We start from the raw sequence: 57,671 nt of genomic DNA on the forward strand, positions 1-57,671 counted from the left end.
ACGGGCATCGGTAACCGGTGGCGCAATATCGGCGGGGTCTTCCCCGTCGGCGGGCCCGTGGCAGCCGTGGCCCGCAGCGCGGGCGAACTGGACGCGTTCACCACCGGCAACGACGGCCGGGTCTACACATCCTGGTGGGAGCAGTAGCCACCGCCGCCGATGCCGGTCACGGGAAATCGAGTGGTCGACTACTCGTGCCCGGCACCGGGCACCGCGCCCACCCTGAGAACGCCAGCTGCACACTTCTCCGGGCGAGGTGACCCATGGATACCGAGAGCGCAACACGCACCGCCGCATGGCGCGAACAGATGGACGCCGCAGCGCGGCGTTTCGCCAAGAGCGCCGAGGAACGCGACGAGGTGACCCGCAAACGCCAAGCGACCGACTCCGATGTCGTCGACACCGACGAACAGATCGTCGCCCGCGCCGAGCGGCTGTTCACCAGCGGCGAAGTGCCCGCCCAGGCGGCGGTCGAACTGGGCAGAGAGGAACCGCTCGACGGTATCGGCGCGCTGGAACGGATCATCGGCTTCACCAACGACCTTCAGGCCGTCAACTTCCTGACCCGCGGTGCCCGCGCGGCGGCCGCGGTCGCCCGGATCTCCTTGACCCACAACGGCCGTGAGGTGCCGATGGGCACCGGTTCGCTGGTGTCACCACAATTGCTGCTCACCAACAACCATGTGCTGCCGACGGTGGACAGGGCCGAGTCGGTCGTCATCGAGTTCGGGGCCGAGGCAGGCATCGACAATCAGCAGAACCCGACGACGAAGTATCGGCTCGCGCCGGGTGATTTCTTCGTCACGAACAAACATCTCGACTACACCCTGGTGCGGGTGGCGCCGGGACCCGTCGGCGCCACCCCTGGCGCCGCCCCCGGCGCGACATTCGGCTGGAACCGGTTGATCGCCAACACCGGCAAGATCGTGGTCGGCGAGGCGATGAACGTCATCGGTCATCCGCTGGGCAGGCTCAAGGAGATCTCGATCCGCGACAACCGGCTCGACCTGCAACTCGACGACTTCCTGCACTACACCTCCGATACCGAACCGGGCAATTCCGGCTCACCCGTCTTCAACGATCAGTGGGAGATCGTCGCGCTGCACCACGCGGGTGTCCCGAAGAAGGACGACCAGGGCCGGGTGCTGCGCAAGGACGGCAAGGTGTGGCAGAGCGGCGACGGTGACGACGCGATCCACTGGATCGCCAACGAGGGCGTCCGGGTGAGCGTGCTGCTCCGGGATCTCGGCAAGCGGTCGTTCGATCCGGCACAGCGAAAGCTCCTCGACGAGCTCGGGCCCACGGCAGGCTTGTCGGCCGATGCGGTGGTCGCCGACGTGACAACGCCCGCGCCACAGCATGTTTCGGCGGTCGAGGCGGTGGTGCGCGGCACGCGGGGCAGGCCGACCGCGTTCGGTGGGCGCCGCAGTGTGGTGTTTCTGCACGGGCGCAGTCAGCAGGGCCGTGACCCGGCTGAGCTGCGTCGCGCCTGGACAGCAGGACTGAACAAGGGCCTCACCTTCGCCGACCTCAGCCCGATCGACCCCGCCGACGTGTACTTCCCCTTCTACGGCGACCAGCTCATCGCGAGCCTCGGCACGCGCGAATCGGCCGTCGACACCGGATCGGAGCTCTACGAGAGCCTGGTCGCCGAGGCGGCGCGGCATGCCGGCATGCCCAGCGCCGGTGACGTCTCCACCGATCCGATCGCGGAGGAACGGTTCGGCGGGTTCGGCCCGGTCGTCCTGGGCCGGGTGCGCGACCAGCTCGGCTGGATCGCCGCGCGCAGCGGCCTCGATTCGCTGCTCATCGGCGCGATCTTCAAGGACGTCGCCGCCTATCTCGACGACGAGCGGGTGCGCAAGAGCGTGCTCGACACCGTGCTCGCCGACATGCCCGCCGGTGGTGAGGTGGTCCTGGTCAGTCACAGTCTGGGCACCGTCGTCGCGATGGACCTGCTCACCCAGCTGCCGCGGGAGCTGGACGTGAGCCTGCTGGTGACCGCGGGCAGCCCGCTCGGCCTGGACGGGGTTCACACCAAGCTGCTCAGCGGCGGCGCGAGCAGGCCCGAACGGGTCGGTGAGTGGCTCAACACCTGGTATGCCGGTGATCCGGTCGCCATCGGCTGCCCACTGCGCCCCGCGTGGGGCAACGACCTCAGGGATCTCCCGGTCGACAACCCCAAGGAACGGGCACACGATATCGCCGAATATCTCGCGCATGCCGCGGTGGCGGCGACGATCGGACGGAAACTGTCCGCCTGACACCGACGGTGCGGGGTCGGCGCCGCCGTACCCCGCACCACCCGTGCTACGCCGATCGAACGCCACCCGGGTTTCGTCCTGGCGGTCGTCCCCTTCGCTGGTCTGGGCACCGTGTGCCACTACCCGAATCGGCTCGCTCCGTGCTGCTGGGCGGCGGCTTTTGGGGTAGTGCGTTACGCGTTCGGACGGGGCCGTCCGCGCGAGAAGATAACTCCGCAGGTTTCTCCACGTGTTGCGAAAGGACAAGGGAGATGTTTGCTTCGGAGATGGAAGACGCGGTCCTGGCGGCCAGCCCGGACACCGAAGAGGAATTGTTCGACGAGACGAAATCGCCGGCCGAATATCGCGACAACGGCGTCGGGATCAGGGGAATCGGCCGAACGAATGTCTCCTCCATCTTCTGGGCCCAGAAAGTGCTCCGTACCCATGGGACGGGCGCCTGGGTGTTCGGATTCCCGAGCGCCACCGTCTGGGCCGACAGCCAGGTCTCGGTCAGCCTGACCGAGCTGGACGTCAACGGCATCCCGTTCCTCGGACGTGCAACGATGCAGGTCCTCAATGTCGTCCCACACGCCGACGGCACCACGACGGTGCGGTACCACGTCGGCTGGGACACCAACCTCAGGGTGCTGTTCAACTTCATCATCGTGAACTGACGTACGACCCATGACCACGGCCGAACACCATGCCGGATCGCCCGTACGGGCGAGCGGAGACCACGTCACGTCGGGCCTGGCGACGATCGAACAGGTCGGGCGAGGAAAGGTCTTCGCGTCCACCACCGGCATCGTGGTATTTCTCGTGGCGGTGCAGGCGACAATGGCGTTTCCCCTGGGGGCGCGCACGCCGCAGGAATGTCACACGGCCGGGCTGCTCGCGTTGCTGGTGGGCGCGATGCTGGCGCTCGCCGTGCCGACGGCGACCTATCGGTACTACGCCTATATCCATTCGCTGAAGCTGGACAAGAAATACGCCGGATTCGCTCGCCAGGTCTTCGCCTGGACGCTGGCATTGTCCGCGCTCGACGCGGTGGCCGATCTGCTGCTCGCGGTGCGGCTGACCGCCGAGGCGCCCTCGTGCGGCGGCACCACGGCGACTGTGCTGCGGGCGCAAGCGGGACTGCACATCTTCCTCCTCCTGCCTGCCCTGCTGGTCACCGCGACCATCTGGTACCTCGGCACCAAGAACCGGCTCGCCGGTAGGCACCCGTCACAACATCGGTATGCCGAGACCGGTTCCGCCGCAACAGAACACCGGGGACTGATCATCTGTTGCTCGGGCGGGGGCATCCGATCGGCGTCGTTCTGCCTCGGCGCATTGCAGGTGCTGCGCCGCCATGGTCGCTACCAGAGCGCGGAGGCCGTGGTCGGGGTCAGCGGCGGCGGCTACATCGCCGCGGCCATGCACATCCTGCAGCGCAACTTCGACGATCCGTATGCGCTGGAGACGTCGGAGCTGGCCTATCTACGCCGCCGGACCCGCTACCTCATGCCGCGCGGGACCGACAAGTTCCGGGCCGTCTTCTCCTTGCTGTACGGCATCGTGGTGAACGCCACGCTGATCGGGATCTCCTTGCTCGCCACGGCCTGGTGGCTGGGGTGGCTCTTCGACGACATCGACGTCCTGGTGCAAACCGGGGACACCCTCCAACTGCATCTGGTCCCGGTCGGCGGCTACTGGTATCTGGGTATCGCGCTGGGTCCGTTCGCCTTGGCGCTGGCGGCATTCGTCGTGGAGAAGTCGTGGGATCGGCTGACAATGGTTCCGGACCAGATGCGCAATGTCTTCGCTCAGGCGTCGCGGCTACTGCTCGGCATCGGTGTTCCGCTGGGCTTACTGCTCGTCGGTGTCCCCATCGCCCTGTACGCGCTGAGCAACCTGCCTGAGGGGCATCCCGGCACGGCGGCTGGGCTGTTGGCCGCGCTGGTCGACCCGGGCGGCGCAGGCGCGCTGACATTCGGCGCGACGCTCGTCGCGGTGATCGGCCTCGGGAGATCGGCGTGGAAAGGCCTCCATGGCTGTTCCGAGTCGGCCGGCTGGTACGGGCGCGTCCTCCGGGTGGTGCGGAAAAGGCTCGCCCCGTGGCTGGGGACCGCGCTCATCGTCGCGGTGGTCGTCGTCCTGCTGTTGCGCTGGACGACGGCATTCGCCACCGACGCGGAGGCCCAATCGAACTGGTCGCTGGCGTGGTGGATGATCGGTATCGCGTTGGCCGTGAAGGTGCTCACCGATGCGAACCGGACCTCACTGCACACCTACTATCGCGAGGCACTGTCGAAAGCCTTTCTCGTGGAGACGGATCCGAGGTCGAAGCAGGCGGTTCCGCTGCCGTACAGCACCGCCCTTCGGTACTCGGTCTACGGTCAGCCGGTCGAGGGCGGACCGCGGCTCGTCATCGCGGCAGCGGCCAACGCCAACGACGACGCCTTCGTCCCGGCGCGACGCGGCTGCGTGCCGTTCATCTTCGATCCGGACATGATCGGTGTCGTCGGCGACCGGGCACTCACCCAGGACGGCCTCCGTCCGACCGCGTATTACGAACCGCACGCGGATTACCGGTACCGCGACGTCACCGTGCCCGCCGCGATGGCCATCAGCGGCGCCGCGTTCAGCCCACTGACGGGCCGGGTGAGCGCCCGCACCCGGCCGGTGCGAATTCTGCTCGCCCTGCTGAACGCGCGCCTCGGGGTGTGGCTGCCGAACCCGTACTGGCAGCCGGTGCCGAAGGGCAGGCTCGGTACGAAGTTTCCCGCGGTGGGAAGCTGGGCCGACAAACCTGGACCGTACCGGCTGCTGCGGGAGGCGTTCGGCAACCCGTCGCTGTACGACCGGTGGCTCTATGTCACCGACGGCGGGCACTACGACAACCTCGGGCTGGTCGAGGCGCTGCGCCGGCGGCCTGCCGCTGTGCTCGTCCTCGATGCCAGCGGCAGCCCCGACGACCGGTTCTGCGCACTCGCCGAGGCCATCGCCACGGCCAGGATGGACCACTGTGTGGAGATCACGGTCGACCTGCGGCCGATGTTGCGCGGCGATCGTCAGCGCGCGCCGCAAGCCTGGGCGCGTGGCAGCGCCCGGCATCTGGACGGCACCACCACCGACATCTACTACCTGCGATCACAGCTGGTCGGCGGCCTGAGCTGGGATCTCGAGAACTACGGCATCGCCCATCCCGACTTCCCCTACACCTCCACCGGAGATCAGCTGTACGGCGAGTGGGATTTCGAGGCCTACCGTGCGCTCGGCCACGAGGTGACCGAACGCGCCTTGACCGACCCGGTGTTCGCCGGACTCCTGAGTAAGCCGTCGCCTACACCCGCAGCAGGGCCGGAGTCGAACGGTGAATTCGGCAAGCCACCGAGCTTCGCGGCGCAGCAGGTGTAGCCCACTACTCGCCGTGTACCGATGCAGCCGCTGCCATCGCGGTGAGTACCTGTTCGGTTTTGGTCGTCTCGGTCGCGATCGACAGGCCGTATCCACGGACGGCGGCGTGGAGCCTGCGTTGCACCTCGACGGCGCGGTCGTGCAGCGCGGGCGGTGATTCGCCGGGTAACGGGGTGATGGTCAGTGCCAGCTCGAACAGGTCGAGGTCGTCGACGGTCCAGCGTTCGGCGTCGACCTCGAGGCCGCCGAGATGCACCTTCGTCCACTTCGTCGACGCGACCGGACCCATCGCCCGCAGGTGATCGACCGCGACGCCGGGGGGAGTGCAGCTCACCAGGAACTGGCGCTGAGCCGAGTCGAGCGCCTCGGTGACGTCCTCGCCGCGCAGCGCGGCCACTCGCAGCGAGCCGGGTGGGCGCTTGCTCAGCAGCGAGGCCGACAGGACCCGCCCTTCGCCGCACCAGTCGCGCTCGATGCGGTACCGCACCTCCTCGTCGGTGAACGATGTCGCCCAGCGGCCCACCAGCTGCGATTTCTCGCATGCCCGCAGCGTGACGGTCAGGTCGTCGTGCTCGCCACTGCGCAGCCGGATGGCGATACGGCCTGCCGCCGGTGCATCGCCCACAGCAGGGCGGCGGGGTTCGGCCAACCACACGTCACGGCTGATCGCGGCGGCGTTCGTACACCCCAGCCGGGTTTGTACGTCGACGAGATCGCCGTCGAGATTGACCTTGATTTCGATCGGAGTAGTCACCTGAGCAGCGTGACTCATCGACCCGCCACCCGGCGCGCGTAATTCGCTACTCGATTGCTGGAAGGTGGCCACGGGCGGGCGGTGCCGAAATCGTTATCCAGGACATCACCCGCGTGCGGCCATCGCCGACGACCGAGTAGTCCACTACCCGTGACAGGGGTCGGCCCGTGCCGGAAACTGATCTTCGACCAGTTCTCGTACGCCGCGGTTCGAGCCAGCCACGTGGAGGTTCTCGATGGTCAAGACGACTCCGTTTGTCACCCGCTGGGCGGTCGGAGCCGCCGAAGCACTAGATCGGCGCATCGGCTGGTTCCGCTTGCCGACGCCGCTGGGGCTGGCCGTCCTGGTCGGCCTGCGCAGCCGGCTCCGCGCGGAGAATCTCTTCGACACCGGCGCGCATCCGGGCGAACCGCTGCCCCCGGACGAGGCAGGCGAGCACCAGGGCGCGCGCACCGTCGACGGCAGCTACAACAGCCCCGCCGACCCCATGACCGGGTCGGTCGGCTGCCGGTTCGGGCGCAATTTCCCGCTCGAGCACACCCACCCGGAGGACTCCACGCGGATTCTGGAACCCAACCCGCGCCTGATCAGCACGCAACTGCTGACCCGCGACCGGTTCCAGCCGGCCACCACCCTGAATCTGCTGGCGGCGGCTTGGATCCAGTTCGAGGTGCACGACTGGTTCGACCACGTCGACGCCGACACCGAGCCGTTCACGGTGACTCTGGACGCACAGGATCCGTGGCCGGACCCGCCGATGACGATCCCGCGCACCGCCTCGGTGCCCAGCCCCGAACCAGGCCGTCCGCCGACGTACACCACCGTGGAGAGCCACTGGTGGGATGCCTCCCAGATCTATGGCAGCACAGCCGAATTCGCCTCAGCGATGCGATCCGGCAAGGGTGGCGAACTCGTCATCGACGAGCTGGGGCTGCCGCCGCTGGACGCGGAAAGTCTGCTCGCGCTGTCGGATTCGGCGGCCAACGCCTGGGTCGGGCTCGCACTGCTGCATTCGCTGTTCCTGCGCGAGCACAACGCGATCTGCCGTCGCCTGAGCCGGCGCTACCCCGACCTGGACGACCAGCAGCTCTACGACACAGCACGTCTGGTCAACTCGGCGCTGATCGCGAAGATCCACACCGTCGACTGGACCCCGGCCGTCATCGCCCATCCCACCACCGTCGCCGCCATGCGCGCCAACTGGTTCGGGGTGCTCGGCGAGCGGGTCGCCCGCCGGTTCGGCAGGCTCGGCGGCAACGAAGTGCTGTGCGGCATACCGGGATCCTCGGTCGACGACCACGGCGTGCCGTACTCGCTGACCGAGGAGTTCGTCTCCGTGTACCGGATGCATCCGCTCATCCCCGACGAACTCGTGGTCCGCAGCCTCGCCGACGACAGCGTCCTGGCCGAGTATCCGCTCCCGGAGCTGGGCGTCGCCCACATTCGCGAACGCCTCGCCGAGACTCCGATGGACACGCTGCTCTACTCGTTCGGCCGCGCCAACCCCGGCGCGCTGACCCTGCACAACTATCCGCGGCACCTGCAGAACCTCACCCGACCCGGGCGCCCGCTGCTCGACCTGGCGACCGTCGACATCCTGCGGGTCCGTGAGCGGGGCGTGCCGCGCTACAACGAATTCCGCAAGCACCTGCGACTGGCGCCGGTCACCTCGTTCGACCAGCTGACCGACAATCCGCAGTGGGCCCGTGAACTCGAGCGGATCTACGGCGACGTGGACGACGTCGACCTCATGATCGGGCTCTACGCCGAGCCCAAACCGCCCGGTTTCGGCTTCAGCGACACCGCGTTCCGGGTCTTCGTGCTGATGGCGTCGCGGCGGCTGTCGGCGGACCGGTTCTTCACCACCGACTTCCGGCCCGAGGTCTACACCGAGGCGGGGATGTCCTGGGTACGGGACAACACGATGCGGAGTGTCCTGCTGCGCCACTTTCCCACGCTGGCGCCCGCACTCGACGGCGTCGCGAATCCGTTTGCGCCGTGGAGGAGCCCCCGATGACCTATCTGCGCTACCGCGACGACCTGGAACACCCGCGGCCCGACGAAGAGCAGATCATCGACAAGATCATCGCGGTCCTGCGCGACAACAACGAACGCGCGTACCGCAAGTACAAGCGCGGATTGCGCGACGCGCACGCCAAGAGCCACGGCATCCTGCGCGGCGAGCTGATCGTGCCCGCGGGCCTGCCGCCCGAACTCGCACAGGGCCTCTTCGCCACCCCGGCCACCTATCCGGTGATCGCCCGGCTGTCGAGTACCTCCGGGGTGATCCGCAGCGACCAGTTGCGCGGTGTCCGCGGGCTGGGGATCAAAGTGCTCGGCGTGCACGGTCGACGGGCGTTGCCCGACGACGACGCCACCACGCAGGACCTCATCATGGTCACGCACCGGGAATTCCTGTTCGCCGACGCGCACGCCTACCTCACGAAGGGCATGCCCACCGCCTGGATGCTGGCGCGGTTGCCCGATCCGGTATTGCAGACCGGCAGTACCCTTCTCGCCGCCCTGGACCGGCACGTGCTGCGGCGGATCGGACGGGGGGTGCCACCGAATCTGGGCGTCTTCATCGCGCCCAACACCCACATTCTGGGCGAGACGTTCTACACCTCGGCGCCCGTGCGCTACGGCGACTATGTGGCCAAGCTGCTCTATGTTCCCGTGTCGCCGGAAGTCGTTGCGCTGCAAGGGCAACCGGTGGACGAAGAGTCGGGAGTGAACGTCCATCAGGACTCCGTCATCGACTTCTTCGCCTCGCACAGCGCCACGTACGAGCTGCGCGCGCAACTGTGCACCGACACCGCCACCATGCCGATCGAGGACGCGACCGTGCCGTGGCCGGAAGACGAATCGCCGCACCGCACCGTCGCGACCATCCGCTTCGACATCCAGGATCCCTACACTCCCGAACGGCGTGCCTACGGCGATGATGTGCTGTCGTTCAACTCCTGGCGTGGTCTCGACGCGCACCGTCCGCTCGGGTCGATCAACCGGCTCAAGCAGCGCGTGTACGAGGCGTCGAGCAACTTCCGCCACGACGTCAACAACGCGCCCCGGCTCGAGCCACGAGACGCCACCGAGCTGCCACGATGACCGTTGCTCTCCCCTCCCATCCACCCCGGAAATTAGTTGCACCTGCACAGATTCGTTGTGACACGGCCGGACGAGAACTAGAATTTTGCCGTATGGGCGAACTGTGGCAACTGCTTCATCGCCCCGTCGAATACGACGCCGTTCGTACAGCATTGACCGACGGCAACACCGGTGGTGTCGTGCTCGTCGGCGCCGCCGGTATCGGCAAGACCACCCTGGCGCGGCTCGTCACCTCGGTGCTGTCGAACCCTGTGCGCTGGGCCGCCTGTACCGCCTCGTCCCAGGCCATTCCGCTGGGCGCGTTCGCGCCCTGGATCGCCGCGTCGGCCTCGCGCGACCCGCTCGCGCTGCTGCACTCGGCGCGGGAGAACCTGCTCGCCCACCCCGGCACCGTGATCGGCGTCGACGACGCCCATCTCCTCGACACACTGTCCGCGACGCTGGTGCACCAGATCGCCGTGGATCGCAGCGCCCGTATCGTCGCCACGGTCCGCACCGGGGAAGCCGTGCCCGACGCGGTCACCTCACTGTGGAAGGACGGCTACCTCGAACGCATCGAGTTGACGCCGCTGACCAAACAGCAGTGCATCGCACTGGTCGAGACCGTCCTCGGCGGGACCCTGGAGGGGCTCAGCGCCGACGTGATGTGGGAATCCTCCGGTGGCAACCCGCTGTTCCTGCGCAATTTGGTCGAGGGCGCGGTCGAGGCGAGCACCCTGACCGACACCAACGGCGTCTGGCAGCTGCGAGGGCCCACCGCGGTGCCGTCGGGGCTGGTCGAGCTGCTCGACGAGCGGCTGACCCGGGCGGGCGAGCCGGTGCTGGAGGCGCTGAAGATGCTGGCCGTCTACGAGCCGCTCGACATCGACATCCTGACCGAACTGGTCGGTGTGGAGGCCGTCGACACGGCCGAGCTCACCGGCATGATCCGGGTCTGCCGCGACGGCCCGGCGGTGGACGTCCGGTTCAGCCATCCGCTGCTCGGCGAGGTGATCCGCCGCCGGGTCGGCACCGCCGCGGCCCGCAAGTGGCGCGGCCGCATCGTCGAAACACTGCGCGACCGCGATCTGAGCACGCCGGCGCATCGGATCCGGCTGGCGCAGCTGTGTGTCGACAGCGATCAGCCGATCGACATCGTCGTGCTGATCAACGCGGCCAAGGACGCGGTGGCCATGTCCAACCTGCCGCTGGCCGAACGCCTCGCGCGCGCCGCGTGCGAGCGCTGCGGCGGGCTGCGCGCGGCCGAACTGCTGTCGCGGGCACTGCTGTGGCAGGGCAGGCCGCAGGAAGCCGACGAGATCCTGGCCCGCTTCGACCCCGACCGCCTCGATCCGCTGCAACTCGTGCAGTGGGGCGTGCTCAGGGCGGGCCTGCAGTTCTGGTCGCTGGGCAACGTCGTGCGTGCCCGTGACCTGCTCGACCTGCTCGGTGCCCGGGTCGAACTTCCCGCGCTGCGGTTGACGGTCGACGCCTTCGGCGCGGCGATGGCGGTGCACGAGAGCCGGATCGCCGTCGGTATCGAGACCGCCGAGCGCGTCATCGCCGACCCGAATTCACCCTGGCAGGCCGTCGATTTCGCCGCCTTCGCGCTCGGTCTGGCCATGCCGGTGGCCGGACGCGGCGCCGATTTCGCGCCGATCGCGGCCCGGATCACGGCCGAGCAGAAGTCGACCGACGGCATCGTCCGGGTGATGGTCAGGTACGGGGACGTGCTGGCCCTGACGACCATCGGCGAGCTCGACCGCGCCGAGCAGCGGGCCTCCGAATACCGTGAGTTCTCCTCGGCAGGCCAGTTCATCGGATGGGCGATCGCCAGAATCGCGGTCGGCGTCGTCGCCACCTATCGCGGCCGATTCCGGGCGGCGATCACCGCCTTCGAACAGGCACTGGCGGCGCTCAACGCCGAAAGCTCCCTGGCGTGGAAACTGCCCGCCCGGCTGCTGCTGGCCCGCGCCTACGCGGCGCTGGGCGAGGTCGAGCAGGCCGAACGGGTCCTCGCCGACGCCGAGGAACACCGCGGCGCCCACATGGCGCTGCACGAGCCCCAGCGGTTGATCGCCCGCGCCTGGGTGGCCGCCGCCGAGCACAGCCAGCACGCGGCGGTCGAACTGGCGCGCAAGGCGGCCGACCTCGCGCATCGCACCGGCCAGTTCGCCTTGGAGGCCGAGGCGTTGCATCATGCCGCACGCTTCGGTGACCGCACCGTCGCCACCCGGCTGGCGACCGTCGCCGCCCACGTCCAGGGGCCCGCCGCGGGGATCTACGCCCGCCACGCCGCCGCCTTCGCCCATGCCGATCCGCGCGCGCTGGCCGCCGTCAGCCTCGAATTCGAGACCGCGGGCCTGCTGCTCGCCGCCGCCGACGCGGCAGCGCAGGCCGTCCCGATCTACGACCACGCGGGCCAACGACGCCCCAGCGCCCAAGCCGCGGCCCGGGCCACGGCCCTGGCCGCCCGCTGCGACGGCGCCGGCACTCCCGCCATCACCGCCGCCGCGCGTCCGCTCCCGATCACCGAACGGGAACGCGAGATCGCCGCGCTCATCGGTCGTGGACTGTCCAACCGCGCCATCGCCGAACGCCTCTGTGTCTCCGTACGCACTGTCGAAGGCCACATCTACCGGGCCTGCATCAAACTCGACGCCACGGACCGCGAACAGCTCGCCAAGCTGATCTGACGTGTTGTGGTTGTCGCGACGGCGAGCGCGAAACATCGTGGGCGTCATCCTGATCACCTCCGCAGCGACGTCCTGTACGAGCGACGAGCCCGCCGGGCGCGCGCCGCAGCCGGCGATCGTCACCGCCACCGCGCCGAGCGTGCCCTCCGGCGTCCCCGACCTGGGCGCTCCCGAGGAGGTGGCACGCGGGATCGACGTTCCCTGGGGCCTTGCCTTCCTGCCCGACGGCACGGCGCTGGTGGCCGAACGGGATTCCGGACGAATCCTGCGCGTGGCGCCGGGCCGCGAACCGGAGCTCTTCGCCGAGCTGCCTGGCGTGGTCGCGGGCGGCGAGGGTGGACTGCTCGGCCTCGCCATCGCCCCTGACTATGACCGAACCCGGTACGTCTACGCGTATTTCACCGCCGAGGACGACAACCGGATCGTGCGATTCCGGCCGGGAGAACCGGCAGCGGTCGTCTTCGACGGCATCGCGAAGGCGGGCAACCACAATGGCGGCCGCATCGCCTTCGGACCCGACGGCATGCTCTATGTCGGCACCGGTGACGCGGGCCGGAGCGCGCGCTCCCAGGACGCCGCGAGCCCCAACGGCAAGATCCTGCGGATCACCCCCGACGGCGCACCCGCGCCGGGCAATCCGACCCCGGGCTCGCCGGTTTTCAGTCTCGGCCACCGCAATGTGCAAGGTCTCGCCTGGGACGGCACGGGCGCGCTCTATGCCGCCGAGTTCGGCCAGAACCGGGTGGACGAGATCAACCTGATCGAGCCGGGCCGCAACTACGGCTGGCCCGCGGTCGAGGGATCCGGCGGCGCGAACAGCGGTTTTACCGACCCCCTGCTCACCTGGTCGACCGCGGAAGCCTCGCCCTCCGGCATCGCGATCGCGGGCGACACGCTCTACGTAGCCGCCCTGCGCGGTGAAAGGCTGTGGACCGCAACAGTATCCAACGGTGCGGCGTCGAATCCGCGCGATGTTCTCCGTGATTCCTACGGCAGACTGCGCACCGTCGCCGTGGCACCGGACGGCGCCCTCTGGCTCACCACCTCGAATACCGACGGCCGCGGCGACATCCGCGACGGCGACGACCGCATCCTCCGCTTCCCGGCCCGCTGACCTGTCGCGGACGGTCCCAGCCACCCGGGCAGCTGGGACCGCTCCGGACTACTGGGACTGGAACAGACAGAAGGCTTCCGAGGATTCCGGTCGACAGCAACGTGATCCGCAGCGGTGGTTACGCGTCGCCGATCTGTTCGACGTAGCCGGTGCCGCTGATCGCCCGGCCGCGGAACGTCCCGGTGTAGCGGTAGCTGCCGACGTAGCCGCCGGTCATGCCGTAGACGTAGTCGTCGTTGGCGACCGCGTCGATGTGGATCAGCGGTCTGCCGTTCTCGTCGTCGACAGCCCAGGTGAACGCGGTGCCCAGGGTCATATCCCGGCCTGCCGGGGTGTGGCGGGGCGTGGATTCGCGCTCGGTGATCCGGTAGTGGTAGCCGTCCTCGTAGACCCCGCCGTGGTCGTCGCGGGACCGGACGTAGACGGCCTGCTGCAGGGGAACACCCAGCGGCCCACGGACTTCCACCATCAGCACCTGGGTGTCGGCGTCGATGTTGATGATCTGGTAGGTGAAGAAGCCGATGGGCAGGTCCACCGCGACGGCACGGGCGTATTCGAGCGTGCTGAGTCCGGACAGGTCGTAGCGAGTGCCGTGATGCTCGACGGTGCCCTCGTACTCGCACAGCAGCGACCAATGGTCGTACAGCCCACCGCGGAGCTTCGCGAAATGCGCGACCTTGTCGGTGGCGTGGACCCGCAGATCCGCCAGGAATTCCGGATTGCGGTAGGTGACAGTGAAATCGGGGTAGGTGCCCTGTAGCGCGAAGTCCGTACCGAAACGGATCACGCTCGCATCGGGCGCCAGCTCCAGGTCGCGCTCGACCTGAAAGCCGCGGAACTGGCCGGGAAACCGGACCGCGGTGCCTGCCAGCAGGTTGGCAGTATCGGCGTCGGAGGTCTCGATCAGCTGCGCGTTGCGGAAGGCCTTGACCTTCGGCTGCCCGATCACGGTGATGAAGTCCAGGAAATTCAGCGGTGCGGGCAGACCGGGGAACATGAGTCCGTAGTGGACGGTGCGATGGCGCCCGCGCGGCGGATGGAAGGGCGTGCTCGGGTCGAAGGGAGTGCCGCTCAGTGCGCGCGAGCCCGAGACGGTGCGCTGCAGGCCGTGGAGCAGGGGAGTGGATATCGCCATGGTGGATCGGCGCCTTTCGCGGAAGGGACGAGCGCGGCACTCGTGCTGACCATGTGGAAAATTACTAGTTGGTCAATTCCGGTGTCAACCATCGATCCGGTGGGCACGAAGATCCCGCATCCTCAATTGACCAGCAGCGTGGGCACGGTAAATTTCCGATCAGCCTCGGTGGGTCAACGCGGTGGCGGAAGGGAGACGGTGATGGGCACTGCCGGGACGAAAGGTGTGCCACGAGCCGAGCGGGAACGACAGCTCCTCGATATCGCCGGCGAGCAGATCAGCCGCGCGGGCTACGCGGGCCTGTCCCCGGGTGCCGTCGCGGCCGCGGTCGGGGTGTCGAAACCCTTGGTATTCCACTACTTTCACAGCAAGGAAGGCCTGTATGCCGCGTGCGTCGAGCGGGCGGCCGACACGGTGTGCGGGGCCATCGAGTCGGTGTTCGACGGCTCGCCCGGGATCGCGATGGCCGAACGCACGCTCGAGGTCGTCATCGGTGTCCTCGCGCGGCGACCGCACGATTGGAACGTGCTGCTCGACACCTCGCATCCGGCCGACGGTGTCGCCGCCGACGCCGCGTACCGGGCCCGGCGGCGCATCGCCGATCAGGCCCAGCGCGGCGCCGCCGCCTTGCTCGCGGAGCGCGGAATCACCGACGCCGCCGACCTGTCCGCACTCACCGACGTCTGGATGGGCGTGGTGTCGGCCATGGTGAACTGGTGGCTGCGGCATCCGGACGAAAGCGCGGACGCGATGATCGCCCGCTGCCGACGGCTCATGGGCGCGCTGTTCTGAGCGCGCCGGCCAGGTCGTCGAGCAGCCGCCGCTTGGACCTGGCGCCGACGACGGTCCGCACCGGGATGCCGTCGCGGAACAGCATCATGGTCGGCATCGACAGCACGGCGTAGTCCGCGGTGGTCTGCGGATTGGCGTCCACGTCGAGCTTGACGATCGTCATCCGGCCCGCTTCCTCGCGGGCCAGCTCGTCCAGCACCGGCTCGATCATCTTGCACGGTGGGCACCAGGTGGCGGTGAACTCGACGAGCACCGGCAGGTCGGCATCGAGCACCTCGCGAGCGAAGGTTACATCGGTCACGGTGGCGACGGTCTCGGTCATGGTCTCTCCTCGGTGGCCGGGGCCCGGAAATTGCCCCGATGAGGTGACGGTAGGGATTGACCTCGACGTCAAGGCAAGTCGTCCGGAGCCATTGGTCGGCCGTCCAGGAGGACGGCCGACGAGCAGCAGCGATAGCGCTGACCGGCCGGATGATGCGATCTTCCATCTATACGTGCCGGTAACCCTCGCACGCTGTTCACATATAAGGAGTAGAGGTGCACACTGCCCTTGAACCGGAGTTCGAATTCGCACCCGTCCCGGGCAACGTCCTAGGTATTGGAAAGGAGTCGGCGAGTGTTCAGCCGCATCGCCATCGTCAACAGGGGAGAGGCCGCTATGCGGCTCATCCATGCCGTCCGTGATCTGGCAGCGGCGACCGGGCTACCGATCGAAACGGTCGCCCTGTACACCGACGTCGACCGCAACGCCACGTTCGTCCGGTCGGCCGATATCGCCTACGACCTCGGTCCGGCCTCGGCGCGCCCGTACCTGGATCTCAAGGTGCTCGAGAAGGCACTGGTCGCGACCAAGGCCGACGCGGCCTGGGTCGGCTGGGGCTTCGTGGCCGAGGACCCGGCCTTCGCCGAACTGTGCGAGCACATCGGCGTCACCTTCATCGGCCCGAGCGCGGACGCCATGCGCAAGCTGGGCGACAAGATCGGCGCCAAGCTGCTCGCCGAAGAGGTCGGCGTACCCGTCGCGCCGTGGAGCCGGGGCGGGGTCGACACGGTCGAGGACGCCATCACGGCAGCCGCCGAGATCGGCTACCCGCTGATGCTGAAGGCGACCGCGGGCGGCGGTGGCCGCGGTATCCGCATGATCACCAACGAAGCCGAACTCGTCGACGCCTACGAGCGCACCCGCCAGGAAGCCGCGCGGGCGTTCGGCAGCGGCGTCGTGTTCCTGGAGCGCCTGGTCACCGGCGCCCGGCACGTCGAGGTGCAGGTGATCGCCGACGGCCAGGGCACGGCGTGGGCGCTCGGCGTCCGCGACTGCTCGGTGCAGCGGCGCAACCAGAAGGTCATCGAGGAGTCGGCGTCGCCGGTGCTGAGCCCCGAGCAGACCGCCGAACTGAAGGCGTCGGCCGAGCGGCTCGCCGTCGCGGTCGGCTACTGCGGCGCCGCGACCGTGGAATTCCTCTACCACCCGGGCGAGCAGCTCTTCGCGTTCCTCGAGGTCAACACCCGCCTCCAGGTCGAACACCCGATCACCGAGTGCACCACCGGTTTCGATCTTGTCCAGGCCCAGCTGTCGGTGGCCTCCGGCAACCGGCTCGAGGGTGAGCCGCCCGTCGAGCGTGGCCACGCTATCGAGGCGCGACTCAACGCCGAGGACCCCGACCGTGACTTCGCGCCCGCGCCGGGCCGCATCGTGCGCCTCGACCTGCCCGCAGGCCCCGGCATCCGCGTCGACACCGGTGTCAGCGAGGGCGACACCATTCCCGCCGACTTCGACTCGATGATCGCCAAGATCATCGCCTACGGCCGCGACCGGGACGAGGCGCTGGGCAGGCTGCGCCGGGCGATGGCGCAGACCAGGGTCGTCATCGAAGGCGGCGCGACGAACAAGAGCTTCGTCCTCGACCTGCTCGACCAGCCCGAAGTGATCGACGCCAGCGCCGACACCGGCTGGATCGACCGGGTGCGCAGCGAGGGCCGCCTGGTGACGCATCGCCACTCCGCCATCGCGCTCGCGGCCGCCGCGATCGACGCTTACGAGGACGACGAGCGGGTCGAACGGCACCGGCTGATCTCGACCGCGTCCGGTGGGCGTCCGCAGGTGCAGCACGAGAGCGGGCGCCCGCTCGATCTCAAGCTGCGTGGCGCGAGCTACCGGGTCCGCGTGGCCCGCATCGGCGCGCACCGGTTCCGCGTCGGCATCGAGGCAGGGACCGAGCTGGTCACCGCCGACGTCGACCTCGAGCGGTTCGATCTGCACACCGGCCAGATCGTCGTCAACGGTTCCCGCTACCGCTTGGTCACCGGCACCCACGGTCCGACCCATGTGATCGACGTCGATGGCGTCACCCACCGGATCAGCCGCGACGAGGGCGGCGTCGTCCGCTCGCCCGCACCCGCGCTGGTCGTCGGCACCCCGGTCGAGGTCGGCGCCGAGGTCGAGGCGGGCGCCGCGGTGCTCGTGCTGGAGAGCATGAAGATGGAGACGGTGCTGCGCGCGCCGTTCCGCGCCCGGCTGAAGGAATGCGCGGTCTCGGTCGGCACCCAGGTCGAGACCGGCGCACCGCTGCTGCGACTGGAACCGCTCGCCGACGACGACGAGGCCACCGAGACCGAAACGGCAGGCACGGTCGAGCTCGACCTGCCCAGTGAGCCCGCACCGCGTCAGACAGACGAGCGGCTCGCCCGCGGCCTGCAGGACCTGCGGAGTCTGCTGCTCGGCTTCGACGTCGATCCGCACGACGACCGCCGCGTCCTCGCCGACTACCTCGCGGCCCGCCGCGAATCCGTCGCGGCCAACCACCGGCCGCTGGCCGAGGAACTCGAACTCGTCGAGGTGTTCGCCGATCTCGCCGCGCTGAGCCACAACCGCTCGGCCGACGACGAACCCGACCAGAGCCACGTGCACAGCGACCGCGAGTACTTCCACACCTACCTGCAGAGCCTCGATGCCGATCGGGCCGGTCTGCCGGAGTCCTACCGCGCCAAGCTCGCGCAGGCGCTCGGCCAGTACGGCGTCACCGAGCTGGACCGCACGCCCGACCTGGAATCCGCGGTCTTCCGGATCTTCCTCGCCCAGCAGCGGCCCGCCGACACCGTCGAGGTCATCACGACGCTGCTGCGGGAGTGGCTGCGCGAGCCGATGCCGGACCAGGTGCTGCGCGAACCCGTCGGCCTGGCGCTGGAACGACTGGTCGTGGCCACCCAGGTGCGTTTCCCGGTGATCGCCGACCTGTGCCGCGGCCTGGTGTACGGCTGGTACGGCCAGCCGCTGCTGCGCCGCAACCGTGCCCGCGTCTACACCAATGTCCGCAGGCACCTGACGCATCTGGACGCGCATCCGGACACGGCCGATCGCGCCGATCGCATCGCCGACATGGTGCGCAGCACCGAACCGCTGGTGCGGCTGCTCGGCCAGCGGCTCGAGCGCAACAAGCCGGACCACACACCGATGCTCGAGGTGCTGACCCGCCGCTACTACGGCAACAAGGGTGTCACCGGCGTCCACACCGAGCACGTCGGTGGCTGCGCCTTCGTCGTCGCCGAGCGTGACGGCGCGAGCCTGGCCTCGGCCGCGGTGAGTTTCGACGCGCTCGGCACCGCGCTGAGCGGGCTCGGCGAGCTGGCGAGCGGCGCGGCCTCGGTCGACGCCGACATCTACCTGAGCTGGGTAGCTCAGCCCGAGGACTCCGACGCGATGGCGGCGGCACTGCAGGAAGTTCTCGCCGCGCACCAGCTGCCCCCGCAGGTGCACCGCATCACCGCCACGGTCGCGGGCAGCAACGGCGCGGTCATGCACCACCACTTCACCTTCCGGCCCTCGGCCACCGGGATGGCGGAGGAGCGCTTGATCCGCGGCCTGCACCCCTACATCGCGCAGCGGATGCAGATGGAGCGGCTGCGCAAGTTCGACCTCACCCGGCTGCCGTCCTCGGACGACGAGGAGGTCTACCTGTTCCGGTGTGTGGCGAAGGGCAATCCGTCCGACGACCGCCTCATCGCCTTCGCCCAGGTCCGCGACCTGGCCGCGCTGCGCGACCAGGACGGCAGGCTGCTCGCCCTGCCCACGGCCGAGGCCACCATCGCCACCTGTGTCGACTCGATCCGGCGGGCCCAGTCCCGGCGGCCGTCGGCCAAGCGCCTCAACACCAACCGCATCGTGATGTACATCTGGCCGCCGATGGACGTCACGAGGGACGAACTGCGGACCATCGGCGGGCACGTGCTGCCGACGGCGGCGGGCGCCGGGCTGGAGGAGATCCTGCTCATCGCGCGGCAGCGCGACGCGAAGACCGGTGAGCTGACGAAGGTCGGTGTGCGCATCTCCTTCGACGCCACCGGTGGCTCCGAGGTGACGGTCGGCGACCTGTCCGACGAGCCGGTCGAGCCCGTCGACGAGTACCGGCAGAAGGTGCTGCGGGCCGCGGCGCGCAACACCGTGTACCCGTACGAATTGACCGGTCTGCTCGGCGATTTCGCCGAGTACGACCTCGACGCCGACCATACGCTGGTGCCCGTCGACCGGCCGAAGGGCCGCAATATCGCGGCGATCGTCGCCGGTGTCGTCACCACGCCGACCACCCAGTATCCCGAAGGTGTCACCCGCGTGCTGCTGCTCGGCGACCCGACCAAGTCGCTGGGTGCGCTGTCGGAACCCGAGTGCCGCCGGGTGATCGCCGCGCTCGATCTCGCCGAACGCCTGCAGGTTCCGCTCGAGTGGTACGCGCTGTCCTCCGGCGCCCGGATCTCGATGGGATCCGGCACCGAGAACATGGACTGGGTCGCGGCCGCGCTCAAGCGCATCGTCGAGTTCACCCAGGACGGCGGCGAGATCAACATCGTCGTCGCCGGCATCAACGTCGGCGCGCAGCCGTACTGGAATGCCGAGGCCACCATGCTGATGCACACCAAGGGTGTGCTGGTGATGACGCCGGAGTCGGCGATGGTGCTCACCGGCAAGCAGTCGCTGGACTTCTCCGGTGGCGTGTCGGCCGAGGACAACTTCGGTATCGGCGGCTACGACCGGGTGATGGGCCCCAACGGCCAGGCGCAGTACTGGGCGCCGAACCTGCCCGCCGCCCGCGACGTGCTGATGGCGCACTACGACCACACCTACGTCGCCCCGGGCGAGCAGGCGCCGCGCCGGTCGCAGACGGTCGACCCGATCGATCGCGACATCTCCGGCTACCCGCACGTGCTGGCCGACAGCACCTTCGCCACCGTCGGCGAGATCTTCTCCGCCGCCGCCAACCCGGATCGCAAGAAGCCCTTCGACATCCGGACCGTGATGCGGGCGCTGGCCGACCAGGACCACCCGGTGCTGGAGCGCTGGGCCGGGATGGCCGACGCCGAGACCGCGGTGGTGCAGGACGCGCATCTGGGCGGAATCCCGGTGTGCCTGCTGGGCATCGAGTCACGCAACGTGCCGCGGCGCGGTTACCCGTCGACCGACGGGCCCGACACCTACACCGCGGGCACGCTGTTCCCGCAGTCGTCGAAGAAGGCCGCCAGGGCCATCAACGCGGCCAGCGGCAACCGGCCGCTGGTGGTGCTGGCGAACCTGTCCGGCTTCGACGGTTCCCCGGAGTCGATGCGCAAGCTGCAGCTCGAGTACGGCGCCGAGATCGGCCGCGCCATCGTGAACTTCCAGGGCCCCATCGTGTTCTGCGTGATCTCGCGCTATCACGGCGGCGCGTTCGTGGTGTTCTCCAAGGCGCTGAACCCGAACATGACCGTGCTCGCGCTGGAAGGCTCGTTCGCGTCGGTCCTCGGTGGCGCACCGGCCGCCGCGGTGGTGTTCGCCGGCGAGGTCAACAGCCGGACTGCGGCCGACCCGCGCGTCCGCGACCTGGAAACCCAGGCCGCCAACGCGTTCGGCACCGACCGCGCGACCCTGACCGCGGAACTCGACGAGGTCCGTTCCTCGGTCCGCGCGGAGAAGCTGGGCGATGTGGCCGCGGAGTTCGACCGCGTCCACAACATCCAGCGCGCCGTCGAGGTCGGCTCGGTCGACGCCATCGTCAGCGTCGCCGAACTGCGTCCCCGGATCATCGACGCCATCGAGACCCGCTTGCCTCGGTAGCCGTCGGAAGCTGGTGAGCTGAGCTGCCCACCCCGGATGATCCGGGGTGGGCAGTTCCATGTCGGATCGGGCTAGCGGCTCACCGGACCCCGGCGCGGACCCGCAGGTCGCGGGCGAGGTGGTCGCGCTGTTCGATGACCAGGCGGCGCAGTGCGCCTGGTGCGTCGGCGTGGTCGGCGAGCCAGGTATCGACGCGATCGAGCGAATCACCGGCGGGGAACAACCCGTTGACGATGCGGCGGGCGATCTCGATGCTGCGCTGTTCCCATACCGTGCGCAGCGCCGCGAAGTACTCGTCGTCGTAGCGGGCGATCAGATCGCGGCGTCCACCCGCACGGAAACCGGTGATGACCGCGTCGAGGTGGTCGTTGGTCAGGGTGGTGTCGCCCAGTGCCGAGGCCCATGCCGCGGCCTTCACCTCCGCGTCGGGTCGCGCCGCCAGTGCCCGCCGGTGCGCGGTGCGGCCCGACGCCGTGTCGTCGTGTGCGAGTTCGGCATTCAGATCGGCGGCGGTCGCCGCGCCGGTCGCGGCCAGCGCGGTCCACAGCGCCCAGCGCAGATCGGGATCGAGGGGAAGTCCCTCCGGTACGGGGGTATCGCCGAGGAGTATCGAGCGGATGTCCGTGGCGCGGCGCGGGTCGAAGGTGGCGGCGGTGGCCGTCGCCCGTGCCCAGGCCAGCTGCGCGCCGGATCCCGGTTCCGATGAATACAGTGTCGCCCAGCTGGATTCGAGCCATTCACCGCGCCATCCGCGCCATCCGTCCCGGGCGCTGTCGGGCAGATAGTGATTGACGGCGAAGGACGCGTTCGACAGCACGGCGGTCAGCAGCGCCATGTTCGTTTCGGCGGGCGCGAAGTCGCGGGCCATCGCCAGATAGCGGTCGACCTCGAGCTCACCGTCGCGTGCGGCGTTCCACAGCGCCGACCAGATCAATCCGCGCGCCAGCGGGTCGGTGACCCGATCCAGCGAACGTTCGACGGTGGCAAGGGAATCCGCGTCGAGGCGGACCTTCGCATAGGTGAGGTCCCCGTCGTTGAGCAGGCGCAGCGGGGCGGGCGCGAGCGCGACCGGGGTCCGTTCGTCGACGATGTCGAGCTCTACGCGTTCACGTCGCACGAGGTCGCCCGCGGCATCGAAGTCGTAGAGCCCGACGGCCAGCCGGTGCGGCCGCGGGTCGGTCTGCACGATCGCACCGCCGTCGAGTGTCAGCGTGGACATTCCGGACGTCTGCAGCCAGGCCCGCGCCCAGCCCGCCAGGTCACGCCCGGAGTCCGCGGACAACTCGGTCAGCAGATCCGCCAGCGTCGTGTTGCCGAACGCGTGTGTCCGGAAATACCGGCGCACACCCGTGAAGAACTCCGCCCGGCCGACATAGGCGACCAGCTGTTTGAGCACGCTGGCACCCTTGGCGTAGGTGATGCCGTCGAAATTGAGTTTGGCGGCCTCGAGATCGGGGATGTCCGCGACGATCGGGTGCGTCGTGGGCAGCTGGTCCTGCAGATACGCCCAGGCCTTACGCCGGTTCGCGAACGCCACCCAGGCGTCGGTCCACTCCGTGGCCTCGACGCTGGCCAGGGCGCCCATGAAGTCGGCGAAGGACTCCTTGAGCCACAGATCGTCCCACCACACCATCGTGACCAGATCGCCGAACCACATGTGGGCCATCTCGTGCAGGATCGTGTTCGCCCGGCCCTCGTACTGCGCGGCGGTGGCCGCGCCACGGAACACATACGCCTCGGTGAACGTGACCAGGCCGGGGTTCTCCATCGCGCCCAGGTTGTACTCGGGAACAAACACCTGGTCGTACTTGCCCCACGGATACGGGTAGTCGAAATGCTCGGCGAAGAAGTCCAGACCCTGCTTCGTCACCTCGAAGAGGGTGTCCGCGTCCAGGTACCCGGCCAGGGAAGCGCGGCACAGGATACCGAGCGGAATGGTGAGTTCGCCTCGCGTCCAGGAGGATTCGACCCGGTGGTACGGGCCCGCCGCCACCGCGGTGATGTAGGTGGAGATCGGCAGCGTGGGGGAGAACTCGACCGTGCGATGCGCGCCGTCGTCCTCGACCGCCGCGACGGGCCGGTTCGACACGACCTCCCATCCGGACGGCGCCGTCACCACAAAGGTGAACGGCGCCTTCATGTCCGGCTGCTCGAAGCACGCGAAGACCCGGCGCGCGTCGGCAGGCTCGTATTGGGTGTAGAGGTAGGTCGCGCCGTCGACCGGATCGAGGAACCGGTGCAGGCCCTCACCCGAGCGGCTGTACTCGCCGGTGGCCCGCACGACGACCACATTCGTCGCCGCCAAGTCGCCGACCGTGAGCCGGGCTCCGTCGTACTCGACGTCCACCTCCCGGCCGTTCACCGTCACCGACTCGACCGAGAGCCCGAGGAAGTCGAGCCACGTCTGCGCGGTGGTGGCGTCGAAGGTCACGGTCGTCGTGGTGGCGAACCCGGCCCGATCCTGCTCTCGGGCGCCCGAGAGGTCGAGTTCGACGCGGTAGTCGTGGACGGTGACCGCCGCTGATCGCGCGGCGGTCTCGGAACGGGTCAGGTTCGCGGTAGGCACGGTTCGATCCTGCCAGCCGCGGCAGCCCGCCGCGGTACGCTCGCGTCGGCGGGGCTGGGGCGCGCACTATCGCGCGATGCGCACCCCGCGGGACAGAATCACGCCGAGGGCGATCATGCCGAGGCCGAGGGTGAAGTGCAGCCAGTTGTCGGCGGTGTTGATCGGCACGAAATTGGCGGCACTGTCCTGGTCGACGAGCAGCCCGTACACCCACAGGACCAGATAGATCAGCCCGCCGCCGATCAGATACGTCCGTGACTGTGCCGCGCCGACCGCGGCGAGCACACCGGCGAACCCGAAGACCAGGTGCACGATGTTGTGCAGCACCGACACCGTGAAGATGCCGAACAACTGAGCGTCGGAGTGGTGGCCCGCCCATTCGAGACTGCTGTAGTCGGTGGTGATGCCGGGGATGAATCCGAGGACGCCCACCAGCAGGAAGACCGCACCCACGACCAGGGCGGCGAGCTGAATCGGCGTCCGCGCGGCCTGCATGTTGCCGACGGGAGTGGACATGGCGTTGTCCTTTCATGGCGGTGGGCGGGTCGCACGGCGACTCGCACCATTCGGACAACAAGCGCGTGCCCGGTGAGCGCCGGGGCAAACCGGACTCAGTACTGGGGATCCATCCGGCACCGGCTCGCGGACTGTGCGGTCGGGATGTGGCCCTCGCCCGGATCGAAACGCCAGTGCGCGATCGGCCCCACCGCTCGCCAGCGCAGGCCGGCGCCGTCCGCCACGACCTCGTAGACGGCGTCACTCCCGCTGACCAACTGCTCACCCACGCAGTAGTCGGTGTACTCGGTGCCCGGCTGGATCGCCCCGGCGCTGAAGCGCCCGGTGGGATCGGCCGCCGCGCCGGGATTGGCGACGGTGCCTGCCCGGTTCGCCGATGATCCGCGATTCCAGCGCGCGCTCCCGTCCACTGCGCTGCCGCAGGTGAAGTTCCAGCCACCGGCCACGACGGTGGTTCCCTGAGCGTGGGGCGCTCCGGCCCACAGGCAGGTCCCGCCGGTGTCGGCGGACGCGGTGCCTGCCGAGAGTCCGAACAATCCCGCGGCCGTGACCGATGCCAGGATCGCCGCACCGCAGCGCCGTGCATGTCCGCTCCGCCCTGAAACTGCCTGATCGTCAACGCTTTTCATACTGCAATGGTGGTGCTGCCCTGGCTCCGGCACATCCGGTCCCGACCCGGAACTCCGGTTCAGGGATTCCCCTCGGTCAGCCCTGACCGAAGGCCGCGCAGTGCCCCGAGCAGCGGCATCAGCTGTTGATCATCGCAGGGGTAGGCCGCTGCCGAGCACCATCGTCAGCCGGCGTACACGGCATCGGTGGGCAGGCGTACCAGGCCGAGGTGATCGCATCGCCGGACCAACGGTGTGAGGATGCCGTCGGCCTCGGCGGAGCGGCCTGCCTGCCGCAGCGCGCTCCCGAGCAGGAACCCCGCGCGCATCGCGGCCATCGGCCTGTGCTCGGCGTCGATCCCGGCGACCAGGATTTCGGCACGCTCGATCGCGAGCCGGTGCCGATCGGGGTCGGGCTCGGCCAGCAGCAGCCGGATCGCGGAGTCCTCGTCGAGTTCGTCGACGGCGGTGACGATGCCGTCGTCGCGACGGATCTGGCGCGGTCGCAGGATCGCCGCGGTCAGGCTGGGATCCAGCGCGAAGCCGAGCCGCACTCGTTCGTTGTGTATCCGAGCGGCCAGGCGAGGCAGGTCGAGGCGCTCGGCGTGCGCCATCCCCTCGTCGAGGAGTTCTCGCGCGCCGTCGCGGTCGCCGCGCAGCATGCGCACCCGCGCGCCGACGGCGTAGGTCGCCAGCATGAAATCGACACCGCCACCGCCCTCGGCGGACAGCTCCCTGCTCTGCGTGAGCAGATCCGCGGCGGCGTCGAGGTCGCCTGTCTCGTAGCGCAATTCACCGAGCATGGCGCAGGCGAGGCGGGTCGCGTGGGCGGCGGAACCCATCGTGGCGCAGGCGCTGTCGAGCGCGCCGGTGAACAGGTCCTCCGCGCCCGCGATGTCGAGCTGTTCCCTGGCCGCCAGCCCGGCGAAGCAGCGCCCGTACACGGACAGGAACGGGCCGGTCGCCTCGTGATAGGGCGCCGCCCAGAGCTGCCACCGCCGCGCCTCGGCGAAGTCGAAGCGCTGGATCGCCGCGTAGGTGGCGATATTGGCCGCTACGCCCGGGATTCGCGGCGAGAAGGCATCGGGCCGCGCCAGCGCTTCACTGATCAGACCGTCCAGGCCGGACACCCGGTCGGCGAACATCTCGCGGACACTGATCGCGGCGTCGGCTTCGGTGCGCAGCTCGAGTTGTTCGGGTTCGGCCGGCGCGGCCGCGGCCAGCGCGGCCTCGAAGCGGGCGAGGGAGGCCACGGTGGCAGCAGGTCTGCGCAAGACCAGATCGACCCAGACGCCGAACAGATGAATGCGCGGCCTGGCCTGGCACACGCCGGCGGGCAGCTTGGCCAGGATGCCTTGCAGCATCATCACATTCGACCGTTCCAGCAGGTAGCCCGCGCCCTCTTCGACGAGCGCGGCCGCCTGATCAGGATCGCCCGCGGCCAGCGCTTGCTCGACCGCCTCGTTGAGCAGATGGTGCTGGGCGAACCAGTCCGCCGCCCGGAGGCGGAGCGGGGCGATCTCCGCGGGCCGGTCCTGGGCCAGCCTGCGGCACAGGTATCCGGCGAACAACTGGTGATAGTGGTACCAGTTCCGGTCCGGGCTGTCGGGTAGCAGGAACAGACCGTGGTCGGCGATCTCGGCGAGCAGGTCGGCGGCGTCGGTGCGCCCGGTCAGCGCGGCGGCCAGCCCGCCACAGATGCGCTCGCAGATCGAGGTCGTCATGAGGAAATCGAGGGTGTCGGGAGCCAGCCCGTCGAGCACGTTCTCGGCCAGGAACGCGCCGATGTCAGGGTGGACGGCGAGGCTGTCGAGCAGATGGGCCGCATCCTCGCCGGCACGCAGCGAGAGCACGGTCAGCTGCAGCGCCGCGACCCAGCCGTCGGTGGCCCGGGTGAGCGCGGCGATCTCGTCGGCCGACATATGCACCCCACCTGCTTCGGCGAGGAACGCCCGCACCTCGTCGGGATCGAAACGCAAAGTGGCGGCATCGATCTCGGTGAGCTCACCGTGGATACGCAACCTGCTCAGCGGCAGCTCGAGCCGCGCGGTGCTCGTGACGACCAGCGGCAGGTGGTGGCAGCCGTGCTCGAGCAGGAACCGCAGCGCCGCCACCGACGTGGGCCGGGTGACCCGCTGCCAGTCGTCGAGCACCAATGTCACGCGCTGATCGCTGGTGTGCAATCCGTCGACGAGCGCGGTGAGCACGGCGCGGGTCGGGTCGTCGGGGTCGGCCTGCAGGAGCCGGTCGAGTTCCTCCGCGAGTGCGGGGACGGTGGGGCGGAGCGCTTCGACGAGGTGGGTGAGGAACCAGGCGACATTGTCGTCGTCCTCGTCGACGGTCAGCCACGCCACCGCGGCGCCGTGTTCGACCAGCTCGTCGCGCCATTGCGCGGCCAATGTGGTCTTGCCGAATCCGCTGGGCGCGTGGATGGCCGTGAGCCGGGTGCGCTCGCTCGTGCGCAAGTGCTCGAGCAGCCGTTTCCTGGCGAGGGTGGCCCTGGCCGGTGTCGGTGGACGGTACTTCGTGGCGGGAGTCGGCGGGGCGGTGGTCCGTTCGTGTGGCCGCGGTGGCGCCGCGGCCGGCGCCGCGGCCGGACGTTGTGTGCTCGGGACGCGCAGCACGTCGACCGGTGCGCCGGTACTGCGCTGGGCCGCAACCAGTTCCGCGCCGAGCGCGGCGGCGCTCTCCGGCCGGTCACCCGGTTCGGTGGCCATCGTGTGCTCGATGACGGCACGCACCTCGTCGGGCACATCCTGTTCGGTGAGATCGGGACCCGGCCGCGCGGACACCCGCAGGAACTGCGACAGCACCTGCTCACCGACCCGCCGCTCGTAGGCGACATGCCCGGTGAGCGCGCAGAACAGCGTGGCGCCGAGGCCGTACAGATCGGCGGCCGTGGTCGCGGGCGCACCACGCAGCACCTCCGGCGCGGCGAACGCGGGGGAGCCGGTGACGACGCCGGTGGTCGTGCGGAACCCGCCCAGGATCCTGGCGATCCCGAAGTCGGTGAGTTCCGGTTCGTTGTAGTCGCTGAGCAGGATGTTGGACGGTTTCACGTCGCGATGCAGGATGCCCGCCCGATGCGCGGTCTCGAGCGCGCCCGCCATCTTGACGCCCAGCCGCAGGATTGCCGTCCAGTCGAGCGGGCCGATGGTGTGGATGCGCTGCTCGAGCGAGCCGCGGGCGTGATAGGGCATCACCAGATAGGGGTGTCCGCCATGCGTGGTGCCCGATTGGAAGACCGCGACGATATTCGGATGACCGGACAGCCTGCCCATCGCCTGCTGCTCGCGCACGAACCGTTGCAGACCGTCGGGATCGAGCTCGGCGGTCAGCACCTTCACTGCGACGACGCGATCCAGATCGGGCTGCGTGCAGCGATACACGACGCCGAAACCGCCGCGGCCGATCTCCTCGGCCTCTTCGAAGCCCTCGGCGGCCAGCTCCGCCACGATTCCCGAAGCGGAGCTGCGCTGTGTCGGCAGGATGTCGGCCATGTCGGCTCGATTCGGTAACGCCCTCCTGGCGGTGCGCTGCTGCGGTCGCCACTATCGAGGATAGCTCCGTAGACAGCCGTGTTCGACCATCCTCAGACCGGCTTCGGCGACACCTCCTGCCACCAGTCGACGACACGGTCGACCACGGGGCCGGGATTCCGGACCCACTTGATGTGGTCGTTGCTCGCGCCGGCCGGGACATGGGCGGTGCGGTAGTCCCACCGGGTGACTTGCCCCGGGGCGAAAAGATCACGCGCGAAGGCGTCGATGGCGCGTCGGGGTGACAGGGCATCGTCCTCGAGCGAAATCACCAGCGCCGGAGTGGCGATCGCCTCCGGAGCGGGGTACGGCGTGCGGCCGGTCAACACCATCTTTGCCCATTCGCGCATCATCGTGCGTGCCCCGGGCGCGCCGAACGCCGGCTTGGGCAGATGGCCGAAAACGGAAGTCAGCACGGGCACAAGCGAAGCCATGACGGCGACCGGCAGGCCGAAGTTCGGGAAGTGGCGGTGGTAGGGCAGCGAACCGCCGACGGTGACCAGCCCGTCGGCGCCGGGGTGGGTGAGCTCATGGCCCGCGGCGAGCTGGGCGCCGAGGCTGTGACCGAGAACGATGACCGGCCGATCGGGTGCCCGGTCGCGGGCTTCGGCGACAGCCTGTGCGATGCCATCGATTTCGTCTTGATAGGACCAGTCGTTGCCACGAGAGGCCGGAGCCTCACCTCGCTCGAATCCACGTCGCGGCAGCGCGCGAGCGCTCCATCCACGAGCGGTGAACGCCGCGACGAGCGGCGCGTAGAAACGGGAGCCGATCGCCATGGCGGGTGCGATCAAGACGATGGGCGAATCCGCCGGCTCGGTGCTGCCCGAGTTCTGGTCGCTCGACCTGGTCATTGGTGCTCCTTCGATGCCGAGTCGGTGCCCGGCATTCATTGACGGTGGGCAACACCCAGGCTAATGTAAGCGGCGAAAACATCTGGCAGCGGGTCCGTGATCTCGGCCTCCTGTGTCGAGGTAGTCGGCGTGCGCATGATGTCGCATGGACTTGACCGCCTGGTGCCGCATCCGTTTCTAGTGCTACCGCATCAGGAGGTATTGATGGTGACGAAGGTTCTGATGGTGCTCACGGCCGCGGACCGCTGGACTCTGAAAGACGGCACGGTGCATCCGTCGGCTATTGGGCCGAGGAGGTCGCGTTTCCGCACCGGGCGTTCACCAAGGCCGGTTGGGATATCACCATCGCCACCCCGGGCGGAAAGGCGCCGACACTCGATCGGCTCAGTCTCGGTATCGCCGGTGGAATGCCGGGGAAACGTCGCGCGGTGCAGTCCTACCTGGACAGCATTCAGGACGAGCTCGCCACACCGGTGGCCCTCGATACCGTCGATGCCGACGCGTTCGACGTCGTTTTCTACCCCGGTGGCCACGGTCCGATGGAAGATCTGGCCTACGACCAGACCTCCGGTGCGCTGCTCGCCGATCGGCTGGCCTCCGGTAGGCCCCTTGCGCTGTTGTGTCACGCTCCCGCGGCGATCACGGCGGCGACCGGGACCGATGGGAAGAACCCGTTCGCCGGCCGCCGGATGACCGGGCTGTCCAATCGTGAGGAGCTGCTCAACCGCTTCGCCTGGAAAGCGCCGTGGCTGCTCGAGGACAGGCTCACGGAGCTGGGCGTCGACTATTCCATGAGTGCGATCCCGTTGCGGCCGCACGTGGTGGTCGACGGAAATCTCTACACCGGGCAGAACCCGCAATCTTCGGAAAAGCTGGCCGATCGGCTCATCGCCGACGTCGGTGCCGCTCGGCCGTCGACGTGACGATGCTCGCAAGCACCACACGCATCGAGTGTTGACACTGCTTACATTCGCGGTTAGCGTCGCAATTGCTTACGAAATGCGAGCAAGGGAGCTGCGCCGATGTCAACGACTCACCAGAGCACGGTCGAGGTAGATCTGGGTGGCCATCTGGTCACCGTCCCGAAGGGCGGCCTCTATGACCGCTACCGAATGAACACCGATGTCGACGAGATCGCTCGCGATCCCCGGGTCAGCGGTGTCGATTTCTTCCGGACACTGCCCAAGACCAAAGTCGACTCACCGATCGGGGAGACCTACACCCCGAATTTCTATTACCGCATGTCGAGCGCCCGGCTCACGATGCTCGCCCGATCGCGCGCGATCCGTTCCCGCCTGCCGGGCGAGCTGGCGCCGCTCGAGGTGGCACCGGGGATCGGGCTGGTCTCGGTGATGTTCTTCCGCTACGACGTGTGCGACATCGACTTCTACACCGAAGCGGCGGTCGGAATCGCCGTCCGCCCGGCCCGGCACGGCACACTCGGCTTCGTCGACCTGCTCGCCGGCCTCGGCAACGACCACCTCGAATCGTATGTGCTGTCGCTGCCGGTGAGTTCCGATATCGCCCAGGTGCGTGGGCACGACGGCTACGGATTCCCCAAGTGGGTCACCGAGCTCGACGTCGATATCGATGCCACGCGAACCACTGCCCGGGTCGTCGACGACGGTGGCGAGACCGACCTGTCGCTGTCGGTCGCGACGCCCTCGCAGACCCGATACCGCAGCGGCGACCGTGTGTCGACGCTCACCTCGTACACCTCGATCAAGGGCGGCTGGCATTCGACGCTGAGCCAGACCAACATCCTGTCGGCGGGTAGCGCACTGTTTCCCCGCGATGTCGATCTGCGGACGGGGCGTGGCCGCCTGTCCGAGGACTTGCGATCGCTCTCGCCGTTCAAGACCGTTCGTCTCGACGTGACAACGGAAGGCCAACTGGCACTGCATATGCCGGTTCCGACCTCGGTCCCGAGCCGGAACTAGACCCAGCACACCGCTGAGAGCAGGACCCGACCAGAAGGAGAGCGCGATGACGGAAATCAAGCCGGTTCTCGAGCCCGAAGCGGCGGAGTTCGCGGAAGCCACCGATGCCCCGCCTTTCCTGTTCCAGATGCCACCTGCCGAAGGGCGCAAGGTGGTCGACGAGGTCCAGGCGAGCGACGAGGGTAAACCCGCGATCGACGAGGAGTGGATCACCGTCGAGGGTGGGCCGACCGGTTCGGTGAAAGTCCGCATCGTCAAACCCGCCGGATCCACCGGAACCCTCCCGGTCGTCTTCTATATCCACGGCGCCGGTTGGGTTTTCGGTAATGCGCACACCCACGACCGGCTGGTCCGTGAACTGGCGGTCGGCGCCGACGCGGCTGTCGTGTTCCCCGAATACGACCTTTCTCCTGAGGCGAAGTATCCGACCGCGATCGAACAGAACTATGCGGCCGCGCAATGGGTCTTCGCGCACGGCGCCGAAAAGGGCCTGGATGCTTCCCGTTTCGCGGCCGTGGGTGACTCGGTGGGTGGCAATATGACCGCCGTCCTCACCTTGATGGCCAAAGATCGTGGTGATGTCCACATCTCGCAGCAGGTGCTGTTCTATCCCGTGACGGACGCCGATTTCGATACCGCGTCCTATCGCCAGTTCGCCGAGCACTATTTCCTCGCCCGCGAGGGCATGAAGTGGTTCTGGGACCAGTACACCGACAACGACGCGCAGCGCGACGAGATCTACGCCTCCCCGCTGCGTGCTTCGGTCGACCAGTTACGTGGTCTGCCACCGGCATTGGTGATCACCGGCGAAGCCGACGTGCTGCGTGACGAGGGCGAAGCCTATGCGGCCAAGCTCCGTGCGGCGGGTGTGCCGGTGACCCAGGTGCGCTTCGGCGGGATCATCCACGACTTCGTGATGATCAATTCGATGCGCTCGACCCAGGCAGCGAACGCCGCCATCAAGCTGGCGCAGGACACCCTGCGCGCAGCGCTGCACTGATTCCGGCGGGCCGCTGATCGCCCGCCTCTCTCGTCGAACATCTTGGAGCCCGTTATGTCACTGGACCACGCCACCCGGCCCGCCGCTGTCCGCGGCGCCGGTCTTCCGCCGTCGCTGAGTCCCGCGCTGCTCCGGCGACTGGCCGCCCGTGTCGCGGCCGGGCCGGACGCCGCGCAGGTCACGACCACGATCCCGTTCACGGGGGATCCGCTGGCCGCGCTGCCGGTGTCGACACCCGCCGATGTCGAGGCGGCGTTCGCCCGCGCCCGTGACGCCCAGGCCGCGTGGGCCGCGACGCCGGTAGCCGCGCGTAAGGCGATCCTGCTGCGTTTTCACGACCTGGTGCTCGAGCGGCAGCACGAAGCACTGGACCTGATGCAGGCCGAGAACGGCAAAGCCCGTCGCGACGCCTTTCTCGAGATCACCGACATCGCGATCGCGACCCGGTACTACGCGCGCAGCGCTGCCAAACTGCTCGCGCCCACACGCCGCCGCGGCGCTATTCCGGTGCTGACCCACACCACCGAACTGCATCACCCCAAGGGTGTCGTCGTGGTCATCTCACCGTGGAACTATCCACTGAGTATGGGTGCGGGAGATGCGATTCCGGCGCTGCTGGCCGGGAATGCGGTCGTGCAGAAGCCCGACACCCAGACCGCGCTGACCGCGCTGTGGGCATTGGATCTGATGCACGAAGCCGGTCTACCGAGCGGGGTGTGGCAGATGGTGGTGGGCCGCGGCAGTTCCCTCGGCACGCCGTTGATGGACAACGCGGACTACATGATGTTCACCGGGTCCACCGCCAGCGGCCGCCAGATCGCCCGCGACGCCGGTGAACGCCTGATCGGCGCCTCCCTCGAACTCGGCGGCAAGAACCCGATGATCGTCCTCGACGACGCCGATATCGAGCGCACCGCCGCCGGCGCGGTGTCGGCCTGCTTTTCCTCGACCGGGCAGCTGTGCGTGTCCATCGAACGGATGTATGTGGCCGAGTCGATCCGCGACGAGTTCGTGGCCGCGTTCGTCGCCCGCACCGAGGCATTGACCATCGGTGCGGTCTACGACTACAGCACCGACGTCGGCTGCCTGACCAACCAGTCGCAGCTGGACACCGTCACCGCCCACGTCGAGGACGCGGTCGCCAAGGGTGCCACGGTACTGGCCGGGGGTCGTGCCCGCCCTGATCTCGGGCCGCTGTTCTACGAGCCGACGATCCTCACCGGTGTCACTCCGGACATGACGCTCTACGGCCACGAGACCTTCGGTCCGGTCGTGTCGATCTACTCCTTCGGTGATGTCGACGAGGCGATCGAACGGGCCAACGCCACCGCCTACGGCCTCAACGCCAGTGTCTGGACCCGCAACGGCGCCAAGGGGCGTGCGGTCGCGGCCCGGGTGCACGCGGGCACGGTCAACGTCAACGACGCCTACGCCGCCGCCTGGGGCAGTGTCGATTCGCCGATGGGTGGCATGGGTGATTCCGGTCTCGGTCGCCGCCACGGCGCCGACGGCATGCTGAAGTACACCGAAGCGCAAACGGTTGCGCATCAGCGGGTCCTGGGCTTCAGCGCACCGGCAGGTTTCTCCGAGAGCGCGTGGGCCGCCACCCTGACTGTCGTGCTGAAGGGAATGAAGAGACTCGGCGCGCGGTGATGCCGCGGCGACGGTGACGGTGGTCTCGAATGGTTGACGGGACCTCGGCCGAGAGTAATGTTATTGGTGCTTACATTATTGCCGAGCGAAAAGGTTTCCTATGTTCGCGGTGACACCAGACGGCTATGGCGGTCCGGAAGTCATGAAATGGGCGCAGGTGGACGACCTGCCCGCCCCCGCCGAGGGAGAGGTGGCGGTGGATGTCGTGGCCGCGGGAGTCAACCGCGCCGACATCATGCAGCGGCAGGGCTTCTATCCGCCACCTCCTGGCGCCAGTGACATCCTCGGCCTCGAGGTTTCCGGCGTCGTCGCCGCCGTCGGTCCCGGCGTGGAGGGCTGGCAACCCGGCGACGCGGTGTGCGCGCTGCTGTCCGGTGGTGGCTACGCCGAACGCGTCAACGTCCCGGCCACTCAGCTGCTGCCCGTCCCCGACGGGGTGAGCCTGACCGCCGCCGCGGCGCTGCCCGAAGCTGCCGCCACCGTCTGGTCGAACATCGTGATGGCAGGCGGGCTCCGAGAGGGGCAGACCCTGCTGGTCCACGGCGGCGGCAGCGGCATCGGCACGCACGCGATCCAGGTGGGTCGTGCGCTGGGCGCCCGCGTGGCGGTCACCGCCGGATCGCAGTACAAGCTGGACCGCTGCGCAGAACTCGGTGCGAACACCCTGATCAACTACCGCGACGACGATTTCGTGAAGGTCGTGACCGCGGAATACGGCGGCGCCGACGTGATCCTCGACATCATGGGCGCCGGCTACCTGCGGCGGAACGTGGCAGCGCTCGCCGAAGACGGTGCCCTCGCCATCATCGGCCTGCAGGACGGTGCCGCCGCCGAACTCGACCTCGGTCTCATGCTGTTCAAGCGGGCTTCGATCCACGTGACGGGCCTGCGTCGCCGTCCGCGCAGCGGCCCTGGCTCCAAGGCGGAGATCATCGCCGAACTGCGGCAGAAGCTGTGGCCGCTGATCGCCGACGGCGCTGTTACACCGGTGGTCTCCGCGGAAATCCCCATTGCCGACGTCGCCGAGGCGCACCCGCTGCTGGACTCCGCCGAGACCGTCGGCAAAGTGCTGCTCACCATCCGTGAGCCCTGAGTCGACGCGCTAGGCGGGCGGGCCCGACAGCTGTAGTACCGCGAAAACGGTACTGCGGACCCGCTCGTCGATGTCCTCGGTGTCGAACTTGCCGTGGAGGTAGAGAAAAGCCAGGCCGTGGACCAGTGCCCACATCGCCGTCGCCAGCGAGTCCTCATCGGCGTCGGGAAATACCTGCCGCACAATCGATCTGACGTATTCGTGGATCGCGGTGGTCGCGGCGACCCGTTCCGGGCTGGTCGGATCGCACGGATCGGAGAACATCACCCGGAACAGTGCGGGCCGGGCCAGTGCGAACCGAACGTAGGCGACAGCGACCGCGGCGAGGTCGTCGGCGGTGCTCGGTGCCGGGCTCGCGGCCACCAGGTGTTCGGCCAGATCGCGATAGCCGACGGCGGCGACCGCGGACAAGAGGGCGTCGCGGTCGGCGAAATGGCGGTACGGCGCGGCCGTCGATACCCCGGCGCGGCGTGCGGCCGCCCGGAGTGAGAGGTCTGCCGCGCCGTCCTCTTCGAGGAGCTCCACGGCCGCGCGCACCAGCGCGCTCGGGAGATCGCCGTGGTGATACGACGTGTTCGACGGTGACATGGAACAAATTTAGCAAGTGTTGACACTGCTTACATATATCTCTACTGTTAGTCCTCGCACACGAATGTAAGCAGTGTTAATATGCGTGCCGGAAAGGAGCCATCGATGTCGAGCGGTTCGGACTCGGTCGGATTGTTCTCGCCCCTGCGGCTGCGATCCGGTCAGGTGCTGCAGAACAGGATCGCCAAAGCGGCGATGGAGGAGGGCATGGCGGGTACCGCCCAGCTGCCCGATGAGCGCCTGGTCGCGCTGTATCGGCGCTGGGGAGCGGGCGGCGCGGGCCTGCTGATCACCGGAAACGTGATGGTGCATGCCGAAGCGCTGACCGGGCCCGGCGGCATCGTCCTCGATGCGGACGCGCCGTTGGAACCCTTCGCGGCATGGGCTCAGGCGGGCAAGGCCGCCGGTGCGACCATGTGGATGCAGATCAGTCACCCCGGTCGCCAGGTGCAGGCGCGCATGCCCGGTGTCGTCTGGGGGCCGTCGGATATCGCGGTCGAGCTGGGTCGTCACTCCAAGCGGTTCGGTCAGCCGGTGGCGATGACGCCGTGGCAGATCCACGAGACCATCGGTCGTTTCGTCACCACGGCTCAGCGTGCTGAACAGGCAGGTTTCGACGGTGTGGAAGTCCATGCCGCGCACGGGTATCTGCTGTCGCAGTTCCTGTCGCCGCTGGTGAACAATCGCACCGACGAGTGGGGTGGGTCGCTCGAGAACCGCGCGCGGCTGCTGATCGAGATCGTGCGGGGCATTCGCGGCGTGGTGGCGCCTGATTTCGCTGTCGCGGTGAAGCTGAATTCCGCGGATTTCCAGCGCGGCGGTTTCGATGCCGAGGACGCGCACACGGTGATCGGGATGCTCGCGTCACTCGGCGTCGACCTCGTCGAAGTGTCCGGCGGCAGCTACGAGAGCCCGGCCATGTCCGGCCGCCCCACCGACGGCCGCACCGCGGCGCGGGAGGCGTACTTCTTGGAACTGGCCGCGGAACTGGGCAAGACCAGCGCGCTGCCGCTTATGCTGACCGGTGGCATCTCGCGGCGGGAAACCGCCGAACGCGTCCTGGACAACAATGTCGAACTGATCGGCATGGCCACCGCACTGGCGGTCACCCCCGATCTGCCCCACCGCTGGCGGGAGAAGCTCGAAGCGACCAGGACCATGAAGCCGGTGACCTGGACGGACAAGGCGCTCGCCTCGGCGACCGAGATGGCGATGGTCCGCTACCAGATGCGGCGCATGGCGATCGGCTCCCATCCCGCGCTCAATGTCAGCCCGACCTTGGCGATGCTCGCCGATCAGCGCGTGCAGACTCGTGCGCTGCGCCGCTATGCGCGATGGCTGGCCGCGAAGCAGCGGAACCAGTCGACGGCGCCGTCCCGTGCGTCGGTGCGCTGATTCACGATCCCGAAGGAGAATCTCTATGACCGGACGCATCGTCCTACTCGGTGCCACCGGCTACACGGGTGGTCTCGTCCTCGATGCCCTCCTGCGCCGGGGACTGAAACCCGTTGTCGCAGGGCGCAATCCCGAAGCTTTGGCGGCGATCGCCGAGCGTTCCGGCGGTCTCGACTACGCCCTCGCCGATGTCGCGGACTCGGCCGCCGTCGCGAACCTGGTGCAGCGCGGCGACGTTCTCCTCAGCACTGTGGGCCCGTTCGAACGCTTCGGCTACGCCGTCGCCCGCGCGGCCGCCGAGTCCGGCGCGCACTACATCGACTCCACCGGCGAGGTCGGCTTCGTCCTGGAGCTGCGCAGGCAACTGCACGACCGGGCCCGCGAAACCGGCTCGCTGATGCTGCCCGCCTTCGGCTACGACTACGTTCCCGGCATCCTTGCCGCGACGCTCGCCGCGCAACACACAGGAGCTGCCCTACGCTCCGTCGACATCGGCTACTTCGCCATCGGATCCCTGCGGCGCGGCCTCAGCCACGGCACCCGCACCACCCTGCGCGACGGCCTCACCCTGCCCTCGCCACGCTGGCACGGCCACCAGCTCGTCCAGGAACGCACCGGCTCCAGATTCCGTGGCTTCGACGTCCGTGGCCGCCGCAGGAACGCCACGCTCGTTTCCGGCACCGAGGTGCTGTTCCTCCCCATGGACATTCCTACGCTCGACTCCGTCACGGTCTACAACGGCTGGTTCCCCGCCCTCAGCCGCCCCGTCGCGGCGATGTCGGCCCTCACCGCGGCAATGACGCGAATCCCGCTCGGCCGCCGGCTCATCGACATCGCCACCCGCCCGATGATCGGACCGCCCGGCGGCCCCGACGCCGCCGAACGCGCCCGTACCCGCACCCACGTCGTCGCGGTCGCCACCGCGCACGACGTCCCGCCCGTCGAGGTCCATGTCGAAGGCCCCAGCGCCTACACTCTCACCGGGGAACTCATGGCGTGGGCCGCGCACCACCTCACCACCACCCCGCCTGTCACCGCCGGCGTCCTCGGCCCCGTCGAAGCGTTCGGCTTCGACACACTGCGCGACGGCTGCGCCGAAGTCGGGCTCCGTCTGCACCGATGAGTTTCGAGCGCGTAGGAGGTCTACACGGTCATGAGGAAACTGATCTACGGGTACGGCGTATCCCTGGACGGCTACGTCAACGACCGCGACGGCAACATCGACTGGACCGACCCGGACGAGGAGCTGCACCAGTTCCACAACGACAGGTACCGCGCGATCGAGATCTCGCTGCACGGCCGCCGGCTGTACGAGCTGATGGCCGAGTACTGGCCGAACGTGCCCGAGGACGCGCCGCGCATCGAGCGCGAGTTCGGCGCGCTCTGGATGGAGAAGCCCAAGGTCGTCTTCTCCCGGACGCTCACCGAGGTGCAGTGGAACAGCACCCTGGTGAGTGAGAACGCGGTCGAGGAGGTCCGCAGACTCAAGGCCGGCGGCGATGGTGTCATGGAGGTCGGCGGCGCGAGCCTCGCTGCCTCGCTGATGCCACACGGGCTCATCGACGAGTACCAGCTGTTCGTCTGTCCCGTGGTGCTCGGCGGGGGCACACCGATGTTCCCGCCGCTGGACCAGCGCGTCGGGCTCCGATTGGCCGAGACGAGGCACTTCAACACGGCGGTGCTGCTGCGCTACGTCGCCGACTGATATTCCGCATGGATGTCACCGCCGAACAATTTCCAGTAGAAGGCGTTCATCTTCGCGGCGGCAGGTGCGTGCCGGGCGAGGATCGCGGCTACATCCTGTGACACGTCGTTTGGGATGCGACCTGCGGCGCACTGAACTACGTACTCGTCGGCGATCGGCGCCCGGCCGGGCAGAACCCGCCAGTGGTAGAGCATCGGGAACGCCTGTGTCTCGCCGGCCAGAACACCCTCGGTGACAACGATGTTCGCGGCCAGCTCACGCCAGGCGTTGAAGCCAGGGCCGCCGATGCCGTACTGGCAGAACACCGGCAGGTCGAACAGATTCGCGGTCGAGCCCCGGTGGGCGAGCTCTCGCTCGGTCAGCGGGACGCGCTTGGCGAACACCGGCACCCCGTCGACGTCGACGACCGCCGAGCCCCCGCCCACTCCCACACTCTCGGACCGGCCCCTGTCCAGGAGCGCGGCGAGCTCGAAGTCGCTGTGGGAGGCCAGTAAAGCCGAGAGTCTCCGGTGGTGGACGCTCCTGCTAGCTGTCATCGCACGATTCTGCCACCTACGGGGTGAGCCCCTTGTTCCTGCGGATGATGCCGCGGCAGCGCCATTCCAGGAGGACCACGGCGAGGCCGAAGAAGCGGAAGGCGGGGTTGGTTGTCTGGCGGTGGTAGTAGCGGTAGTAGATCTGCTGGCAGATCACGGCGAGCCGGAACAGGCCGAAGACCTCGTAGAAGGCCCATTCGCGATCGGTGAGGCCGGTTCCTGTTCGGCAGCAGTAGTATTCGACCACTTCCTCGCGGGTGAGCATGCCGGGGGTGTGGGTGGGCTGGCGGCGGAAGAATGTGAATGCGGCATTGTCGTCGGCCTGGACCCAGTAGGCCAAGGCACCGCCGAGGTCCATCAGCGGGTCGCCGATGGTGGCCATCTCCCAGTCGAGCAGCCCGATGGGTCGGGTCGGGTCGGCGCGGTCCAGGACGATGTTGTCGAAGCGGAAGTCGTTGTGGATCAACACCGCTGCGCGGTCGGGGGGCTGGTTGGCGGCCAGCCAGGTCATGACGGATTCGAAGGATCCGACAGTGCGGGTTCGGGCCCGGCGGTAGCGGTCGGACCAGCCGGAGACCTGCCGGGCGACGTAGCCGGGGCCCTTCGACATCCAATCCAGCCCGGCGGCGGTGGGATCGATGGTGTGCAGGTCGACCAGAACGTCGAGGACATTGGTGCACAGCGTGCGTACCTGCGATGTCGTCAGGGCGAGCCCGGGCGGCAGTTCCTTGCGGGGGATCAGGCCGTCGAGCCGTTCCATCAGGTAGAAGGGCGCACCGAGCACGCTGTCGTCCTCGCACAGCGCCACCGTCGGCGGCGCGTAGTCGAACACCGGGCCGAGGGCGGTCTGCACGCGGTACTCGCGAGCCATGTCGTGCGCGCCGTCGGCTCGATGTCCGCCGGGTGGTCTGCGCAGGATGAGATCGCGGTCCGGGTACTGCAACAGGTAGGTCAGATTCGAAGCGCCACCGGAGAATTGGCGCACCTGCGGAGTTTCCGCGAGTAACTCGTCGCCTACCTCGGCGCCGAGCCACGCCGACAGGGCCGCGACATCGAAGGCGTCCTCGGCGCGCACGTCACGTGCGTCCGAGGCAGTGGGGGAGTGGGTCATGTCAGCTTCCTCAGGATGGACAGGGGCAGCACCTTCATCGCGACCGAGAGCGGAACCCACGGCCACGCCGGGACATACGCGACGGCCTTGCGCGCTTCGATCGCGCGAACCATCGCCCCGACCCCGGTCTCGGTGTCCACCATGAACTTGGTGCGATCGGCCTCCGCCGCCGTCATCTCCGACCGGATATAGCCGGGACAGATCAGCGAGATATCCACGCCGGGAATACGTTCCGAACGCAACCCCTCGGCGAGCGCGGCCACACCGGCCTTGCTCGCGGCATACGTGGTCATCGACCGTCGCATGCCCCGCAGTGCGGAGAACGAGGAGATGAGCACCAGGTGCCCATGGCGCTGCGCCCGGAACACGGCCAGCGCGTGCTCACTCTGCGACACCGCTCCGACGAAATTGGTGAGTGCGGTCCGCCGGTTGGCTGCGTGCCCGCCGGTGCCCAGCGCGGCACCGTGGCCGATGCCCGCATTGACCACGACCCGGTCCAGCGTCCCGAATTCGGCCCGGAACTTCTCGAACACCGTCTGCACAGCGGCATCGTCGGTGACATCGAGTGCCGCGGTGCGCACGACGATCCCGGGATGGGCGGCGAGGAGTTCGGCGCGCAGCGTCTCGAGCAGATCCACCCGCCGGGCGCACAGCCCGAGATCGTGACCGCGAGCGGCGAATTGGCGCGCCATTTCCGCGCCGAGGCCCGAACTGGCGCCGGTGATGACGATGGTGCTCATTCGGCGATCTCCTTGTCGTCGGCCACCGCGGTACGGCGGCCCATGCCTGACAGCTGCTGGTCGTAGAGCGGGCGCAGCAGCCGTTTCGTCCAGTACGCCCGGCGCCCGGCGCGATCGGTCAGCACCAGGAAGCGGCGCGCGTCGATCCCGGCCAGCGCGGCCGCCGCGATGTCGTCGGCATCCAGCGCCGCACTGTCGATCAGACTCCGGGCGACCCTGGTCATCAGCGGATCGGCGTCGCTCAGCGATGCCGCCAGATTGGTGCGGAAGAACGACGGGCACACCACCGAGACGTCGATGCCGTGCGGGGCGAGCTCGTAGCGCAAGCTCTCGCTGAGCGCCACGACAGCAGCCTTGGCCGCCGCGTAGGACGCCATGGCAGGCGGATGGACGAGGCCGGCCAGGGAGGCGGTATTGACCAGATGACCGGCGCGCTGCGCCTTGAACATCGGTGTGAACGTCCGGCAGCCCGTGGCGACGCCGAGGACATTGATGTTCATGACCCTCGTCCACTCGTCCGGGGGGACACGGTCGATTCGCCCACCGGCGGCGATTCCCGCATTGTTGACGAGGATGTCCAGCCCGCCCAAACTCTCCTGCACGCTGGTGCGCGCCCGCACCCAGTCGTCCTCGGAGGTCACGTCCAGCCGGAGATAGGACGCACCCGCCGGGACCGCGGCGTCCTCGGCCAGATCGGTGACCACGACGCGGTCACCCCGCCCGGCGAACCGCCGGGCCAGTGCCGCACCGAGACCGGACGCGCCACCGGTGATCAGAACCCTGGCCATGGTCACCGCCCCTGCGCGTACTTGGCGAGCTCGAGCCGGCCGACGACATCCAGGTGCACCTCGTCGGGCCCGTCGGCCAGCCGCACCGCCCGTGCGGTCGTCCACGCCGCCGACAACGGCACGTCATCGGAAAGGCCGGCACCGCCGTGGATCTGCATGGCGAAATCGATGACCTCCTGCGCCATCATGGGCACGTGCGCCTTGATCTGGCTGATCTCGCTCAGCGCGCCGAACGCGCCGACGGTGTCGAGCTTCCACGCCGCATTGAGCACCAGCAGCCGCGCCGCGTCGATCGCGATGCGCGCCTTGGCGATTCGTTCCCGGTTGCCACCCAGCCGGGCCAGCGGCCTGCCGAACGCCGTGCGCTCCACCCCGCGGGCACACGCCGCCGCGAGCGCGGCCTCGGCCAGCCCGATCAGCCGCATGCAGTGATGGACGCGGCCGGGCCCGAGACGCCCCTGCGCGATCTCGAACGCGCGACCCGGCCCGAGCACGATGTTCTCGGCGGGCACGCGCACATCGGTGAACGACACCTCGCCGTGCCCGAACGGCTCGTCGTAGCGGCCCATCGCGGGCAGCATCCGCTCGATCCGCACACCGGGGGTGTCGACGGGGACGAGCACCATCGTGTGCCGGCGATGCTTCTCGGCCTCGGGATAGGTGAGACCCATGAAGATGATGACCGCGCAATCGCGATGGCCGATCCCGGTGGTCCACCACTTGCGTCCGTTGATCACGACGTCCGTGCCGTCGAGCACGGCGGTCGCCGCCATATTCGTCGCGTCGGAGGACGCGACGTCGGGTTCGGTCATGCCGAAGGCCGAACGGATGGTGCCTTCGAGCAACGGTTCCAGCCACCGCGCACGCTGGGCCGGATCACCGAACTGCAGCAGCACCTCCATGTTCCCGGAATCCGGTGCGTTGCAATTGAAGACATGCGGCGCCAGGAACGAGCGCCCGGTCTCCTCGGCGATCGGCGCGTAGTCGACATTGGTCAAGCCGATGCCGCCGTCGGTGCCGAACCGCGCGGCGTACTCGCCCGCGTGCGCCGCGGGCAGGAACAGATTCCACAATCCCGCCGCGCGCGCCTTCGCCCGCAACTCGGTGAGCACGGGCAGCGGATTCCACGGGTCGGCGCCGGAATCGCGCAGTGCAGCGATGCTGCGGTGGTAGTCCGCCTCGATCGGGGTGATCTCCTCGGCGATGAAACCGCGGACTCGGTCGATGAGATCCGCGGCGCGGGCACTGGGGGCGAAGTCCATATCTCTGCTTTCGGTGAAGGGGAACGGCGGCACTCACGCCGGGACGTGGGTCACCGCGAGGGCGGATTCGTCCAGGTCGCCCATCCACTGATCCAGCGGCCAGCGGCGGGACGACGCGGTGAAGTAGACGGTGCCGTCACCGGGATCCCGCACGACATTGCTGGCCATGTTCAGCGGCACACCCTCGATCGCGTCGACGAGAACATCGGCCTCGGTCCCGGTGCCCGGCCAGCGCAGCAAGCCACGGTGCGCGTCGCAGATGAGCAGCGAACCATCACTGCCCGCGCACAGACCCAGCGGACGGCCGCCGGTGTTCAGGACCGTCTCGACAGCCCCGGAGAGGAGGTCGACGCGCAGGATCCGGCCGTCGTCGATTCCGGTGTAGACGAGACCGTCGGCGCCGAAGACCACGTCCTCGGGTCCGGCACCGGGGAGTTCGACCCGGCGCACGGCAGGCATCGGCGGGGAACTCTGCCGCGTGCCTGCCCGTGGTGTCGCCGTCGGCGGCGACCAGCGAACCGGCTCCATCCGCGAACCTGACCCAACGCCATCGCCCATAGTGCCTCCCGGAAACCGAGCGCTGCCCTGTGCCGCGCTCCGCTGTGCACAGGCAATTCTCGACAACGGTCAGCGGCATTGAAATAGGCGCGGTGACCGAGTTGGATGTGCATATGCACATCGGCAGGCCGGTGCCCGCGCTGCGGCTGGGACCGCACCGGCGCAAGATCGCGGCCCAGATCGCGGCGATGATCGGCGAGGTCGATCCCGAGCTGAACGAGATCGCGGCGGACCTGACCCGGCTGTACCGCGAGCACATCCCGGTCTACGACCAGGTCGAGGCGAGCTCGATCGAGAACAACACCCGCGCGGTGCTGCGCATCGTCGTCGCCCAACTCGGTGACGAGCAAGCCCAGCACGCGGGCTTCGACGAACTCACCACCCTCGCCAGGACCTGGGCCGACCAGCAGATACCCCTCGACCTGGTGGCACACAGCCTGCAGATCGGCGCGCGCAGGATCTTCGAACTGATCCGCCGCCGCGCCGCGACCCGCGACATCCCCGCCGCCGAGATCGACGAAATGCAGGACCTCACCTGGGAATGGGCGACCGCGTCCGCCACCGCCGTGCACGTGGTGGCGCAGGAGCGGGCCGTGGCCGGGGCCGCCCGTCGCGCCGATTTCCTGCGCAGCCTCGTCGACGGCACGCTCTCGCCCGCGGTGCTGCTCGTCGACGCCCACGACCACCGCCTCGACCCGGAGCATCGTTACCGGATCGCCTGCGCCGCATGGAACGAGACCGCCGCCACCACCGACCTGCTCGCCGCCCTGCGGGCCCGGGGGTCGACGACGAAACTCCCGGTCGTGGACACGGTGGTCGACCAGCACCTGGTCGCGCTGCTGCCACGCACCCCGGATTCGCTGCCGGACGACAGCGTGGTCGCCCTGGGCTCGGCTGTGCTGCTCGGCGATGCCGCGGCGTCCTATCGCCAGGCGCGGCGCGCGCTCGATCTGGCTGTGCGCCATGGCCGCCGTGGTCTGGTCGACCTGGGATCCCTCGGCCCGCTACCGCTGCTCGGGGCGGCCGAGGACGTCGCGCAGCTGCTCGAGGAGAAACACCTCGAGCCGCTGCGCCGCCATGGTGGTGCCGCCGGGGAGATCCTCGGAACCGTCGAAACCTATCTGGACTGCGATCGGCGGATCGACGACACCGCGGCCGCGCTGTACCTGCACCGCAACACCGTCCGCAATCGGCTCACCCGCTTCGCCGAGCTCACCGGCCTCGATCTCGACCGCACCGACGATCTCGTCGTCGCGTGGTGGCTGCTGCACCGCGAACAGTCGCCACCGCGCTGACCACGCCGATCAGGGCTTGCGGGCGACGGCGCCGTACGCCGAGATCGGACGGACCTCGCCCACCTCGGTCCCCGCCGCCTGCCACTGGGTGATGGACGTGAAGCCGGGCTCCACCAGCTCCAAGCCGTCGAACACGGCGCGGATCTGGGCCTGCGGCCGCGGGATGTACGGTGTGCCACCGGTGCCGGTGTAGTTCTCGCACAGCGTGACGTAGGCCTGGCTGTCGTCGGTGCCGTCCCACATGATCAGGTGGCTGCCCGACGGCACCGCCCCGACCACCGTCCGGACGATTCGCAGCAGATCGTCATAGGTCCTGGCGTGACCGAGCACGCCCATGAACATCACCGCGATCGGCTCGTTGAAGTTCAAGACGTTGCGCGCGTCGGCGATGATCTGCTCGGGATCGTGGAAATCGGCATCGATGTAGGTGGTGACGCCCTCGGGGGTGGTGCTGGTCAGCAGCGCCCGCGCATGGGTGAGCACCAGCGGATCGTTGTCCACGTACACCACGCGGGCATCGGGCGTGACGCCCTGGGCGACCTCGTGGGTGTTCTGCATCGTCGGCAGCCCGGTGCCGATGTCGAGGAACTGCCGAATACCCCGCTCCCGCGCCAGGAACCGGACGGCCCTGATCAGGAACTGCCGCGACTGCACGGCCATGGTGGAGATGTCCGGGTCGACGGCCAGGCCCGCGTCACCGGCGATCTTGTCGATCTCGTAGTGGTCCTTGCCGCCCATCCAGTAGTTCCAGATCCGCGCCGAATGCGGAATGTCGGTCCGGATCACCGGGGTGTGCACGTCGGCCATGCGCCTCGCTCCTCTGCAAGTGTGACAGCGGTGCCCGTCCCGGGGAAGGAACCGTCGACGGGACAGCACCTGATCTGTTGCGACAGTACAAGATTCACGCCACCCCTGGGTGGTGGATCAGGCAGTCGCCGAATGGTGGCCGCACGCTCGCGAATTCACGGTCTCTACGGGCCTGGTCAGGTGGGTGGATCGCCCGGCCGCAGGTCGACGGGATGGGCCGCGGTGAGGCTGTTGTACAGCACGCTGAGGTCGAGCGAATCGACCGCGCCCCGCTTGGGCTGCAGGCCGCCGCGATCGACCTGCCGATGCAGGGCTTCCATCTTCTCGTCGAGCTGGGTGGCCACCTCGGCCGCCTGGGCGAGGTCGCTGCGCAGATTCGGGGGAACCTCGCCGCGGTACTTGTAGTAGATCTTGTGCTCGAGGCTGGCCCAGAAGTCCATCGCGATCGTGCGGATCTGGATCTCGACCGGGATCCGTTCGGTGCGATCGGAGCGGAACACCGGAATCGACACGATCAGATGCAGGCTTTGATAGCCGTTCGGCTTGCGGTGGGTGATGTAGTCGCGCTCCTCCAGGACGGTGATGTCCTCCTGGCCGACCAGCATGGCCCTGATCGTGTCGATATCGGAGATGAAGCTGCACACCACCCGCACACCAGCGATATCGAGCACGTTCTCCCGGATCGCGGCGAGATTCATCGCGTAGTTCTTGCGCCGGACCTTCTCCAGCACGCTCTCGGGCGACTTCAGCCGCGATCGCACATGCTCGATGGGGTTGTACTCGTGCGCGTTGTTGAAGTCCTCACGCAAGATATCGATCTTGGTGGTGACCTCGTCGATCGCGAACTTGTAGCCGAGCATGAAGTCGACGAACTGTTCCCGCAGCACCCGGAGGTCGTCGATCCCGACCCGCTCCCCGTTGCCGGGCGGGCCGTCGTCGATGGTGAGCTGATCCGGTTGCCAAGGTTTCATCGAGTCCATTGTGCCTGTTCCGCCGCGAACGCCGCCGCCGCACCAGGTGGAGCCGTCTACATCGCCTTGACCGCGCTCTACTGCGCGGCGCTCGTCGTGGCGTCGGGCTCGATCTCGACGTGGATGCAGACCGCGCGCATCCGCCGCCGCATCGACGCGATCACCGGACTGGTACTCGTCGGGTTCGGTGTACGCCTCGCCACGGAATCCTGACGCAGTTCGAGCCAGTAGACGACGACCACGACGGCGTACCCGGCCAGCAGCGAGCACACAGCGAGCGCGCAGAGTCCGACAATCACCGCCACTGCCGTGCCGATCACCACTTCCTCCCGGCAGACCGGCGCCGGTCCGCGCGAAGCCGGTCGGACCGCGCCCGCCTGGCCGCGTCCGCCAGATCGGCGATGTCGAAGGCCAGTGATCGCCCTTCCCGGATCAATTCGCGGCCCGAGGCGGTCGCCGCCCGCCCGAGCTCCCGCTGATGGGCGATCATCGCGGCCCGCACTTCCCGCGCGAACTCGCCGATCGCCTGCCGATCGTCTGCGGTCTTCTCGACCCAGGCGTCTACCATCGCTGACACCAGCAACCTCATCGCCGCCACCCCGCTGGACTGTTGAGTGAACAATTGTGCACTGACAACGTCAACGTTATCCGGTAACGGCGGTACCGACAACCTCAACTTGCCGCCGGGGTTCTACTTCCAGTCCGGCGGCGTGGTCGTTGTGTGCTCCAGCCCAAGGGATTCGAGCCATGGGGGTATCGGGAACCCGATCTCCCGCGTGCTGTGGAAGATCTGCCGCATCGACGGCGACGCCTCGCGCTATCGCAGCGAGCCCGCCCGCACCACCCGATCCCGTATCCGCTGACCAGTATCCGAGGTCGTCGTACTCCGTTTCGAGTGATGAGTGATTGACTCGGGTCTCCCTGACCGCATTCTCCGAACGGAGGCACATGGAAATCGGACTGAAGTGGCTGATCGACGAGAAACTCGACGTTCACGTCGAGGAGAGCCGGCAGTTCAACGCGGCATCGAAAGCTGGTGCGGGCCCGGCCACGGTCGAGGAGCTACAGGTGGTCAGAGCCCGCAAGGCGATGATCCGCGCGCCATCGGATCACCGGACTACCCAGCAGACTGCCGAAGCCGGCGGGCGCCGAGTCCCGGTCCGGATCACCCTTCCGCAGGACGCCGAGATCAGGGGCGCCTATCTCGACATCCACGCTGGGGGCTTCTATCTCGGATCCGCGGCCGGTGAGGATGCGCGCAACGCTCTGCTGGCCGACTCTCTCGGGGTGGCCGTGGTCAGCGTCGACTATCGGCTGGCCCCCGAGCATCCATGGCCCGCGGCTCCCGACGACTGCGAGACCGCTGCCCGCTGGCTGCTGGACCGAGCGGAGTCTTTGTTCGGGACAACGCAATTGGCGATCGGCGGCGCGTCGGCGGGATCCACGCTGGCCATGGCCACCCTGCTGCGCCTGCGAGATCGGGGCGTGGCCGATCGATTCGCCGGTGCCGTCCTGCAGTTCGGTGCCTATGACCTCAGCGGGCAATCTCCCGGCGGTCGGCTGTACGCCGACGAGTTCTTCATCGAGGCGTACGCGGGCCACGTCGCCGATCGGACCGACCCCGACATCTCTCCCCTCTACGGCGATCTCGGTGGGCTGCCGCCCGCGCTGGTGGTGGTAGGTCGTCTCGATATCCTCCTCGAGGACAACCTGGCCATCGCCGCCCGGCTGGCCGCGGCGGGCAACGAGGTGGACCTGCGGGTGTATCCGGAGTCCACGCACGCATTCACACACCGTCCGACCGGCATGGCCGCCACCGCTGTCCGGGATATCGAAGCCTGGCTTGCCTGCCGTTTGTCCGGGACATAGCTCGCCGCCGCCATCCTTCGCGGTGGATAATGCCGTCATGGCTGTGACGCGGCGGATTTCGGTGGTGGGGACGTCGGGATCCGGTAAGAGCACACTGGCACGGCGGATTTCGCGGCAGCTCGACATCCCGTACATCGAGCTGGACGCCATCCACCATCAGCCGGTCTGGACGACGCCGGCGGACCCGGCGTACCAGGACCTCGTCTTCGTCCGGTTGAGCTCCCGGCGTGCGGTGAGGGCATTTCTGGACGAGCTCGACGGTAGCCAGTCCACGGCACCTCGGTCCTGAGGACCTGCCGGACCCGCTCGCCCGCGCCTGCCTCGTCCCGATTCTCTCCAGGTGACCGAGTAGGCGCGGGCGCCGCGCGTCAGAGGAAGCGGGCGATGAGGTCCTTCATGACCTCGTTGGCGCCGGCGTAGATCCGCGAGATGCGGCCGTCGGCCCACATCCGGGCGATCGGATACTCCTCCATGTAGCCGTAGCCGCCGTGTAGCTGAACGCAGCGGTCGATCACCTGGGACTGCTGATCGGTGGTCCAGTACTTGACCATCGCCGCGGTCTTGACGTCCAGTGCGCCGCGCAGGTGCTTGTCGACGGCGGAGTCGACGAATGTGCGCACCACCTCGGCGATCGTCGCGCACTCGGCCAGCTCGAACCTGGTGTTCTGCATCGCGAACAGCGGCTTGCCGAAAGCGTTGCGCTGCTTGACATACGCCAGCGTCTCGGCGACGGCCGCCTCGATCGCTGCCGCGGCCGCGACGCCGCAGATCAGCCGCTCCTGGGGCAGCTGCTGCATCAACTGGATGAAGCCTTCGCCCTCGGCGGCGCCGAGCAGGTTCGCCTGCGGCACACGCAATCCGTCGAAGAACAGCTCGGTGGTGTCCTGGCCCTTCTGGCCGATCTTCTTGAGCAGCCTGCCGCGTTCGAAGCCGGGGGTGTCGTCGGAAACCTCGGCGACCACCAGCGAGACGCCCTTGGCGCCCTGGGTCGGATCGGTCTTGACCGCGATGATCAGCAGGTCGCAGTTGCGGCCGTTGGAAATGAAGGTCTTGGCTCCGGTGATCAGATAGTCGTCGCCGTCCTTGACCGCCTTGGTCGCGATGTTCTGCAGGTCGGAGCCGGTGCCGGGCTCGGTCATGGCGATGGCGCCGATCCACTCGCCCGACGCGAGCTTGGGCAGCCAGCGCTTCTTGTTCTCCTCCGAGGCGTAGGCCAGGATGTAATGCGGCACGATGCCGGTGTGCACGCCGAGCTGCATCGCGGAATCGCCGCCCTTGACCTGCTCGGTGAACAGCACGGCCTCGTGGGCGAAGGTGCCGCCACCGCCGCCGTACTCCTCGGGGATCGACATGCACAGCAGACCGAGCTCGCCGGCCTGGCGGTAGACCTCCCGGCTCGGGAAGCCCTGCGCGGCGAACTCCTCGCGGTGCGGCGCGACGGTGTTCGCGAAGAAGTTGCGGGCCAGTTCGGCCAGGCCTTGCAGCTCCGACTCGGCGTCGGTGCCGCGGTCGGTGTCGGCGGTGCTCATCGGGTTCCTCTCCCAGTTGTCGATGGACTGCGCACCAGAGTGAGCAGTTGTTGGCATTCTGTCAATAGAACGGCAAGATGTTGACAAACCGCCAATAGTGCTGCCATGGTATCAATTGATTGGACATCCAACTATTGGATCCCCATTCACCTGCGCCCTGGCGCACCGACCCACGACAAGGACTGGCATGGTTCGCGAACTCACCCACTTCATCGACGGACAGCACGTCAAGGGCGCCTCGGGCGCGTTCGGTGAGGTGTTCGATCCGAATACCGGGCAGGTGCAGGCCAGGGTTCCGTTGGCGAACACCGCCGAGGTCGAGGCGGTGATCGCCAACGCGGCGGCCGCGCAGCCGGTGTGGGCGGCGTTCAACCCGCAGAAGCGGGCCAGGGTCCTGATGAAGTTCCTGACCCTGGTCAACGACGAGATCGACAGCCTGGCGGCGCTGCTGTCGTCCGAGCACGGCAAGACCATCGCCGACGCCAAGGGCGACATCCAGCGCGGCCTCGAGGTGATCGAGTTCGCCGTCGGCATCCCGCACCTGCTCAAGGGCGAGTACACCGAGAGCGCGGGCACCGGCATCGACGTGTACTCGATGCGGCAGCCGCTCGGCGTCGTCGCCGGCATCACCCCGTTCAACTTCCCGGCCATGATCCCGCTGTGGAAGGCCGGTCCGGCGCTGGCGTGTGGCAACGCGTTCGTGCTCAAGCCGTCCGAGCGCGACCCGTCGGTGCCGCTGCGCCTGGCCGAGCTGTTCCTCGAGGCGGGTCTGCCGCCGGGGGTGTTCAACGTGGTCAACGGCGGTAAGGAAGCGGTCGACACGATCCTGCACGACCCGCGGATCAAGGCCGTCGGCTTCGTCGGCTCGACCCCGATCGCGCAGTACATCTACGAGACCGCGACCGCGAACGGCAAGCGGGCTCAGTGCTTCGGTGGCGCCAAGAACCACGCGATCGTGATGCCGGATGCCGACCTCGACGATGTCGCCGACCAGCTGATCGGCGCGGGCTACGGTTCCGCGGGCGAGCGCTGCATGGCGATCTCGGTGGCCGTGCCGGTGGGGGAGGAGACCGCCGACCGGCTGGTCGCCAAGCTGACCGAGCGGGTGCACAAGCTCAATGTCGGCCGGTCCGATGATCCGGGCGCCGACTTCGGTCCGCTGGTCGGGCGCGACGGCGTGGATCGGGTCAACGACTACGTCCAGATCGGTGTCGACGAGGGCGCCGAGCTCGTGGTCGACGGCCGTGGGCTGGTCGTCGAGGGCGCCGAGGACGGCTACTTCGTCGGCGCGAGCCTGTTCGACAAGGTCACCGCCGACATGCGGATCTACCAGGAAGAGATCTTCGGTCCCGTCGTGACCGTGGTCCGTGCCGAGGACTACGAAGAGGGTCTGCGCCTGGCGAACGAGCACGAATACGGCAACGGCGTGGCCATTTTCACCCGCGACGGTGACACCGCCCGCGACTTCGCCGCGCGCGTGCAGGTCGGCATGGTCGGCATCAATGTGCCGATCCCGGTGCCGATCGCCTACTACACCTTCGGTGGCTGGAAGCGTTCGGGCTTCGGCGACCTCAACCAGCACGGCCCGGACTCGATCCGCTTCTACACCAAGACCAAGACGGTGACCCAGCGCTGGCCCGCGGGGCTCAAGGAGTCCAACGCGTTCGTCATCCCGACGATGGACTGACCGGCTGTGTTCACTCTCAACGACGACGAACGCGCGATCGGTGAGACCGCGCGTCAGTTCGCCGACGAATTCCTCGCGCCGAACGCGCTGGAATGGGATGAGCGCAAACACTTCCCGGTCGACGTGCTGCGCAAGGCGGGCCCGGTCGGCTTGGGCGGCATCTACGTGCGCGAGGACGTCGGCGGTTCGCAGCTGCGCAGGCTCGACGCCGTGCGGATCTTCGAAGAGCTGGCCACCGGGTGCCCCGCGGTGGCGGCCTACATCTCGATCCACAACATGGCGACCTGGATGATCGACGCTTTCGGCACCGAAGAGCAGCGTCACCGCTGGGTGCCGGGGATGGCGTCGATGGAACTGCTCGGCAGTTACGCCCTCACCGAGCCGGGTGTCGGGTCCGACGCGGCGGCCTTGAGCACCAAGGCCGTGCGCGACGGCGACGACTACATCCTCACCGGCGCCAAGCAGTTCATCTCCGGTGCCGGCGCCAACGACGTGTACGTGATGATGGTGCGCACCGGTCAGGAAGGTTCGCGCGGGATCTCGGCGCTGATCGTCCCGGCCGACACTCCCGGCCTGACGGTAGGACCGAACGAGCGCAAGATGGGCTGGAACGCGCAGCCCACGCGCCAGGTGATCCTGGAGGACGCGCGGGTACCGGTGGCCAACCGGCTCGGCGCCGAGGGCGACGGTTTCGCGATCGCGATGAACGGGCTCAACGGCGGCAGGCTCAATATCGCGGCCTGCTCGATCGGCGGCGCGCAGGCGGCGCTGGACAAGACCGTGCCGTATCTGGCCGAACGCCACGCCTTCGGCAAGCCGCTGGCGCGCAACGAGGCCCTGCAGTTCGACCTGGCCGACATGCGCACCGAGCTGGAAGCGGCGCGGACCCTGCTGTGGCGGGCCGCGGCGGCGCTCGACGCCGGGGCGCCGGACAAGGTCGAACTGTGCGCGATGGCCAAGCGTTTCGCCACCGACGCCGGGTTCGAGGTCGCCAACAAGGCGTTGCAGTTGCACGGCGGCTACGGCTACCTGCACGAGTACGGCCTGGAGAAGATCGTCCGCGATCTGCGGGTGCATCAGATCCTCGAGGGCACCAACGAAATCATGCGGGTGGTCGTCGCCCGCACGCTGACAGGAGCGGCATGACCGACGAACCCGAAGTGCTGATCGCCGTCGAGGACGGTCTCGGCCTCATCGTCCTGAACCGGCCCAAGGCCATCAACGCGCTCAATCACGCGATGGCACTGGCGATCACCGAGGCGCTGCGCGCGTGGGCGGACGACGACGCGGTGCGCGCGGTCGTCGTCAGCGGCGCGGGCGAGCGCGGACTGTGCGCGGGCGGCGACATCGTCGCCATCCACGCCGACGCGAAAGGCGGTACGGCGGGCGCGGATTCGCCGACCGGGGTGTTCTGGCGCGACGAGTACATCCTCAACGCGCTCATCGGCCGCTACCCCAAGCCGTATGTGGTGATCATGGACGGGATCGTGATGGGCGGTGGGGTCGGCCTGTCCGGGCACGGCAGCCACCGTATCGTCACCGAACGCTCCCGGATCGGGATGCCCGAGGTCGGTATCGGTTTCGTGCCCGACGTCGGCGGCACCTACCTGCTCTCGCGCGCGCCGGGCGAGCTCGGCACCCACGTCGCGCTGACCACCGCGCGGATGAGTGCGGGCGATGCCATCGCGGCCGGATTCGCCGATCACTACGTACCGTCCGTGGCGATTCCGGCACTGCTCGACGCGCTGCGCACCACCGACGTCGACACGGCGATCGCGGCGGTCGCCGAACAGGCGCCACCCTCGGACCTGCTGGCCCAGCAGAGCTGGATCGATGTCTGCTACAGCGCCGACACCGTCGAGGAGATCGCGGCCCGCCTGCAGACCGCCGATTCTCCCGAGGCGACCAAGGCCGCCGATGATCTGCTGGCCACATCGCCGGTCGCGCTGAAGGTCACGTTGCGATCGCTGCGGGCCGCGCGGGAGCTGCCGAGTCTCGAGGCGGTGCTGGATCAGGAGTACCGGGTATCGATCGCCGCGCTCGGCTCGCACGATCTGGTCGAGGGGATCCGCGCCCAGGTCATCGACAAGGACCGCACTCCGCGGTGGGAGCCCGCGAACCTGGCCGAGGTCACCGACGCGCAGGTGTCGGCGTACTTCGCCGAGCTGGGCGACAAGGAACTCGGCGCGACCACACAGGAGGCACAGCGATGACCAAGAAGATCGGATTCCTCGGGCTCGGTCATATGGGCGCGCCCATGGCGGCGAACCTGGTGCGCGCGGGCTACGACGTGCTCGCCTTCGACCCGGTGCCCGCCGCGCAGGAGCAGGCGCGCGCCGACGGCGCGACCGTGGTGGCCGTCGCCGCCGAAGCCGCCGCCGACCGGGACGTGGTGATCACCATGTTGCCCAACGGCAAGCTCGTGCTCGACGTGTATGCCGAGCTCCTGCCCGCCGCGGCGCCGGGAACGCTGTTCATCGACTGTTCGACCATCGACGTCGCCGATGCGAAAGCCGCTGCCGCACAGGCGGTGGCGGCCGGTCACCGGCCGCTGGACGCCCCGGTCTCCGGTGGGGTGGCGGGTGCGACGGCGGGCACCCTCACCTTCATGGTGGGTGGCGCGCCCGCCGACTTCGCCGACGTGCGCGACGTGCTCGAGGTGATGGGCGGCAAGGTCGTGCACTGCGGTGACGCCGGTGTCGGCCAGGCCGCCAAGATCTGCAACAACATGCTGCTCGGGATCTCCATGATCGGGTTGTCCGAGGCGCTGGTGCTCGGTGAGCAGCTCGGCCTGAGCCACCAGTCGTTCTTCGATGTGGTCTCCACCGCCTCCGGCCAGAGCTGGGCGCTCACCAGCTACTGCCCGGTCCCCGGGCCGGTGCCGGCGAGCCCGGCCAACAACGACTACCAGCCCGGCTTCGCCACCGCGCTGATGTCGAAGGATCTCAACCTGGCCGCGAACGCGTTGCGCGCCAACGGGATCGACGGACAGCTCGGCGCACTGGCCGCCGCGATCTACGAGCGGTTCAACCAGACCGATGCGGGTCGCGACTTCTCCGCGATCGTCACCGACATCCGGGACCGCTCCGGGGAGGGATCCGAATGACCGAGTACGACACGATCCTGCTCGAACGTAAGAACCGCGTCGGCTGGATCACCCTCAACCGGCCGAAGGCGCTCAACGCGCTCAACACCCAGGTGCTCGACGACATCGTCGCCGCCCTGGACGAACTCGAGCGTGACGACGAGGTCGGCGCGGTCGTGATCACCGGCTCCGCCAAGGCGTTCGCGGCCGGCGCCGACATCAAGGAGATGCAGCCCAAGTCGTACATGGACATGTTCATGGACGATTTCTTCGCCCGCTGGGACCGGCTCGCGCAGTTCCGCAAGCCCACCGTGGCCGCGGTGGCGGGGTACGCGCTCGGCGGTGGCTGCGAGCTCGCGATGCTCTGCGACATCCTGATCGCCGCCGACACCGCGCAATTCGGTCAGCCCGAGATCAAACTCGGCGTGATCCCCGGCATCGGCGGTTCCCAGCGGCTCACTCGCGCGGTCGGCAAGGCCAAGGCGATGGACCTGGTGCTGACCGGCCGGAACATGGGTGCCGAGGAAGCCGAACGGGCCGGACTCGTCTCGCGCATCGTGCCCGCCGACGACCTGCTCGACGTCGCCGCCGAGGTCGCCGAGACCATCGCGGCCAAGTCACTGCCGGTCGTCATGATCGCCAAGGAAGCGGTGAACCGGTCCTTCGAGACCACCCTCGCCGAGGGAATCCGCTTCGAGCGCCGCGTCTTCCACTCGCTGTTCGCGATCGAGGACCAGAAGGAAGGCATGAGCGCCTTCGTCGACAAGCGCACCGCGCAGTTCACCCATCGCTGACCTGTCATCACACGACACAGTTTCGAGGAACCATGACCGAGGCATTCATCTACGACGCGATCCGCACGCCGCGCGGTCGCGGCAAGAAGAACGGCGCCCTGCACGGCGTCAAACCGCTCGACCTGGTGGTCGGGCTCATCGAGGAGCTGAAGGTCCGGTATCCCGGGCTGGATCCGGCGGCGATCGATGACATCGTCCTCGGCGTGGTCTCCCCGGTCGGCGACCAGGGCGCCGATATCGCCAAGACCGCCGCGCTCGCGGCCGGACTGCCCGACACGGTCGCCGGTGTGCAGCTCAACCGGTTCTGCGGTTCCGGGCTGGAGGCGGTCAACACCGCCGCGCAGAAGGTGCGCTCGGGCTGGGAACAGCTGGTGATCGCCGGCGGCGTGGAATCGATGTCGCGCGTCCCGCTGGGCTCCGACGGTGGCGCGTGGGCGATGGACCCGGTCACCAACTACCAGACCTACTTCGTGCCGCAGGGCATCGGCGCCGACCTGATCGCCACCATCGAGGGCTTCACCCGCGAGGACGTCGACGCGTTCGCGGTGCGGTCGCAGCAGAAGGCCGCGGCGGCCTGGTCGGGTGGCTATTTCGCCAAATCCGTTGTGCCGGTCAAGGACATCAACGGTGCCGTGCTGCTCGACCACGACGAATTCATGCGTCCCGGCACCACGGTGGAAAGCCTGGCCGGGCTGACGCCGTCGTTCGCGGCGATGGGGGAGATGGGCGGGTTCGACGCTGTCGCCCTGCAGCGTTACCACCACGTCGAGAAGATCGACCACGTCCATCATGCCGGTAACTCGTCGGGGATCGTCGACGGTTCGGCGCTGGTGCTCATCGGCAGCGAATCCGCCGGTGTCGCGGCAGGTCTCACGCCGCGTGCCCGGGTCGTGGCATCCGCGGTGAGCGGCAGCGACTCCACGATCATGCTGACCGGCCCGGTCCCGGCGACCGAGAAGGTGCTGGCACTGGCCGGGCTCACCGTCGACGACATCGACCTGTTCGAGCTCAACGAGGCGTTCGCCTCGGTGGTGCTCAACTACCAGAAGAAGCTGGCCATCCCGGACGAGAAGCTCAACGTCAACGGCGGCGCGATCGCCATGGGTCATCCGCTGGGCGCCACCGGCGCCATGATCACCGGAACCATGGTCGACGAGCTCGAGCGCAGGGGAGCGCGGCGCGCGCTGATCACCCTGTGCATCGGCGGCGGTATGGGCATCGCCACCATCATCGAGAGGATCTGACCATGACCGACACCATGATTGCCTGGGAGATCGGCGCCGACCGGGTGCTCGTGCTCACCATCGACGACCCGAACCAGTCGACGAACACCATGACCGAGGCGTTCGCGCGCGACCTCACCGCCGCCGTCGACCGGCTCGAAGCCGAGAAGGACACCTATGACGGTGTCATCCTCACCTCGGGCAAGGACACCTTCTTCGCCGGTGGTGACCTGAACCTGCTGATGAACGCGACCCCGGAGACCGCGCCGGAGATCGCGCTCGGCCTCGACACCTACAAGGCCGCGTTCCGCCGGCTCGAGCAGCTGGGCAAGCCGGTGGTCGCCGCGATCAACGGCACCGCGCTCGGCGGCGGCTTCGAGGTCGCCCTCGCCACCCACCACCGGATCGCCCTCGACGCCAAGGGCAGCCTGCTCGGCCTGCCCGAGGTCACCTTCGGCCTGCTCCCCGGCGCCGGTGGTGTCACCCGCACTGTGCGGCTACTCGGCATCACCAACGCGGTGCTCAACGTCGTCGGCCAGGGCCAGCGGATGAAGCCCGCGAAGGCGCTGCAGGTCGGCATCATTCACGAGGTCGCCGCCACCCGCGAGGAGATGTTCGACAAGGCTCGCGCCTGGATCGCGGCCAATCCCG

At 68.5% G+C, this 57,671-nt stretch carries 46 protein-coding genes and 1 pseudogene (1 of these 47 cut by a window edge); 27 read left to right on the top strand and 20 right to left on the bottom strand.

Annotation, left to right across the window (positions count from 1 at the left end; translation table 11 throughout):
• Window positions 1–263 precede the first annotated feature (263 nt).
• The 3 genes from ACFVAV_RS25985 to ACFVAV_RS25995 all read left to right on the top strand — a co-directional run bounded on the left by ACFVAV_RS25985 (window position 264) and on the right by ACFVAV_RS25995 (window position 5,648).
• Window positions 264–2,264, top strand: coding sequence for a trypsin-like serine peptidase (locus tag ACFVAV_RS25985; RefSeq protein WP_379037892.1), 2,001 nt, complete (start codon window positions 264–266; stop codon window positions 2,262–2,264).
• Window positions 2,265–2,515: 251 nt separating this feature from the next.
• Entirely contained in the window at window positions 2,516–2,920 is a 405-nt protein-coding gene (locus ACFVAV_RS25990; RefSeq protein WP_379037894.1) for a hypothetical protein, read from the top strand.
• Between the two features lie 10 nt (window positions 2,921–2,930).
• Window positions 2,931–5,648, top strand: a complete 2,718-nt coding sequence (locus ACFVAV_RS25995; protein ID WP_379037896.1) for a hypothetical protein — start codon at window positions 2,931–2,933, stop codon at window positions 5,646–5,648.
• Window positions 5,649–5,652: 4 nt separating this feature from the next.
• Here the strand turns inward: ACFVAV_RS25995 and ACFVAV_RS26000 are convergent, their stop codons facing one another.
• The gene (locus tag ACFVAV_RS26000; RefSeq protein WP_379037897.1) at window positions 5,653–6,402 is read right to left on the bottom strand and encodes a hypothetical protein; all 750 of its coding nucleotides are present in this window, start codon (window positions 6,400–6,402) and stop codon (window positions 5,653–5,655) included.
• A 235-nt stretch (window positions 6,403–6,637) separates the two neighbouring features.
• Here ACFVAV_RS26000 and ACFVAV_RS26005 point away from each other — a divergent pair, with 235 nt between their 5' ends.
• The 4 genes from ACFVAV_RS26005 (at window position 6,638) to ACFVAV_RS26020 (ending at window position 13,299) form a co-directional block, all read left to right on the top strand.
• Window positions 6,638–8,419: a peroxidase family protein gene (locus ACFVAV_RS26005; RefSeq protein ID WP_379037900.1), complete on the top strand. Its 1,782-nt coding sequence runs from the start codon at window positions 6,638–6,640 to the stop codon at window positions 8,417–8,419.
• Window positions 8,416–9,510 carry a catalase family protein gene (locus ACFVAV_RS26010; RefSeq protein ID WP_379037901.1) on the top strand — a complete coding sequence of 365 codons (1,095 nt, stop codon included), beginning with the start codon at window positions 8,416–8,418 and terminating at the stop codon, window positions 9,508–9,510. Before ACFVAV_RS26005 ends, ACFVAV_RS26010 begins: the two co-directional genes overlap by 4 nt.
• A gap of 92 nt (window positions 9,511–9,602) precedes the next feature.
• Window positions 9,603–12,185 (top strand): LuxR C-terminal-related transcriptional regulator, encoded by a 2,583-nt coding sequence (locus ACFVAV_RS26015; RefSeq protein ID WP_379037903.1) that lies wholly within the window; start codon window positions 9,603–9,605, stop codon window positions 12,183–12,185.
• Window positions 12,186–12,222: 37 nt separating this feature from the next.
• Window positions 12,223–13,299, top strand: coding sequence for a PQQ-dependent sugar dehydrogenase (locus ACFVAV_RS26020; protein ID WP_379037904.1), 1,077 nt, complete (start codon window positions 12,223–12,225; stop codon window positions 13,297–13,299).
• Window positions 13,300–13,417: 118 nt separating this feature from the next.
• Here ACFVAV_RS26020 and ACFVAV_RS26025 read toward each other — a convergent pair whose 3' ends face one another.
• Window positions 13,418–14,434: a DUF6670 family protein gene (locus tag ACFVAV_RS26025; protein ID WP_379037905.1), complete on the bottom strand. Its 1,017-nt coding sequence runs from the start codon at window positions 14,432–14,434 to the stop codon at window positions 13,418–13,420.
• A gap of 99 nt (window positions 14,435–14,533) precedes the next feature.
• Between ACFVAV_RS26025 and ACFVAV_RS26030 the strand changes: the two genes are divergently transcribed.
• Complete coding sequence (locus ACFVAV_RS26030; protein ID WP_379037907.1) at window positions 14,534–15,226, top strand: TetR/AcrR family transcriptional regulator; 693 nt, start codon at window positions 14,534–14,536, stop codon at window positions 15,224–15,226.
• On the opposite strand, the gene trxA is transcribed toward ACFVAV_RS26030, so the two are convergent.
• The gene (gene trxA, locus ACFVAV_RS26035; protein ID WP_379037908.1) at window positions 15,207–15,548 is read right to left on the bottom strand and encodes a thioredoxin; all 342 of its coding nucleotides are present in this window, start codon (window positions 15,546–15,548) and stop codon (window positions 15,207–15,209) included. The genes ACFVAV_RS26030 and trxA overlap by 20 nt on opposite strands.
• Window positions 15,549–15,842: 294 nt before the next feature.
• Here trxA and ACFVAV_RS26040 point away from each other — a divergent pair, with 294 nt between their 5' ends.
• A complete protein-coding gene (locus ACFVAV_RS26040; protein ID WP_379037910.1) occupies window positions 15,843–21,308 on the top strand; it encodes a carboxyl transferase domain-containing protein in 5,466 nt (1,821 codons plus the stop codon).
• Window positions 21,309–21,387: 79 nt separating this feature from the next.
• Here ACFVAV_RS26040 and pepN read toward each other — a convergent pair whose 3' ends face one another.
• From pepN to ACFVAV_RS26065, 5 genes are all read right to left on the bottom strand, one after another.
• Entirely contained in the window at window positions 21,388–23,874 is a 2,487-nt protein-coding gene (gene pepN, locus ACFVAV_RS26045) for an aminopeptidase N (RefSeq protein WP_379037911.1), read from the bottom strand.
• 66 nt (window positions 23,875–23,940) lie between these two features.
• Window positions 23,941–24,390, bottom strand: a complete 450-nt coding sequence (locus ACFVAV_RS26050) for a DUF4383 domain-containing protein (protein WP_379037913.1) — start codon at window positions 24,388–24,390, stop codon at window positions 23,941–23,943.
• Between the two features lie 95 nt (window positions 24,391–24,485).
• Window positions 24,486–25,019, bottom strand: a complete 534-nt coding sequence (locus tag ACFVAV_RS26055) for a hypothetical protein (protein ID WP_379037915.1) — start codon at window positions 25,017–25,019, stop codon at window positions 24,486–24,488.
• Between the two features lie 164 nt (window positions 25,020–25,183).
• The gene (locus tag ACFVAV_RS26060; protein WP_379037917.1) at window positions 25,184–28,498 is read right to left on the bottom strand and encodes a protein kinase; all 3,315 of its coding nucleotides are present in this window, start codon (window positions 28,496–28,498) and stop codon (window positions 25,184–25,186) included.
• Window positions 28,499–28,590: 92 nt separating this feature from the next.
• Entirely contained in the window at window positions 28,591–29,391 is an 801-nt protein-coding gene (locus ACFVAV_RS26065) for an alpha/beta fold hydrolase (protein ID WP_379037918.1), read from the bottom strand.
• Window positions 29,392–29,598: 207 nt separating this feature from the next.
• Here ACFVAV_RS26065 and ACFVAV_RS26070 point away from each other — a divergent pair.
• The 5 genes and pseudogenes from ACFVAV_RS26070 (at window position 29,599) to ACFVAV_RS26090 (ending at window position 35,077) form a co-directional block, all read left to right on the top strand.
• Window positions 29,599–30,314 (top strand): annotated as a pseudogene (locus ACFVAV_RS26070) (type 1 glutamine amidotransferase domain-containing protein).
• Window positions 30,315–30,413: 99 nt separating this feature from the next.
• A complete protein-coding gene (locus ACFVAV_RS26075) occupies window positions 30,414–31,331 on the top strand; it encodes an acetoacetate decarboxylase family protein (RefSeq protein ID WP_379037919.1) in 918 nt (305 codons plus the stop codon).
• Window positions 31,332–31,377: 46 nt separating this feature from the next.
• Window positions 31,378–32,331, top strand: a complete 954-nt coding sequence (locus ACFVAV_RS26080; RefSeq protein WP_379037920.1) for an alpha/beta hydrolase — start codon at window positions 31,378–31,380, stop codon at window positions 32,329–32,331.
• Window positions 32,332–32,385: 54 nt separating this feature from the next.
• A complete protein-coding gene (locus ACFVAV_RS26085; protein WP_379037921.1) occupies window positions 32,386–33,984 on the top strand; it encodes a succinic semialdehyde dehydrogenase in 1,599 nt (532 codons plus the stop codon).
• Between the two features lie 100 nt (window positions 33,985–34,084).
• Window positions 34,085–35,077, top strand: coding sequence for an NAD(P)H-quinone oxidoreductase (locus ACFVAV_RS26090; protein WP_379037923.1), 993 nt, complete (start codon window positions 34,085–34,087; stop codon window positions 35,075–35,077).
• A 9-nt stretch (window positions 35,078–35,086) separates the two neighbouring features.
• Here ACFVAV_RS26090 and ACFVAV_RS26095 read toward each other — a convergent pair whose 3' ends face one another.
• Window positions 35,087–35,665 (bottom strand): TetR/AcrR family transcriptional regulator, encoded by a 579-nt coding sequence (locus ACFVAV_RS26095; RefSeq protein ID WP_379037925.1) that lies wholly within the window; start codon window positions 35,663–35,665, stop codon window positions 35,087–35,089.
• A gap of 105 nt (window positions 35,666–35,770) precedes the next feature.
• Between ACFVAV_RS26095 and ACFVAV_RS26100 the strand changes: the two genes are divergently transcribed.
• The 3 genes from ACFVAV_RS26100 to ACFVAV_RS26110 are packed head-to-tail and all read left to right on the top strand — an operon-like array spanning window position 35,771 to window position 38,765.
• Window positions 35,771–37,060: an NADH:flavin oxidoreductase/NADH oxidase family protein gene (locus tag ACFVAV_RS26100; RefSeq protein ID WP_379037926.1), complete on the top strand. Its 1,290-nt coding sequence runs from the start codon at window positions 35,771–35,773 to the stop codon at window positions 37,058–37,060.
• 25 nt (window positions 37,061–37,085) lie between these two features.
• Window positions 37,086–38,183, top strand: coding sequence for a saccharopine dehydrogenase family protein (locus tag ACFVAV_RS26105; protein ID WP_379037927.1), 1,098 nt, complete (start codon window positions 37,086–37,088; stop codon window positions 38,181–38,183).
• Window positions 38,184–38,213: 30 nt separating this feature from the next.
• Window positions 38,214–38,765, top strand: coding sequence for a dihydrofolate reductase family protein (locus ACFVAV_RS26110; RefSeq protein WP_379037929.1), 552 nt, complete (start codon window positions 38,214–38,216; stop codon window positions 38,763–38,765).
• Here the strand turns inward: ACFVAV_RS26110 and ACFVAV_RS26115 are convergent.
• The 6 genes from ACFVAV_RS26115 to ACFVAV_RS26140 form a co-directional block, all read right to left on the bottom strand.
• Window positions 38,750–39,154 carry a hypothetical protein gene (locus ACFVAV_RS26115; RefSeq protein ID WP_379037931.1) on the bottom strand — a complete coding sequence of 135 codons (405 nt, stop codon included), beginning with the start codon at window positions 39,152–39,154 and terminating at the stop codon, window positions 38,750–38,752. The genes ACFVAV_RS26110 and ACFVAV_RS26115 overlap by 16 nt on opposite strands.
• A gap of 163 nt (window positions 39,155–39,317) precedes the next feature.
• Window positions 39,318–40,412: a phosphotransferase family protein gene (locus ACFVAV_RS26120; protein WP_379037932.1), complete on the bottom strand. Its 1,095-nt coding sequence runs from the start codon at window positions 40,410–40,412 to the stop codon at window positions 39,318–39,320.
• Entirely contained in the window at window positions 40,409–41,152 is a 744-nt protein-coding gene (locus ACFVAV_RS26125; protein WP_379037933.1) for an SDR family oxidoreductase, read from the bottom strand. The genes ACFVAV_RS26120 and ACFVAV_RS26125 overlap by 4 nt, the downstream gene beginning before the upstream one ends.
• Entirely contained in the window at window positions 41,149–41,940 is a 792-nt protein-coding gene (locus ACFVAV_RS26130; RefSeq protein ID WP_379037934.1) for an SDR family NAD(P)-dependent oxidoreductase, read from the bottom strand. The genes ACFVAV_RS26125 and ACFVAV_RS26130 overlap by 4 nt, the downstream gene beginning before the upstream one ends.
• Window positions 41,941–41,942: 2 nt before the next feature.
• Window positions 41,943–43,202 carry an acyl-CoA dehydrogenase family protein gene (locus tag ACFVAV_RS26135; protein WP_379037935.1) on the bottom strand — a complete coding sequence of 420 codons (1,260 nt, stop codon included), beginning with the start codon at window positions 43,200–43,202 and terminating at the stop codon, window positions 41,943–41,945.
• A 33-nt stretch (window positions 43,203–43,235) separates the two neighbouring features.
• Window positions 43,236–43,730: an SMP-30/gluconolactonase/LRE family protein gene (locus tag ACFVAV_RS26140; protein WP_379037936.1), complete on the bottom strand. Its 495-nt coding sequence runs from the start codon at window positions 43,728–43,730 to the stop codon at window positions 43,236–43,238.
• A gap of 122 nt (window positions 43,731–43,852) precedes the next feature.
• On the opposite strand from ACFVAV_RS26140, the gene ACFVAV_RS26145 reads away from it, so the two are divergent.
• Complete coding sequence (locus ACFVAV_RS26145; protein WP_379037937.1) at window positions 43,853–45,055, top strand: PucR family transcriptional regulator; 1,203 nt, start codon at window positions 43,853–43,855, stop codon at window positions 45,053–45,055.
• Window positions 45,056–45,064: 9 nt separating this feature from the next.
• On the opposite strand, the gene ACFVAV_RS26150 is transcribed toward ACFVAV_RS26145, so the two are convergent.
• The 4 genes from ACFVAV_RS26150 to ACFVAV_RS26165 all read right to left on the bottom strand — a co-directional run bounded on the left by ACFVAV_RS26150 (window position 45,065) and on the right by ACFVAV_RS26165 (window position 47,410).
• Window positions 45,065–45,862 (bottom strand): SAM-dependent methyltransferase, encoded by a 798-nt coding sequence (locus ACFVAV_RS26150; protein ID WP_379037939.1) that lies wholly within the window; start codon window positions 45,860–45,862, stop codon window positions 45,065–45,067.
• Window positions 45,863–46,038: 176 nt separating this feature from the next.
• A complete protein-coding gene (locus tag ACFVAV_RS26155) occupies window positions 46,039–46,833 on the bottom strand; it encodes a GTP pyrophosphokinase family protein (RefSeq protein ID WP_379037941.1) in 795 nt (264 codons plus the stop codon).
• A gap of 77 nt (window positions 46,834–46,910) precedes the next feature.
• Window positions 46,911–47,153, bottom strand: a complete 243-nt coding sequence (locus ACFVAV_RS26160) for a hypothetical protein (protein ID WP_379037943.1) — start codon at window positions 47,151–47,153, stop codon at window positions 46,911–46,913.
• Window positions 47,150–47,410 carry a hypothetical protein gene (locus ACFVAV_RS26165; RefSeq protein ID WP_379037944.1) on the bottom strand — a complete coding sequence of 87 codons (261 nt, stop codon included), beginning with the start codon at window positions 47,408–47,410 and terminating at the stop codon, window positions 47,150–47,152. The genes ACFVAV_RS26160 and ACFVAV_RS26165 overlap by 4 nt, the downstream gene beginning before the upstream one ends.
• Before the next feature lie 371 nt (window positions 47,411–47,781).
• Here ACFVAV_RS26165 and ACFVAV_RS26170 point away from each other — a divergent pair, with 371 nt between their 5' ends.
• Window positions 47,782–48,702: an alpha/beta hydrolase gene (locus ACFVAV_RS26170; protein WP_379037945.1), complete on the top strand. Its 921-nt coding sequence runs from the start codon at window positions 47,782–47,784 to the stop codon at window positions 48,700–48,702.
• A gap of 37 nt (window positions 48,703–48,739) precedes the next feature.
• The gene (locus ACFVAV_RS26175) at window positions 48,740–48,991 is read left to right on the top strand and encodes an AAA family ATPase (RefSeq protein ID WP_379037946.1); all 252 of its coding nucleotides are present in this window, start codon (window positions 48,740–48,742) and stop codon (window positions 48,989–48,991) included.
• 79 nt (window positions 48,992–49,070) lie between these two features.
• On the opposite strand, the gene ACFVAV_RS26180 is transcribed toward ACFVAV_RS26175, so the two are convergent.
• Complete coding sequence (locus ACFVAV_RS26180; protein ID WP_379037948.1) at window positions 49,071–50,231, bottom strand: acyl-CoA dehydrogenase family protein; 1,161 nt, start codon at window positions 50,229–50,231, stop codon at window positions 49,071–49,073.
• A 187-nt stretch (window positions 50,232–50,418) separates the two neighbouring features.
• On the opposite strand from ACFVAV_RS26180, the gene ACFVAV_RS26185 reads away from it, so the two are divergent.
• The 7 genes in view from ACFVAV_RS26185 to ACFVAV_RS26215 are tightly spaced (at most 32 nt apart) and all read left to right on the top strand, a layout consistent with a single transcriptional unit that may run on beyond the window.
• Complete coding sequence (locus ACFVAV_RS26185) at window positions 50,419–51,918, top strand: CoA-acylating methylmalonate-semialdehyde dehydrogenase (protein WP_379037949.1); 1,500 nt, start codon at window positions 50,419–50,421, stop codon at window positions 51,916–51,918.
• A gap of 6 nt (window positions 51,919–51,924) precedes the next feature.
• On the top strand, window positions 51,925–53,064 hold the full coding sequence (locus tag ACFVAV_RS26190; RefSeq protein WP_379037950.1) for an acyl-CoA dehydrogenase family protein: 1,140 nt from the start codon (window positions 51,925–51,927) through the stop codon (window positions 53,062–53,064).
• Window positions 53,061–54,131 (top strand): enoyl-CoA hydratase/isomerase family protein, encoded by a 1,071-nt coding sequence (locus ACFVAV_RS26195; RefSeq protein WP_379037951.1) that lies wholly within the window; start codon window positions 53,061–53,063, stop codon window positions 54,129–54,131. The genes ACFVAV_RS26190 and ACFVAV_RS26195 overlap by 4 nt, the downstream gene beginning before the upstream one ends.
• A complete protein-coding gene (gene mmsB, locus ACFVAV_RS26200; protein ID WP_379037952.1) occupies window positions 54,128–55,024 on the top strand; it encodes a 3-hydroxyisobutyrate dehydrogenase in 897 nt (298 codons plus the stop codon). The genes ACFVAV_RS26195 and mmsB overlap by 4 nt, the downstream gene beginning before the upstream one ends.
• Window positions 55,021–55,797, top strand: coding sequence for an enoyl-CoA hydratase (locus ACFVAV_RS26205; protein WP_379037953.1), 777 nt, complete (start codon window positions 55,021–55,023; stop codon window positions 55,795–55,797). Before mmsB ends, ACFVAV_RS26205 begins: the two co-directional genes overlap by 4 nt.
• 32 nt (window positions 55,798–55,829) lie before the next feature.
• Complete coding sequence (locus ACFVAV_RS26210; RefSeq protein WP_379037954.1) at window positions 55,830–57,041, top strand: acetyl-CoA C-acetyltransferase; 1,212 nt, start codon at window positions 55,830–55,832, stop codon at window positions 57,039–57,041.
• 2 nt (window positions 57,042–57,043) lie between these two features.
• Window positions 57,044–57,671 carry the 5' end (the start) of a 3-hydroxyacyl-CoA dehydrogenase NAD-binding domain-containing protein gene (locus tag ACFVAV_RS26215; RefSeq protein ID WP_379037955.1) on the top strand. 1,538 nt of this gene lie beyond the right edge of the window, so only the first 628 of its 2,166 coding nucleotides appear in the window; the start codon lies at window positions 57,044–57,046; its stop codon lies beyond the right edge, outside the window.

It is taken from the genome of Nocardia sp. NPDC057663 (genome assembly GCF_042799895.1).
In the GTDB taxonomy this organism is placed as follows: domain Bacteria; phylum Actinomycetota; class Actinomycetes; order Mycobacteriales; family Mycobacteriaceae; genus Nocardia.

Coding starts and splice junctions, on each gene's coding strand:
- ACFVAV_RS26010 (WP_379037901.1), top strand. CDS start 8,416: ATGACCTATCTGCGCTACCGCGACGACCTGGAACACCCGCGGCCCGAC.
- ACFVAV_RS25990 (WP_379037894.1), top strand. CDS start 2,516: ATGTTTGCTTCGGAGATGGAAGACGCGGTCCTGGCGGCCAGCCCGGAC.
- ACFVAV_RS26080 (WP_379037920.1), top strand. CDS start 31,378: ATGACGGAAATCAAGCCGGTTCTCGAGCCCGAAGCGGCGGAGTTCGCG.
- ACFVAV_RS26155 (WP_379037941.1), bottom strand. CDS start 46,833: ATGAAACCTTGGCAACCGGATCAGCTCACCATCGACGACGGCCCGCCC.
- ACFVAV_RS26170 (WP_379037945.1), top strand. CDS start 47,782: ATGGAAATCGGACTGAAGTGGCTGATCGACGAGAAACTCGACGTTCAC.
- mmsB (WP_379037952.1), top strand. CDS start 54,128: ATGACCAAGAAGATCGGATTCCTCGGGCTCGGTCATATGGGCGCGCCC.
- ACFVAV_RS26005 (WP_379037900.1), top strand. CDS start 6,638: ATGGTCAAGACGACTCCGTTTGTCACCCGCTGGGCGGTCGGAGCCGCC.
- ACFVAV_RS26180 (WP_379037948.1), bottom strand. CDS start 50,231: ATGAGCACCGCCGACACCGACCGCGGCACCGACGCCGAGTCGGAGCTG.
- ACFVAV_RS26065 (WP_379037918.1), bottom strand. CDS start 29,391: ATGACCAGGTCGAGCGACCAGAACTCGGGCAGCACCGAGCCGGCGGAT.
- ACFVAV_RS26205 (WP_379037953.1), top strand. CDS start 55,021: ATGACCGAGTACGACACGATCCTGCTCGAACGTAAGAACCGCGTCGGC.
- ACFVAV_RS25995 (WP_379037896.1), top strand. CDS start 2,931: ATGACCACGGCCGAACACCATGCCGGATCGCCCGTACGGGCGAGCGGA.
- ACFVAV_RS26185 (WP_379037949.1), top strand. CDS start 50,419: ATGGTTCGCGAACTCACCCACTTCATCGACGGACAGCACGTCAAGGGC.
- trxA (WP_379037908.1), bottom strand. CDS start 15,548: ATGACCGAGACCGTCGCCACCGTGACCGATGTAACCTTCGCTCGCGAG.
- ACFVAV_RS26025 (WP_379037905.1), bottom strand. CDS start 14,434: ATGGCGATATCCACTCCCCTGCTCCACGGCCTGCAGCGCACCGTCTCG.
- ACFVAV_RS26055 (WP_379037915.1), bottom strand. CDS start 25,019: ATGAAAAGCGTTGACGATCAGGCAGTTTCAGGGCGGAGCGGACATGCA.
- ACFVAV_RS25985 (WP_379037892.1), top strand. CDS start 264: ATGGATACCGAGAGCGCAACACGCACCGCCGCATGGCGCGAACAGATG.
- ACFVAV_RS26050 (WP_379037913.1), bottom strand. CDS start 24,390: ATGTCCACTCCCGTCGGCAACATGCAGGCCGCGCGGACGCCGATTCAG.
- ACFVAV_RS26150 (WP_379037939.1), bottom strand. CDS start 45,862: ATGGCCGACGTGCACACCCCGGTGATCCGGACCGACATTCCGCATTCG.
- ACFVAV_RS26085 (WP_379037921.1), top strand. CDS start 32,386: ATGTCACTGGACCACGCCACCCGGCCCGCCGCTGTCCGCGGCGCCGGT.
- ACFVAV_RS26135 (WP_379037935.1), bottom strand. CDS start 43,202: ATGGACTTCGCCCCCAGTGCCCGCGCCGCGGATCTCATCGACCGAGTC.
- ACFVAV_RS26095 (WP_379037925.1), bottom strand. CDS start 35,665: ATGTCACCGTCGAACACGTCGTATCACCACGGCGATCTCCCGAGCGCG.
- ACFVAV_RS26075 (WP_379037919.1), top strand. CDS start 30,414: ATGTCAACGACTCACCAGAGCACGGTCGAGGTAGATCTGGGTGGCCAT.
- ACFVAV_RS26120 (WP_379037932.1), bottom strand. CDS start 40,412: ATGACCCACTCCCCCACTGCCTCGGACGCACGTGACGTGCGCGCCGAG.
- ACFVAV_RS26100 (WP_379037926.1), top strand. CDS start 35,771: ATGTCGAGCGGTTCGGACTCGGTCGGATTGTTCTCGCCCCTGCGGCTG.
- ACFVAV_RS26195 (WP_379037951.1), top strand. CDS start 53,061: ATGACCGACGAACCCGAAGTGCTGATCGCCGTCGAGGACGGTCTCGGC.
- ACFVAV_RS26015 (WP_379037903.1), top strand. CDS start 9,603: ATGGGCGAACTGTGGCAACTGCTTCATCGCCCCGTCGAATACGACGCC.
- ACFVAV_RS26130 (WP_379037934.1), bottom strand. CDS start 41,940: ATGGCCAGGGTTCTGATCACCGGTGGCGCGTCCGGTCTCGGTGCGGCA.
- ACFVAV_RS26125 (WP_379037933.1), bottom strand. CDS start 41,152: ATGAGCACCATCGTCATCACCGGCGCCAGTTCGGGCCTCGGCGCGGAA.
- ACFVAV_RS26090 (WP_379037923.1), top strand. CDS start 34,085: ATGTTCGCGGTGACACCAGACGGCTATGGCGGTCCGGAAGTCATGAAA.
- ACFVAV_RS26105 (WP_379037927.1), top strand. CDS start 37,086: ATGACCGGACGCATCGTCCTACTCGGTGCCACCGGCTACACGGGTGGT.
- ACFVAV_RS26210 (WP_379037954.1), top strand. CDS start 55,830: ATGACCGAGGCATTCATCTACGACGCGATCCGCACGCCGCGCGGTCGC.
- ACFVAV_RS26140 (WP_379037936.1), bottom strand. CDS start 43,730: ATGGAGCCGGTTCGCTGGTCGCCGCCGACGGCGACACCACGGGCAGGC.
- ACFVAV_RS26110 (WP_379037929.1), top strand. CDS start 38,214: ATGAGGAAACTGATCTACGGGTACGGCGTATCCCTGGACGGCTACGTC.
- ACFVAV_RS26175 (WP_379037946.1), top strand. CDS start 48,740: ATGGCTGTGACGCGGCGGATTTCGGTGGTGGGGACGTCGGGATCCGGT.
- ACFVAV_RS26060 (WP_379037917.1), bottom strand. CDS start 28,498: ATGGCCGACATCCTGCCGACACAGCGCAGCTCCGCTTCGGGAATCGTG.